Origin of the sequence: Bacillus sp. NMCC4 (genome assembly GCF_002998555.1) — a bacterium.
Classification (GTDB): Bacteria; Bacillota; Bacilli; order Bacillales; family Bacillaceae; genus Bacillus.
In genome coordinates, this window is the sequence record NZ_PVRA01000002.1 from 461,374 (window position 1) to 517,889 (window position 56,516).

Genomic DNA, 56,516 nt, shown 5'->3' on the forward strand with positions numbered 1-56,516 from the left:
TCAGCTCAATGTCAGAAAAAGACCATTCCTGCTTACTTGTACCTGTAATTTTTGCATAAAGTTCAGCTGGTCTTGCATTCGTTGATGCTTTGCCTTCCTCCGTTTTGACTCCTTCTGCGGATGCGGCAATCGGTACCGATAGTGCCATGACCAGTGTAAGCATTCCCATCATGATCATTGTCCATGTTTTTTTCATTTCTTCCTTCCCCCTTGTTGAATATAGGTAAATAATAGATGATTACACCCATTATTTACCTACAAGGTTACCATATTCCTATATGGTATTAAATGGTATATTATACCCTTATTTTGTCACTTGTTTAGTAATAACGGGGGAAAAACGCATTTGGTTGGTTCATTCCATAACCATGGCCTGTCATTTGCTGATTTGGCATCATCATATGCATATCTTGATATCCGTATGGATGATATGGCATCATTCCGTATCCACCATAGTGGCCAAGATGATGGTGATCTTTCATTGGAACATGTGAAAAGGCATCATGCTGATTTGGAAACGTCGAATAGGTTGAATGATGATGCGGATAGTGTCCGCTGTACATATCTTTTTTACCGGTATGATCATGCTTTGGCATATTCATAGGATCCTGCATGTTTGGCGCGACCACATGCTCATGATTGGCTGTATACACATTCTCAAATGTATGATAGGGATTTTCTTGGTGATGATGATTCATTGGACTATTCATATTGTTCATTTGATATCTCATCCTTTATGTCAGGTTGCCATATCCTATGAGCATGATCCGTTTCATGAGCCTATCCATATGAAAAAAACCGGCTTTTCAGCCGGGAAAACGAAAAGCAGGTGAAAGCGTCAATTGCTAATATGAGAAGCCATGTCTTCTTCTACGACGCTTCTTACAGCTGCTGCAGACACTTTTAGGACAGTAATAGGGATCGTAGCTTCTAGAAGTATCCCAGAAATCGCTCTCAAACCATTTATCTTTTTTATGATGAAACTTTTTTTCTTTACATGGATCCTCATGGCAATGATCGTCATGCTTTTTATAACAGTTTGAGTGGGAATGTTTGCACTTGCACTTGCATTTGCACATTGTCATCCCTCCTAAATGTGACTCAATGCTAGTATATGCAAGAATAAGACAAGGGGACTGGATGATGGCGCTTTTTTTGTAAAAAAAGGCTTTTTCTGAAAAACTCAAATAAAAAGAATTGACTAGTGCTAAAATAACATGATAGAATATAAATTTTTATCCACCGATGAAATGTGTTATAATCATAATGTGAATACTTTCGGAGGTGGCGGATTTGTTTCAAATAGGTGATAAAATTGTTTACCCTATGCATGGTGCCGGTGTGATTGAAGGAATGGAAGAAAAAGAGATTTTAGGTAAGACGGAGGAATATTTTCTGATTCAAATGCCGAATATGCAGATGATGATCCCAAGAGGCAGAATCAATCAACTAGGTATACGTCCGGTAGCAGATCAAGCAACGCTGAAAGTTGTGATGAACAATTTTGCAGAAGAAACAAACGACGACACGCTTACTTGGAAGCAAAGATATGATGAAAATCTGAAAAAGCTAAAAACAGGTGCGATCGAAGATGGTGCAGACGTTGTCAAAGATCTGATGAGACGCAATCAGAAGAAAGCATTAAATTCAAGTGAAAAGAAGATGCTTGAAGATGCACGAGGCATGTTAGTGAGTGAGATTTCTCTTGCACAAGGACTGTCGCAAGATGAAGTCCTTTCAGCTTTAGAGAATGAACTAAGAGTTTAATGATGGATATACAGTAATTGGCTGTAAACAGAAGGGCATACCTTTTGTTTACGGCTTTTTTTGTTTGAAATCAGAAGAATATGTCCATTTTTGTAGGTGATTTTAACTAAAGCTAAAATAAGGTCATACGATGCAGTTTTTATTCAAGCAATGAATGATTCAAAGAAGTCAGAAATACCTAGGGCAGCATAAAAAAACAGGTAAGTTCTCCTGATTCGTTCAAATGAGCCGGACAACCTTTGAATTCTGTTAGCCATTGATAGTAAAATAATGCGATAAGATGACACCTAAGAGAATGAAAAGGAGCGGTGAAATGAAAAGGCTACTGATATGTGGATTCATCTTTCTGATCCTGTGTGCTCTTTTAATGGTGAAATGCAGCCATTCTGTTCAAGAAAAAAAAGAGCAAAAGCAATATCAAGAAGAGGTAGAAAAGTATCATAAAGAGCGAAAAAAAGGGGATCAATATGAAAGCTTTAAACAGCTTATCCGACATGAAAGAGAAGGCTATGAAATAGAATTTCACGAAAAGGGTGGAAGTGATTTACTCGTATTTTCTCCTCATGGAGGGGAAATTGAACCAGGAGCAAGTGAAATTGTAGAAGCATTTCAAGAAAAGTACTCTACGTATTTGTTTGAAGGAACAAAACAAGACAATAATCGTGATTTGCATATTACAAGCACCAAGTTTGATGAACCGATATTGGTTCAAATGATTAAAACGTATCCCTTCTCCATTTCCATCCACGGCTATAAAAGTGATAAAAGACACACACTAGTTGGCGGGACAAACGAAAAAATGCAAAGAGCAGTTGTTCGAGAATTAAAGGATCGAGGATTTTCTGCAGAAATGGTGCAAGAAGGCGAACGGCTTTCAGGAACAGATCCCAAAAATATTAATAATCGAAATGCGAGTGGTGAAAGTGTTCAGCTAGAAATTAGTACGGCGCAGAGAGAAGCCTTTTTTGACAATTTTGATACGAGAAAAGGAAAGAAAAAAGCATTCAGACGTTATATCAGTGCTTTAAAAGAAGTATTAAGAGAATTTGACCCATCTTCGTAGAAAAACCGTTTTGATGGGCAAAAGTACTCTATTTAAACTTGGTAAAAAAGATAGAAATATGCGAAATAGACATAAATTATGTAATAACTTACAATTTGCCTTAAAAACATAAATTATGTAAAATAATAGTTATCAGTTTGATATGATAGAATGGGGCTGAAGTGGATGGCACACAAAATACCATCTTCCGAAGTAGGTGTAAAGATCAATCAATGGTACACGCATATTTGCAAATTTGAAGTCGAACAAGCAAACGATATGAAGCGCCTTGTTGAAGAAGAAATTCATGAGATGGAAGAGGATCAAGATTTACTTCTATACTATTCTCTAATGGATTTTCGCCATCAAATGATGCTTCAGCATTTAACGCCAGTCCATGCAGGGAGTGAAACGCTTCAAGCCGTGTCTTTTCCGAAAGAAATGGAAGATGGAGAAGATGAGATGACAGGCTTGCTCGGCTATTACTTTCATTTTTTCCATGGAATGTATGCGTTTATCCAGCGCCGGTATATCGAGGCTATTTCCTATTACAAGCATGCGGAACATCAACTGATCTTAGTGACAGATGAGATTGAAAAAGCGGAATTTTACTATAAAATCGCTGAAGTATACTATCATATGAAACAAACTTATTTCTCCATGCATTATGCTAAAAAGGCGAGAGACATTTATAAGAAACATCAGCTTTATGGAAAAAGAAGCATTCAATGTGATTTTGTCATGGCAGGTAATTGGATTGATGTGAGTCAGCACCAAAAAGCGCTTCCTTATTTAGAAAAAGCGTTAAAGGTCTGTGAAGCGATGGAACGGCAAGAATGCACATCTTATTTTAAAGCGATGGCTCTTAATAACTTAGGTGCTTGTCATTATAGTATGGGAACGTATCATACAGCGACTGTCTTTTTTGAACAAGCCATTTCCCTTTATCAAAAAGATCAAGCATCCACGATGATCAAATCATTATTTTCACTTGCCCTTACTTGTTTTAAACTCGGAGATATCCAGCGGGCGGGCGAGGCTATATGTAAAGGAATGAACGAGGCTTGTTTATTGGAAGATGAAATTTATCAGTTGAAATTCCAATTTTTGCAGGCGCTTTATATAGAAAAAGACAGCTGTGAGCAATTAAGGTCGGCCCTTTTTGGTCTGCGAAGCAAAAAAATGTTTGCTGATTTAGAGGAATTAGCACTTGATGCGGCTAATTATTATAAGGAACGCGACATGTACAAGGAATCTTCCACTTTTTTTGAGATTGTGATCGAAGCGCGTACGCACATTCAAAAAGGAGATGAGATGTATGAGAACGAAGCATAACATGTCAGCTGCTCAAGTAGATGAAAGACTTCACACGTAATAACAGACAAACAACACCCTTTACGAATCAACGTAAAGGGCTTTTTTAATTTATTCTTTGATGGCTTTTTCTGCGTCAATGGCACCTGCTCCGTAAATCATCGGGTCATCTCCAGACCACTTGCTTGTATTTTCTTTTAACAGGGTTTTGACATCATCGGGCGTTAAATCTGGTGAATGCTCTAAAAGAAGAGCGCAAATACCAGCACAAATCGGTGTTGCCATAGATGTGCCAGATAACGTCGTGTAATCGTCATCGACTCTGCTTGATTTATCGAGTTTATCTAGAAAGGACCTTGGTGATCTGAGAGAGACGATGTTTACTCCTGGTGCGAGAATATCAGGCTTTGTTTCACCATAAACAGTAGGGCCTCTGCTCGAAAATGGTGCCACGATATCATCGTTTGATTCTGGTGTATTCCGGTCATCAAAAGCGCCAACGGTAATAACTTTTTGACTGACGGCAGGGCTCGCAATCGTTTGGCTGTTAGGACCAGAGTTTCCGGCAGCGACGCATACAACAATGCCTTGATCCCAAGCAGCATTGACAGCGCGCACCATCGGATCGTCTTGTTCGTCATCATAACGCTGGGCCTCTCCGCCTAGTGACATACTCATAATATGAATCGGATCATCAGGGTGATCTTCATTGAACTGGATGCACCATTCAACCCCTTCTATAATAGTAGAAAGTGATCCAGCCCCTTGTTTATTTAACACTTTCACGCCAATTAAATGAGCTTTTGGAGCAGGTCCTTTGTACAAGCCATCTGAGGCAGCTCCGTCTCCAGCTACATCTCCAGCGCAGTGAGTGCCATGCCCGTTATCATCATAAGGCTTTGTTTTTTGCTTGACTAAATCCACAAAATCGCGAATTCTTCCTTCTAGATCTTCATGCGGATAAATCCCTGTGTCAATGACAGCGACCGTAATACCTTCCCCTGTTAAGGTTGTACCGTTTCGGATGACTTCATCAGTATGACTTGCTTGTGTGGCCACATCCAGAAGTGCATGAACTTTCCTGTCTAAATAAATTTTACGAATATGCTCACCATTCGCTAACAGCTCCTCTAAAGCATCCGGTGTTAGGTCAGCAGCGCAGCAGTCGATATGTGAAAAGTGCCGTTTAATTTTTGTTTTTCTATTTTTTTTCATGAACTGTTTTGCGCTTTGAATACCTGCTTCGACCGCACCTTCCTTAAATTCAATGATCACACGAAGCTTCTTTCTCTTCTTTAATCTTCCTTCCAAGAAACGATGAAGAAAGCATGGCGTCCATTTAAAAGGTTTATAAAGGTGAAGGACGGTTTCTCTTAAAGGCTGATCCAGTTTACTAGCATGTGTTCTGACCATTTGCACCATAGAAAATCCAAACATGTAATGCCCTCCATTCTAGCTATCCATTCTTGTACACTATTACGTTATGAGAATGAGAGCTGCTTGGTTCGGATTCATGCCCCTCCTTTTCTTCATATTGGCGGCTGACTGATTTCTCTTTAAAAAGAAAAGCGCTTACATTTTGTAAAATAATAGAAAAAGGTGAAAAACATGTAGAATCTGCCGATGATAGGTGGGAGAGTTCTTCAAAGAGAACCGGTGAAACAATCGATTTTGCAGAAAAAAAGGGGGGGATAAACAGGGTCAATGCTCATACAAATGTGGCTTGTCACAGAGGAAAAAAATCAAATCCATATAAATACAAGCCGAATTAAAGAAAACAGACTGGATAGAACTAGGCCATTTTAAACATAACTTCATTTGTCTGTCATACTATTCTAACTCTGTTTTCAAAGAGGAGAGGCGTTTCTGTGTATATAAATGCAATTATCTTATTTTTGAGGAATCTCATGATCTAGAGTGTTATGATCAAATTTGAAGAGAAAAAGTGGAAAAAATGAAAAGAAATGATGATTCAATATAAATCATAGAAACGGCTTAGAAATCTGTTAAAGGAGAACGGGAATGAAGAAGTTTTTTGCTTTGCTTCTCCTGCTTGCGATCGGATGGGGCGTTTATTATACAATGCAAGCACAGGAACATGATGAGCCAGTGTCATCAGGTGGGGAAGACGAAAGCGGTTCAAATGATATTTATCGCAATTTTAAAGAACTGGAAGAAAACGAATCAACAAGCAGCTATCAGATTACAGCCAACCCAGTGCCTGGAAGCCGTCTTCTAGTGATGTCACCCCATGGCGGGAGGATTGAAGGCGGCGTGAGCGAGATCGTCCATTTTTTCGATAATGATTTCTCTACGTATTTGTTTGAAGGCTTAAGAGAGAATGCGTCAGAACTTCATATTACAAGCACAAACTTTGATGAGCCAGTCGGCGTCGCGCAGGCAAAAGCACACGATTATATCTTAGCAGTTCATGGATACAAAGGTGAGGAAGGAATTGACCATACTCTCGTTGGCGGAACAGATTACGACCGTGCAGAAAAAATTGTGAACTCATTAGAGCGGAACGGATTTTCTGCTGAACTGGCTGTCGCACACGCAACCCTGAGCGGAACAAGCAATCATAATATTAATAATCTTACAAAAACAGGGCAAAGTGTACAGCTAGAGATTAGTAGAAGTCAGCGTGAAGCTTTATTTGACAGTTTTGACTTTCGGCGGCGGTCGAGTACAAAAAACGAGACGTTCTACCGGTATGTCAGGGCGATTCGGACAGTGCTGGATGAGGAATATACATAAAGATGGTGCACATGTTAAGACAAGCAGCGTGAATTCTTGTTACACTATAAAAAGTATAACAAAAGGAGAGACGAATATGGCGCGTCATCATTTTCATCTTCAGGCGAGCTGGCCTGGTCTGCGTAACGATGTGGGTACAATCTCATGTGCACAGTTAAAAACGAAGATTTCAATTCCAAAAGAAATGGACGGTCCCGGCATTGGAACAAATCCAGATGAGATGCTCTTAGGTGCAGCGGCTACGTGTTATATTATTACACTTGCCGCTATGATGGAGCGGAGCCAATTAGAGAAAGAGGATCTAACGATGAGTTCTGAGGCTGTCGTAGATGTGACCAATGGTGTGTTTACATATGAAAAAATCATTCACCGGCCTGTCATCATCCTCAAACAATCCGCTTCCCCGCAAGATATTGAGCTGGCCCGCAAGCTCGCGCATAAAGCCGAAAGCTCATGTATGATCTCAAGAGCTGTTCAAGGAAATGTGGCCATTTCCTTAGAAGAAACCATTCAAGTTGGTGGGTAAAAACAAAAAAGTCATTTTCTCTTATTAAATGGAGAAAATGACTTTTTTTATGACGTCCATTCGGTTTGATCGATTTGTTCTTTGTTTTCTTCCTTTTGTTTTTTGGACAGGTTCAAGACAATCACGCCGCATATCACAAGTGCAAGGCCGATGAAGCCTTTTATGTGAATGGTTTCGTTAAACAGCACGAGTCCGATAAGAGCAGTGAGTGCTGTTCCAACGCCAGACCATGTCGCATAAGCAGACGAAAGGTCAATGGTTTTAAGTGCCAAACTGAGGAAGGTAAAGGCGCAGCCAAATCCGATCAGGACCCCAATACTCGGCAGCAGTTGCGAAAAACCTTGTGAAAGCTTCAGCATCGTACTGCCAAAAACCTCCGTCAAAATGGCTCCTGTTAAATAGAGCATTCCTTTCATGATCTCTCACATCCTTTATGACATATTTAAAAGTACGACTCCTGAGACAAGCATCGCCATCCCAATGACTGCTCTTTGGTTCAAGGTTTCTTTGAAAAAAAGCACGCCAAAAATAGCCGTGAGGACTGTACCAACCCCAGACCATGTTGCGTAAGACATGCTAAGCGGAATGATGTTAAGTGTCAATGACAGCATATAAAAGGCAAGTGTATAGCCAGCAACAACGACAGCGCTAGGCTTAAAGCGCGTAAAGCCATTTGAGAGTTTTAACATCACGGCACCAATGGCTTCTGAAAAAATGGCCACAGCTAGAAAAAGATATCCGAGGATCATCATCATCCCTCCTCTAATAGGTGTAAAATCCGATGAAGTAAAAGGGTTTTTTCCTCTCGGTTCAGCGGTTCAAGCTGAAACATTTCTGAAAACCATATCCCATCACATGCAAGACGGATCAGCTGACTCAATGCAGGGTCATTTATTTCCTCAGCTGCTTTCACTTTGAACTCCGCATAAAAATCACGCCAAGGGTTCAATAACGCTTCATCAAATGACATGGTAGCCATCATACTTGTACATAGCTGGGTCGTATTTTGATGATCAAGATCATGTAATGTGGCCAATATATATGCACGTACATAAGGCGCTTTTTCGTGTTTGTAAGTTTCTTGATACGTTTCGAGCTGCTGACGAAAGCAAAGAATCGCGTGCTCATTCATTTTTTGGATGAGCTCTTCCTTGCTTGCAAAATGATAAAGCAGGCCGGCTTTGGTCATATGTGCATGCTCTGCCACTTGCTGAAGGGTAAGCTGGCTTAATCCTTCTTCTAAAATCGTGCGGGCAGCTGCATCAAAGATTTGCTCTTTTTTGGTTTTAGACATAAAAAAAACACCTACTTTACTGAACGGTCGGTAAAGTAAATGTTAACCCATCAAAAACGAGTGTGTCAATCGATTCATTTGATTTCGTTAAATCGTCATATTTAATAATAAGGGTATGGTCCATATGGCGGGTACGGAGGCGGATAAGGGTACCCATATCCATATCCTGGCGCAAGCAGAGACCCAGCAAGCAGACCTCCAGCAAAACCACCTAAAAATGGAGGTCCGAAGAATCCGGGTCTACCATAACCGAATCCAGGTCTCCCAAACCCAAAACCCGGGCGTCCAAAGCCAAAACCAAAAGGTCTTCTCATGTCTTCTTGCATAAATGGCTGTGCGTCAAAATAATTCATAAAAAAAGGCTCCTCTCACATAAAATCACTGTAACTGACATCAGTGTATTCGAATGGCCTATATGTGTTTGGGTGAATGCCTAATATAAGGAGGAATGTTAAAAATGGGCCTGTATCCATCTGATTGGGCAAAATGCCCGCCGCATGCTCATGCCTATAAAGCACGAACGGATGTAACAGAGGAGCATTATCATTTAATAGAAGGCATTTCTCAGCCTGTCAATGGAAGCAATACAGATCAGCATACACATTTTTATCGCGGGATCACCTCTTTTGAGAGGGGGCATTTCCACAGATACTACGGCATCACAGGGCCTGCGATACCGAGAGTGGATGGTACGCACTATCACGAGATTGAGGAAGTCACGTTTTCTGCCTATAACGATTCTGTCCCTATTCCGTATGGAGGAGTCGTCTATAGTCCGGACGAAGAGCGGCCAACGCATACGCACCGTTTAAAAGGAAAAACATACGAAGTGGTCGGAAATGAACCACTCGGCTGGTGATAGGCCGTATATAGGAGAGAATGAGAAGTTATGCTATACTGTAGGCAGTTTGTAAAAGAGAGTGATGTTATGAAAAAAACGAAACAACCAGTGATTGTATTAGTAGGACCGACGGCTGTCGGCAAAACAAAACTGAGCATTCATATAGCCAAAGCATTTAATGGAGAAATTATCAGCGGTGATTCTATGCAGATTTATAAAGGAATGGACATTGGAACAGCTAAAATCACCCCTGAAGAAATGGATGGTGTCCCGCATCACTTAATTGATATTAAAGAGCCGGAAGAATCCTTTTCTACAGCTGAATTTCAGCAGCTGGTCCGTTTGAAAATCAAAGAGATTGCCGCTAGAGGGAAAACACCCATGATTGTCGGCGGAACAGGTTTGTATATCCAATCTGTTTTATATGATTATACATTTACCGACGAGAAAAGTGATCCTGCTTTTAGAGAAGAAATAGCGCTGTTTGAACAGCGGCATGGCCCCCTTCAGCTGCACGAAAAGCTAAAGGCAGTAGACCCTGATGCTGCAAAATCCATTCATCCGAATAATGTCCGCCGCGTGATCCGGGCGCTGGAAGTGATCCATACAACAGGTCAGAAAATGTCGGAGATGCAAAACGGTCATCAAGAAGTTCCTCTTTATGATACAGCCTTCATTGGGCTGAAAATGGATCGAGAGCTTTTGTACGAGCGCATTCACCAAAGAATTGATATGATGATAGATGAAGGCTTAATTGAGGAAGTGAGCGCACTTTATCAATCTGGCTTGAAGGATTGTCAATCGGTTCAAGCGATTGGTTATAAAGAGCTGTATGCGTATTTTAAAGGTGACTGCTCACTTGATGAAGCCACCCGGCAATTAAAACAAAATTCCCGCAGATATGCGAAGCGTCAGTTCACGTGGTTTCGTAATAAAATGGATGTCACTTGGTTCGACATGACACCGCCTTGCCACTTTTCAGACAAAAAAGAGGAAATTTTCGCATATATAGCAGGAAAGCTTGAACTTAAAGCGAAACTGTAGTTATCAGAATCAAGGAGGACGAAACATGAAACCGATTAATATTCAGGACCAATTTTTGAATCAAATCCGTAAAGACAATACCTTTGTCACAGTATTCTTACTGAATGGCTTTCAGCTTCGCGGTCAAGTGAAAGGGTTTGACAATTTCACGGTGCTGCTTGAAACAGAAGGGAAGCAGCAGCTTATTTATAAACACGCCATTTCTACATTTGCACCTCAAAAGAATGTAAATCTAGAATTAGAATAGGATATGTTCGACCTAATAGCCCCATGCATCTGCGAATAAACCGGCCGGAACCCGCTACGTTTTTTGTCAGTGCAGAGGGGCTATTTTGCATGCCGTGAAACTTTTCTGTCTATTTTACGTATAATCCCTTATTGGATATGAAGAAAGGTGAGGGAAGCGATATGGAAAATGCAGAGCTTGAATTAAGAAGGATTAGAGTGATCCTTCTATTGATTGGGATTGTTGTCTTATTTGGATCGTGCGCCATTTCAAACATTGAATCGAGACAGGAAAGCTCGCATAACTATGCTAATCAAGATGATAATGGACATATAGAAGGCCTTTTACAATCAGCTGTTGCACTAAAAAATAATCACTTTGCTGTTGTGAAAGATGATGAAGTACATGTGTACCGGTTTGATGAAAAAGAGGGAGAACTGACCCTCGTTAAAACGAAGTACATAGATGAATGGGACGAGGAATATGATGATGATTCTGTTGAAGAGTAAGCACGTAAATTTACAAATGAATGTGAAGTCGCTACACTATAATCATGCATCAGACATCTAGACAGAAAAGGATGAGTTCATGACACACAAAATTAAAATTAATCACTGGGAACAAACTTGTGAAGACGACTCCTGTTTCGAATATGGAACAAGCGTTTCTGTAAATGGGAAAGAATTAGTCAGAGAAGCTTCAATCGTCTCTGCGCTTGAAGCGGTGCTAAAAGAATTAGGTGTTGAAGTGGAAATTACAGAAGTGTCAGAAGATTTACAGTGCGACGCCTACAAAAAATAAAACAAAAAGTCTAGTCTACTAAGCGATTTTTTTTCGTGTTATGATAGATTTCGGTTTCAGTTGAATAGGGAGTAGAGCAGTCTATTTTTAGATCCTGTTCTGCTCTATTTATTTGAACGTACGAGTTCGGCTATGAATGTTCGGCCGGGTTGGTTGATTTTTTTCGTTTCGAACATCTATATGTTGTGTTTTGAAAAAACATAGTATACTATATATAGTGAATAACGAAATGATCAACAATACTAAAAACTAGGTCGTGATGGAATTGATTCAAATCGTATTTGATTCAAAAACGGGAAATGTTCAACGCTTTTTGGACAAGACCCCTTTTACAGACAAACGAAAATTGACTGGAGAAGAGTTTTTGGATACGCCGTTTATTCTCGTCACCTTTACGACAGGATTTGGACAAGTCCCTAGTACCACTCAGTCCTTTTTAGAGAAAAATGCTCACCTTTTACTAGGTGTAGCGGTGAGTGGAAACAAAGTGTGGGGAGATAATTTTGCCAAAAGCGCCGATACGATTTCTAAACAATATCAAGTTCCTATTTTGCACACCTTTGAACTAAGCGGAACAAAAAGGGATGTTGAATTGTTTACACAGGAGGTAGAAAGAATTGTCACAAAATCAGGTTCCAAAGTGGATACAATTAAATAACGAGATTATGATTCAAAAAGAAGGAAAGTTTCAGTTTGATAAGGACAAAGAAGCTGTACATAGTTATTTCGTAGATTATATTAATCAAAACACGGTCTTCTTTCACAACTTAGAAGAGAAGATTGATTACTTAATAGAAAACGACTACTATGAGGAAGAATTTTTAAGACAATACAGCATGGCAGATATTAAAGAAGTATTCGAAGCTGCATATGCGAAGAAATTTAGATTCCCATCATTCATGAGTGCGTTTAAGTTTTACAACGACTATGCACTGAAAACAAATGATAAAAAGAAAATCCTTGAACGCTATGAAGACCGCATTTCAGTTGTAGCGCTTTTCTTTGCGGGCGGAGATAAAGAAAAAGCACTTGAGTTTGTAGAACTGATGATCAATCAGGAGTACCAGCCAAGTACACCAACATTCTTAAACGCTGGACGTAAAAGACGCGGTGAGCTTGTGAGCTGTTTCTTGCTTGAAGTGAATGACTCATTAAACGATATTTCAAGAGCGATTGATATTTCAATGCAGCTTTCAAAACTAGGCGGCGGCGTCAGTTTGAACCTGTCAAAACTTCGTGCAAAAGGCGAAGCAATCAAAGATGTTGAAAACGCGACAAAAGGTGTCGTCGGCGTGATGAAGCTTCTTGATAATGCATTCAGATATGCAGATCAAATGGGACAAAGACAAGGATCAGGCAGTGCCTACCTCAATATTTTCCACAGAGATATCAATGATTTCTTAGATACAAAAAAAATCTCTGCTGATGAAGATGTTCGTGTGAAAACATTGTCCATCGGTGTTGTCATCCCGGACAAATTTATCGAGCTGGCAAGAGAAGATAAAACAGCTTACACCTTCTATCCACACACAGTCTATAAAGAATATGGACAGCATCTTGATGAGATGGACATGGAAGAAATGTATGATGAGCTTGTAGAAAACCCGGAAATCAAAAAAGAAAAAGTCAATCCGAGAAAGCTTCTTGAAAAATTGGCTGTTCTTCGCTCAGAATCAGGCTATCCATATATCATGTTCCAAGATAATGTGAATAGAGAGCATGCATTAAACCATATTTCACGAGTGAAATTCTCAAACCTTTGCTCAGAAGTGCTTCAGGCTTCAGAGGTCTCTTCTTACACGGACTATGACCAAGAAGATGAAATTGGTCTTGATATTTCTTGTAATCTTGGTTCATTAAATATCATGAATGTCATGAAAAACAAATCGATCGAAAAAACGGTCAAACTTGCAACAGACTCACTAACACTTGTGTCTGAAACAACAGACATTCGCAATGCACCGGCTGTTCGAAAAGCGAACAAGGCGATGAAATCAATCGGACTTGGCGCGATGAACCTTCACGGGTATTTGGCTCAAAACCAAATTGCCTATGAAAGTGAAGAAGCAAGAGATTTCGCGAATACTTTCTTTATGATGGTGAACTATTATTCAATTAAACGCTCAAGTGAGCTTGCAAAAGAAAAAGGAGAAACATTCCATCGTTATGAAGGCTCTGGCTATGCAACGGGTGAGTACTTCAATAAATACGTGGAGAATGATTTCACACCAAAAACAGAAAAAGCAGCAGCACTATTTGAAGGCATGCACATTCCAACAAAAGAAGACTGGGCAGCACTCAAAGACTTTGTAGCGGAAAATGGCATGTACCATAGCTACCGCTTATGTATTGCACCAACAGGTTCCATTTCTTATGTGCAATCGGCCACAGCCTCTGTTATGCCAATTATGGAACGTATCGAAGAAAGAACATACGGCAACAGCAAAACCTATTACCCAATGCCAGGTCTTTCAGCGCAGAACTGGTTCTTCTATAAAGAAGCGTACGATATGGACATGTTTAAAGTGGTCGATATGATCGCAACGATTCAGCAGCACGTCGATCAAGGAATCAGCTTTACACTATTCCTGAAAGATACGATGACAACGCGTGACTTAAACCGTATCGATCTGTATGCACACCATAAAGGCATTAAGACACTTTATTATGCAAGAACGAAGGATACAGGGCAGGAAGGCTGTCTTTCTTGTGTTGTTTGATTAAAGGAGAGTTTAACGTGACAAAAATTTATGATGCAGCCAACTGGTCAAAACACGAAGACGATTTTACACAAATGTTTTACAACCAAAATGTGAAGCAGTTCTGGCTTCCTGAAGAGATTTCCTTAAACGGGGATCTCTTAACATGGAAATATTTAGGTGAAAAAGAGCGAGATACGTACATGAAGGTACTTGCTGGCCTGACTTTACTTGATACAGAACAAGGAAATACAGGGATGCCGATTGTGGCTGAACATGTAGACGGCCATCAGCGTAAAGCTGTATTAAACTTTATGGCGATGATGGAAAATGCGGTACACGCGAAATCATACTCAAATATCTTCATGACACTCGCACCAACTGAAACGATCAGTGAAGTGTTTGAATGGGTCAAGAAAAATAAATTCTTGCAAAAGAAAGCAGATATGATTGTCAGTTTATACCGTTCGATTCAAAAGGACGATCCGATTTCCCTCTTTAAAGCAATGGTTGCTTCTGTTTATTTAGAAAGCTTCCTATTTTACAGTGGTTTTTACTACCCGCTTTATTTCTATGGACAAGGAAAGCTCATGCAAAGTGGTGAAATCATCAACTTGATTTTGCGTGATGAAGCGATTCATGGTGTATACGTTGGATTATTAGCACAAGAAATTTACAACAAACAAACACCTGACGTGCAAAAAGAGCTATACGATTTCTCAATTGACCTCTTGAACGAGCTTTATGAAAATGAACTTCATTACACGGAAGATATATATGACCAAGTCAATTTATCGCATGATGTGAAAAAGTTCATTCGTTACAATGCCAATAAAGCGTTAATGAACCTTGGATTTGCCCCTTACTTTGAAGAAGAAGAGATCAATCCAATTGTATTGAACGGACTCAATACAAAAACAAAATCGCATGACTTCTTCTCAATGAAAGGGAACGGCTACAAAAAAGCGACGGTTGAGCCGTTAAAAGATGACGACTTCTTCTTTGGAGATGAATCATAAGTAAGGCGTAAAAGTCAAAACGCATCACTCGTTTTGGCTTTTTGCCATTTCATACAATGCGTTACATACTGGAGGTTACCGAACATGGGAAAAATGGATGAAATCATACTAGTTGCACCGCGCGCACGCGTGTTCCAAAACGAAACGCTTGCGTTTAATGGTGTGAATAGTGAAGAGAAAACAATCAACACCATTATGAAAGAAATCGAAGAGCACTTCAAGCAGATGCGCAGAGGCGATGCGGAAGAAAATCCTGACTTCAAGCAGCCGATTCCTTATGTCGTGATTAAGCGTGAGGACGAAGTGTATGTATATGAAAGGCTTCAAGGCGGGGGAGAGACTCGATTGCATCATAAGTTATCTCTTGGCTTTGGTGGTCACATGAATTTTATCGAAGGAAAAAACTTTGCTGAAATTCTAAAAGAAAATACGGATCGTGAACTAGACGAGGAACTTTCTATTCAAGAAGAAGACAAACTTGAGGTGAAAACCCTTGGATTAATTAATGATGATGACAACAGTGTCGGCCGTGTGCACATTGGCCTGTTATCAGCGCTTGAACTATCTCCAGGTGCTCATGTGGAAGTAAAAGAAACAGATCAAATCTCAGGAAAATGGATGAAAGCATCCGATTTGAAAAAGCCTGAATACTTCGATCGACTTGAAACATGGTCTCAATTTGTCGTGAACATTTTAGCATAAATGAATCAATAACAAACCGGCTCAGCAGCAGACTTGAGCCGGTTTGTTTCGTTATAACAGCTTCAGCTTATTGGAAAACGAATGCGTCGTGACCGGCCTGCTTTAATCTTGCGACGAGCTCATCCGCATTTTGCTTTGTGCGGAAAGCCCCAGCTTGCACTCGGAACATACCGCCTTCTAATACAACGAAGGCGTCAAAGCCTTTGGATTTAAGTGTGGCTGCTAATTCATCTGCATTGGCTTTCACCTTGAAAGCCCCAGCCTGTACTTTATAAAGATTACCTGCTTTTTTTTTCAGCTGAAAGGCTTTCTCTAATCCAGTGGCATGAGCGCGAGCGATGCCTTGAAGGAAGGTCGCGTTGCGGAGCTTATTGGCATCAGCTGTCGTATCGATGAAACCATTCTCTGTTAAAATAGCGGGCATAGAAGTTTCTCGAAGAACGTGGAAGTTCGCTGTTTTCTTGCCGCGGTTGGCAAAATCCACCGAGCGAACAATTTCATCATGAAGGGCATTGCGATACGTGGTGGTCGGTGCTGAAACGCCAGGATACACAAAGCTTTCAAAACCTGTGCCCCCGCCTGCATTAACATGAATAGACACGAAATAGTCAGCTCCCCAGCTGTTTGCCGCATTTGTACGCTGGGACAAAGTGACGGATTGGTCAATTGAACGACTTAAGCGGACGGAAACCCCATCATATTCACTAATCATGATATCTCTCAGTAAAAGCGCGATTTGAAGTGTGATGTTTTTCTCCAAAAGTCCATTAGCAGCAGCTCCAGAATCTGTTCCTCCGTGGCCAGGATCAATAAAAATCTTCACCATCTATTCATCACCTCGTCTTTATTTTATGAGAAAATAGAAGAATTGCCTGTACAAAATGCGGAAATCATTGAGACTCTTTTCTGCATAATTTGTGATGAGAAAGCTACATTTTTCTAAGAAAAAGCAAATTGTTGGTTTGTCCGCCTAAATTGGATGAATACAATGGAAATAGCACATCATTTCCTGGGAAACCGCAGAAATCCCTACAATATCCGGTATCTCGGGTCATTTTGACAGCAAACTTGGGCTTAAGCGGGCGATTGTCACGATTACAGCTCCACCCGAATAGAATAAAGAGAGAAGAGCGAGAGGTGAATACGTTGGAGCGAGCTGTCACATATAAAAACAACGGCCAAATCAATATTATACTTAACGGACAAAAGCAAGTATTGGTTGATGCAGATTCAGAGGCAGAATACCTAGAAGCCTTGCAGAAAAATGAGGCAAAACACAGCATCTTACGGGAAATAGAGCGTGAAATGAACAGCCTTGTCGGTATGGATGAAATGAAACGAAACATAAAAGAGATTTATGCTTGGATTTTTGTCAATCAAAAAAGGCAGGAACAAGGGTTGAAAGTAGGGAAACAAGCGCTTCATATGATGTTCAAAGGGAATCCAGGCACAGGGAAAACAACGGTTGCAAGGCTTGTCGGGAAGCTTTTCTTTGAAATGAATGTCCTCTCAAAGGGGCACTTAATTGAAGCGGAACGCGGAGATCTTGTCGGAGAGTACATTGGTCATACTGCGCAAAAAACAAGGGAGTTAATTAAAAAATCACTAGGTGGCATTTTGTTCATTGACGAAGCCTATTCTCTTGCCCGCGGAGGAGAAAAGGATTTTGGGAAAGAAGCGATTGATACCCTAGTAAAACATATGGAGGACAAACAGCACGAATTCATTCTCATTCTTGCTGGCTACTCCAAGGAAATGGATCATTTTCTATCATTAAACCCCGGCCTGCAATCAAGATTTCCAATCAATATCAGCTTTCCTGATTATACTGTCGATCAGCTCATGGACATTGCCAAACGAATGATGGCTGACAGAGAATATATATTTACGCAAGAAGCTGAATGGAAGCTGCGAGATTATTTAATGCACATTAAAAGCACCACAAGCCCTGCAAAATTCAGTAACGGCCGGTTTGTGCGAAACACGATTGAAAAGGCCATTCGAACCCAAGCGATGAGACTTCTGCTTGTGGATCATTATGATAAAAAAGATTTGCTCACCATTAAAAGTCACGATCTGCAAATGAAAGAGGATAAGCCTACTTAAAATGGCGTATCCTTTTTATAAAGAGATACTAAAATAAACCATCCGAATAGTGGTATACGTGTGATGTGTTTGGTATGATGGTACTACTGAAAACTTAAGTACAGAAAGGAAACAACTGACGTTGAATGAACATGAAATGACAGAAAAAGCGATCCTTGTCGGCTGTCAATTGCCGCATGTCACGGATGAACGCTTTCAATACTCAATGGAAGAATTAGCTTCCTTAACCAAAACAGCTGGCGGTGAAGCTGTCAGCGTGATGACGCAAAAGAGAAATAGACAAGACAGCGCAACATATATCGGTAAAGGCAAAGTAGAAGAGCTTGAAGTGCTTTGCGAGGAATTCGAATGTGATGTCATTATTTTTAATGACGAACTGTCTCCAAGTCAGCTAAAAGCTTTGGCAACTGCCTTAGATGTGAAAATTATTGATCGTACACAATTGATTTTAGACATCTTTGCAAAAAGGGCTCGTACAAGAGAGGGGAAGCTGCAAATAGAGCTTGCCCAGCTTCAGTATGCCTTGCCAAGACTAAGTGGACAAGGGATCAGCCTCTCAAGACAAGGAGGCGGAATTGGCGCAAGAGGTCCAGGTGAAACAAAACTTGAAACAGATAGACGCCATATTCGAAACCGCATTCACGAAATTAACGGGCAATTATCTACAGTCAAAGAACACCGTACAAGATACCGGGAACGCCGGAAGAAAAATGGGGTGTTCCAAATTGCCATTGTCGGATATACGAATGCCGGAAAATCTACTTTGTTTAATCAATTAACAGAAGCAGATAGTCATGAAGAGGATCTGCTGTTTGCGACGCTTGATCCAATGACACGTAAGATGACATTAGCATCTGGCTACAGTGTGCTGATTTCAGATACTGTTGGCTTTATCCAAGACCTTCCAACAACACTGATTGCGGCATTTCGTTCCACTCTTGAAGAAGTGAAGGAAGCTGATTATTTGCTTCACGTCATCGATTCTTCTAATGAGGATTACGAAGGTCACGAACGGACGGTTCATGAGCTATTAGAAGAACTAGACGCAGACCGTATTCCGATGCTGACGGTTTATAACAAAGAAGATCAAATCAGACCAGATTTCATCCCATCTTCAAAGCATCGTCATCTGTTAATCAGTGCGAGACGCGAAGAAGATGTGAAACGGTTAAAAGCGGATATCATGGCTGAACTGAAAAAAACCTTTTTAAAGCCATATCATGTGAAGATTCCAGCTTATGAAGGAAAGCTCATCTCCGCATTAAAATCAGAAACCCTCGTGGAATCACTAGAATTTCAAAAAGAAGCAGAACTTTATGACATCACCGGGTTTAGTGGTGAGGAGCAGACCATATTAGGTCAAATCAAGAAGTATATGTTGTAAGAAAGGAATTAAATCAAGATGTTTCATACATTAAAACACGGCAGTATTTTAGAAAAAGTAGCAGCAGAAACAGAACAAGACATTTTACACATGCATCAGCAAATTGATCAAAAGAGCGAACAAAATGAGTGGCGGGTGCTTGAAAGCTACCGAAAGCATAAAGTCAGTGACTCTCACTTTAACCCGACAACTGGATATGGCTATGATGATATGGGAAGAGACACGTTAGAAAAGATCTACGCGGATGTCTTCGGAGGAGAAAGCGGCCTTGTGCGTCCGCAGATCATTTCCGGCACACATGCGATTTCCATTGCGTTATTTGGTGTGCTGAGACCTGGCGATGAATTGATCTATATGACAGGAAAACCATACGATACGCTAGAAGAAATTGTAGGGATCCGCGGCAAAGAAGGGACAGGCTCATTAAAAGATTTCCAGATTGATTACAAGGCCATTGATTTAAGACAAGATGGATCCGTCGATTATGACAAAGTAAAAGAGTCAATCTCCTCTAAAACAAAAATGATCGGCATTCAGCGTTCGAAAGGCTATGCGTCAAGACCCTCCTTTACAATAGAAGAAATCGAGCAAATGATCTCATTTGTAAAAGAGATCAATGAAGAAATCATTTTGTTTGTGGACAACTGTTATGGTGAATTTACTGAATTACAAGAACCATGTCATGTGGGAGCGGATCTTATGGCAGGTTCTCTCATTAAAAACCCAGGCGGCGGCCTTGCCAAAACAGGCGGCTACATCGTTGGAAAAGAAAAATGGGTAGAAGCTTGCTCTTATCGAATGACATCTCCGGGCATCGGCAGTGAAGCGGGTGCATCGCTGTATGCGCTCCAGGAAATGTATCAAGGATTTTTCTTAGCACCGCATGTTGTGGCGCAAAGCTTAAAGGGCGCAGTGTTCACGGCTCGTTTTCTTGAGAAGCTCGGGTTCCAAACGAACCCAGCGTGGAATGCGAAAAGAACGGATTTGATTCAATCAGTCGAATTTGGCGATCCTAACAAAATGATTGTGTTCTGCCAGGCGATTCAATATGCATCTCCGATCAACAGTCACGTCACACCGCATGCGAGCTATATGCCGGGCTACGAGGATGATGTCATCATGGCAGCGGGCACCTTCGTCCAAGGAGCTAGTATCGAATTGTCAGCCGATGGACCGATCAGACCGCCTTATACAGCCTACGTTCAAGGCGGACTCACGTATGCCCATGTGAAAAATGCGATTTGCAGTGCTGTAGATGCCTTATTGGAACAAGGTTTTATCGACATACCTGCTCAATAAAAAAATCCATGTTAATATTCCTAACATAGTGTTGACACATAATATAACATGACATATAATAAATTTAAGCAAAGAGGAGGAGACAGTTGAGATGAGTGATAACATTCGCCGCTCAATGCCTTTATTCCCAATTGGGATTGTCATGCAGCTAACAGAATTATCTGCAAGGCAAATTCGCTATTATGAGGAAAATGGATTAGTATTTCCAGCAAGAAGTGATGGGAATCGCCGATTATTTTCTTTCCATGATGTTGATAAATTACTAGAAATTAAAAACCTCATCGAACAAGGTGTAAACATGGCAGGAATCAAAAAACTTTTTGCCAAAGCTGAGGCAGAACATCCAGCGTCTAATACAAAGGCCGAGGAGAAAACCACAGCCAAGCACAACTTGACAGATGATGAACTCAGGAAGCTACTGAAGAAAGAACTCATTCAGGCTGGACGTTTCCAACAAGGAACGACCTTTAGGCAGGGGGATATGTCAAGGTTCTTCCGTTAACGAATTAGCAAAAGCATTGCTATACAATTTTACCTTTTGTAGGGGAGGAGTTTTACGAAATGGCAAAATACACAAGAGAAGATATCGTAAAATTAGTAAATGAGGAAAACGTAAAGTACATTCGTCTGCAATTTACAGACATTCTCGGAACGATTAAAAATGTTGAAATTCCTGTGAGCCAGTTAGAAAAAGCTCTCGATAACAAATGTATGTTTGACGGTTCATCTATTGAAGGCTTCGTACGTATTGAAGAATCAGATATGTATCTATACCCAGATCTCAACACATTTGTTATTTTCCCTTGGACAGCAGAAAAAGGTAAAGTTGCACGCTTTATTTGTGACATTTACAAGCCGGACGGGACACCATTTGATGGAGACCCACGTAATAACTTAAAGCGTGTCTTAAAGGAAATGGAAGAACTAGGATTTAGTGATTTCAACCTTGGACCTGAGCCAGAATTCTTCTTATTTAAATTAGATGAAAAAGGCGAGCCAACGCTTGAACTAAACGATAAAGGTGGATACTTTGACCTTGCACCAACAGATCTAGGCGAAAACTGCCGCCGTGATATCGTGCTTGAGCTTGAAGAAATGGGCTTTGAAATTGAAGCGTCTCACCATGAAGTAGCACCTGGACAGCATGAAATTGATTTCAAATATGCAGGCGCCATCCGTTCTTGTGATGACATTCAAACGTTCAAACTCGTTGTCAAAACGATTGCGAGAAAGCACGGTCTTCATGCGACATTCATGCCAAAACCATTGTTCGGTGTAAACGGTTCTGGTATGCACTGTAACCTATCATTATTCAAAAATGGCAAAAACGCATTCTTTGATGAAAAAGCAGATTTACAATTAAGCGAGACTGCTAGACACTTTATCGCAGGTATCGTCAAGCACGCAACAAGCTTCACAGCGGTCACAAACCCAACGGTTAACTCTTACAAGCGTCTTGTACCTGGTTATGAAGCACCTTGCTACGTTGCATGGAGTGCACAAAACCGCAGTCCATTGATCCGTATCCCTGCATCACGCGGCATCAGCACACGTGTAGAAGTGCGCAGCGTAGACCCATCTGCAAACCCATACCTTGCACTAAGCGTATTACTTGCAGCAGGTCTAGACGGAATCAAAAACAAATTGGACGCACCAGCACCAATCGACAGAAACATTTATGTCATGGACAAAGAAGAGCGTCTTGAAAATGGCATCTCTGACCTGCCTGCAACACTTGCAGAAGCACTTGAGCTGCTGAAATCAAACGAAGTCATGATCAACGCACTAGGCGATCACTTATTCGAGCACTTCATCGAATCAAAAGAAATCGAATGGGATATGTTTAGAACCCAAGTACACCCATGGGAACGCGATCAGTATATGTCTCAGTATTAATAAATAAAACCCCTTGGAGCCATTGGCTTCAGGGGTTTATTGTTTTTGGGGGTGTTTCTTATCTTTTAAAATGAAACAGGTATCACCCACAAAAAATGATGAAAAAATCACTCCATGATCTTGGAGATGTGCTCTTCATATTTATTCATTGAATCCATGTCAATTTTTTTGCTAATATGAGAATAAATATCAGATGTTACTCGAATGCTTTTATGGCCAAGTCGCTCCTGAACATATTTCATAGATGCCCAAGATTCTAAAAGTGTAAAAACGGGGGGACAGCGCCAAATGGAGGGGCTTTTAATAAATAAAATTTTTGCAAATCTTAAATAGAAGTGAGTTGAAAGAGAATGTCTGAGAGAATAAAAAAAATTGTTAGGGCAGGAGTATCTGAAAGTCAAATAGAGAATATGAGTACTACATATCCACATAATTATCCTGATTTTAGATTATATAAGTATGTGCCTAAAATGGAAGAAGAGAAGGAGAGATTAGTTGAGGTAAGTAAAATTGTGGGAGCATACCGAGTTAAAAGTAAAGACTCTTGGTTAGAAAATTTTGATGCGATGGGAAGTAGAGTGGATTATCTTATAGATAGCCTAGAGAAAAAAGGTTTAGAAAGCTATAAAAAGTCATTTAAGGAAGATCAGGATAGGAAAATTCATCTTAGCTATTTAGAAGATTTAGATTGTTACTTCACTTCTGGAGATGGTAATCATAGAACGGTTGTAGCAAAAGTTATTGGTATGAATTATATTCAAACAAAGGTATCTCATTATCAACCAAATATAAAACGCATAAAAATCAAAAAAAAGTTAGATTTAATAAAAAAAGAAATATTTGAGAAAGTTAAAAATATGAATTTTGATCACGATGTAAATAAAAATACAGAACAAATTCATATTGATATTTTTTATAAGGAATTAATAATTCAATCAATTTTTATTGAAGATGAATATATTCTTTATCCAGTGGATCAAATAGAAAACTTACAAAAATCAAAGGATAAATTCATTCATCTTTGTTCAAAAATTGAAACCTATAAATTATTGCCTAAAATATTTAAAACTATTTTTTTGGCTTTTTATTCAAGAGGTGACCGAAAAATAAAAGATATTATTAAGGGTTTAGAACGAGAAAATTACTTTATAAAATAAAGATCTAATTAAGAAAACTAAGGAATGCCCCTGAAGTAAAAAAGGATATTCATAAATGGATAAAGTGGTATAAAGTGTCAGGCTCCTTATGGTATTCTAGTAAAAGAATATTCCATAAAAGGAGTCTTTTTTATATGAAAATATTAGATGCTCCATCTTTACTATCAGCTGTTGAACAGAGGTCAAAGGCCTATCATGAGCTTCAAGAAGAAATGAAACTTGTGAAAAAAGCATTAAAAAGTGTATCGGGATTAGGTGACGAGTTTACTGGAAAAGGTGCAGATAATATCAAAGCTTTTTATAATGATCTTGCACTATACACGGACACTTATCTTGATTTTATCGATATGCAAAAGGCTTTTTTAGATGGAGTGAAAGGAAAGCTTGATGATGAATCATTAGGCGGTAGTACATTTATTGACGAGCACTTCTTAGACGCTCAATTGAAGCAAGGCATTCAGAACAATAAAGATATGGTGAAGGAACAAAAAGAAGCCCTTACGGCTATTTTTGACGATATTAGTGATTTGATTGAATTGCAGACATTTTCGAGCAAAGAGGTAGACGAGCACTTAGATGATGCGAACAAAAAAAGAAAAGATGCAATTGAGGCTATACATACATTAGATCATGCCCTAAAAACAGAATACGCAAAGTCAGAAGCGATTGAAAAACATCTTGCAACTTTTTATTCAAAAATGATGGCTGCTACAGGAAAAGGTAAGAACGCTCAGCCCATGTATTATGATGCAAAAGCATTTCACGAGACAGATGTGTACAAGAATCATGATAAAATCGATGCACAGGTGAAAGCATATTTAAAAGTAAAAAAAGAAGAAAAAGAGAAACGAAGAATCAAAGAATTGAAAGAAAAGCTCAATGATCCTTCGTGTATATCAGTAGAGAAATACTTTGAGATTGTAGATGAAATTGGATATGAAAATCTTTCTTACGATCAAAAAATGTATTACAGCCAGCTGCTCCAAATCAAAGAGCAGGAAGAAGCTTCAGATGTATTCGTTGATAGTGTAAAAGGTGCTGCAGTGGGTCTATATGATGTGGCCAAAGATACAGTAGTTGGCATCTACGATCTTGTAACAGACCCTGGAGGTGCCGTTGAATCAGTCGTTACGGCTGTTTCTCACCCAATTGAAACATCGAAAGCGATTGGAAAATCAATTTCAGACTCATTCCAAAAAGAAGTCATAGATGGTGATGCGTATTCTCGTTCACACTGGTTCGCCTATGCGACTGGTTCTCTAGCAGAAATCGTCTTTGGTTCTAAAGGGGCAGGAGCCATCACAAAAACGGGGACAACAGCGGCCAAAACTACGGTGAAGAAAGGGCTTGAACAAGGAGCAAAATCATTAGACAGAGTCTCCATTCCTAGCCTATTGCCATATTCACCAAAGTTTCAAATGGCTGGTGGACCGAAGCTACCGTATAACGTTTTTGACGGAGAAAATCTTAAAAATAAACTCCTCTCCATGGCAAAGCGTCTAGACAACAATTCAGGATACGGAATCTCTAAGACAGGCAGACGATTACCAGCACCAAAATCACCGCCAACCGTTGTCAGTTACGGAGACCACTATGTGAGGTGGAAACGTAAAAAAGTATTAAAACCAAATGTCGTTTATTCAACAAAGCAAGGGTACACCTACACAACCGACCACTACGGAAGAATTGTCAAAGTCGAAGCAAGTGATTTAAAATACGGAGAGATCAAAAGAAACCAATATGCTCAGTCCAATTCAGGAAAGCCTGATCGATTACTAGATGATGATGGAGGTCATTTGATTGCCTCTATTTTTAAAGGGTCTGGGGATATTGATAATCTCATACCTATGAATTCACAGATCAATCGAAGTGGTGGGAAATGGTATCAGATAGAACAAGAGTGGTTAGCAGCCTTGAGGAAAGACCCACCTAAACATGTAGAGGTTAGTATTCGGCCTATCTATAAAGATGATTCATTAAGACCTGAAAGTTTTGTAGTGAGATATAAAATTGGAAAACGTTCCGTTCGTGAAACTATTAAAAATCAACCTGGAGGTTAATACTAGTGGAATCAATAGAACAATATTATAAAAAAATTGCAGAAGCAATTAATGAAATTATACCATGTGATTGGGATAAAGTTTGGATGTACGCTGAAATTCTAGACGATTCAGCTGGAATTACTTTTTATTTTACTGAACCTAATAATGAAGAATGTGTTTATGGACATGATATTCCAGAAAGATATAGAGTAAGTGACTCTACTTATGACCATTTATTAGTTGAACTCAGTGAAGTCTTTGAAGATTTGAAAAAGGAGTATATAAAAAATGGTTTAGGAGCTTGGACAACAGCTACCCTTCAGCTGGAGAAGTCAGGGAAGTTTTCAATTGAGTACGGCTATGAAGATATTCTCAATATAGGGCTTTATGGCATTCAGAGAATAGAGGTTTGGGAATATGAAACATTCGGCATTCTCCCTGAAGATGAGGAAGATAAAGAAACTGTGTTAAATTATATAAAAAATAAAAATAACAGCTAACACACATTACCCTCCAATTTAAGGAGGGTTTTTGTATGACTGTATTTTATATATTTCATAAAAACCTCATTCCCTTTATCGAAACCAATAAACCGTCACTTCACAATCACCCAATACCTCTTCAATCATGTCTTCAACAATCGTCCAATCGCCGCCCGCCAATCCACAGCCGATCCCGTAAGGAATGGCGATGGAAGTTTGGTTTTTCTTTTCATTTGAATGGGTTACTGTGTCTTTTAGGCTTTGTAAGCAGCTGCGTAAGGCATCGTAGTCCGTTTGCATTCTTTTTCTACCGTATCCAGTTTGAGCAAATAAGTTGGCAATTGTTTTTCCGTCATTAGTTGTAATGAGTTGAACGGAGCTTAACAAGTCATCTCCTTGTTCTGTACATAATTGTTTATACTTTTTGTATACATTGGGGTATTTGCTTTTGATTTGTTTGGCTAATCCAGCGCCCATGACCCCTTTACAGTTCACCTGATGACAGAGATGTCTTCACTTGCCTCTAAAATGTTACCATCCACTGTTTTGATCACATCAAGTAACCCCTTTTTAATAAAATACAAACTTATGTTCTATTTTATCAGTTTTGATCAAATTATTTAATAGCAAAAATGCTTTTTATGAGTTTCGTTTATTTGAAGACACTTCACAACAACTTGATTGTCAAAGCAGGTGCATGTCATCTAAAATATGGAGAGACTAGAAAACACGAAATGATGCAAAGAGGAGTCATTTATGAATCAATTAGAAACGAATCGTTTAATTCTTAGACCGTTTTGCGAAGAAGATGCGGCAGGGATGCTGGAGTACTTGTCTAATCCAAGAGTAAATTGTTTTCTTAGTGATCGAATTTTTTCATTAGAAGAAGCTGTGGCTAAAGTGCAAAAGAGAAAAGAAGATCATTCATATGTAGCGGTTTGTTTAAAAGAAAGTCAACTAATTATCGGTGAGTTGTTTCATTTAAAAGAGGAGCCTGATACGTATTCAATCGGCTGGAATTTCAATGCAGCATATGAAGGAAAGGGGTATGCACGTGAGAGTGCTGAAGCATTCTTGACCTATTTATTTGTAGAAAAGGGAGCAAGGCGGCTTTATGCCTATGTAGAAGATGATAATGTCCGTTCACAGGCATTATGTGAGCGATTAGGCATGCGGAAAGAAGGCCTTTTTCTTGAGTTTATTTCATTTACTACTTATGAGGACGGCACCCCTAAATATGAAAATACGTATCAATATGCTTTGCTAAAAAAGGAATGGGAGCAGCATCACTCTCTATAGAGCACTCAGTGAATGATGTGCAGGTGACAGCAAAGTGACAAACATGTCATATGATTCCATGGTTTGTTCGTTCGATCGATGGAGCGGTCATCTCATTTCAATTATCCTTGTCATAAATCGAGGAAAAAGGGATGAAATGAGATGCAGGGATATAATGAAGATTTATTTAGGTGGGTGAATCAGCTCAGTATCGATCATGGTTACTTGAATCCGTTATTCATTGGACTAGCTGAATATACAGTGCTGTTAGCAGCGCTCATGTGTCTGTTCATATGGTTTCAAAATCGGATCAGAACCAATAGGCGGGTGGTCGTATCTGCCGGATTTACTTTCATATTGGCAGAGTTAATTGGCAAAATTGCAGGAATTTTTTATTCCAACCAGCAGCCCTTTGCCGAAATGAGTCATGTCAATCTTTTGATTCAGAAGGAAGTAAATAACTCTTTTCCGAGTGATCATACCATCTTTATTTTTTCTGTTTGTCTGATCTTTTGGCTTTTTCACAAACGCCATGTTTATTGGCTGATCATTGCGTGCGCCGTTGGTTTTTCAAGGATTTGGGTAGGTGTCCATTATCCATTTGATGTCTTAGCAGGTGCTGTCATAGCGTGTTTAACAGCGGTCGCTGTTGTATATTTGCCGATATGCCAAAGGAGCGTTAATACCATTTTGTCATGTTATGAGTGGCTTGAGCAGAAAGTTGTAAGGAAGAAAACAAAATAACATGTTGCAGCAAAATACCCCGATCTGTTAATGGCTCAGATCGGGGTGCTTTTTATTTTCGCCAAAACGTTGAACAATCCGCTTTGTCTTCGATATTAAATTCGATGATTTTTTTTAGGAGAGGATAATCAACTGGCAAGCTTTCCTTCATGCGAAACATCTTTTTTCCATGATCGTAACCCGCTTGTACAATGTCAGCTGAAAAGTGATCGATTCCTTTACCTTCTGGTGCGACAGAAATGTGATGTTTTGCTACGCTAAACCCAATAATAAATGTGCCGTGGTCTGTGAACATGGGCTGATTCCAAGCAATTCTTGGCTCTAATTGAGGGAATGTGTCTAAAATCCATTGTAAAATGTCTTGTGTGCGCTGCTTCAGCTTTGGATTACCGATATTGCTTACATATTCTTCAAACACATGCATGATGTTTTATCCTCCAATTCCATTGACCTCATACGTCTCAGACGGGATTCGAACCCGCACTCCTTTCGTAAGCATAGGTTAGGGGCAACACGCCGCTCTACGGAATTTCACCTGTCGCAGCTAGTGTGCTTTTCGATGCTTCTGAACCCTTACCTTGCGGCTCGCCAGCTATAATTCGTTTTACAGTGCTCTAGCCTTCTAGAGCTGCTGAGGCGCGGAAGTTATTGATCTTATTATATATAGTAAAATGCTAATAGGGTTATTGTAAAGAAAAACCTATGTATAAAGAGATTAGGGAGATTAAACCAAAATATGCTCCAAAATTAACTATTACAAGGTATATAATGAAATCGGTATGAGTGAAAGATTGTATACACGTTTAAAAGCAAAGACTTTCCTAGACCTGGATTATGCTCTCAATGAGGTTTAATTTAAAGCACCCGTTTAGAGGAGTTTGACTTTGAAGTAAAAAACGACCCCAAAATTGGAAGTCGTTTTGTAAATATTTTTATTTTGAAACAAAGCATTTTCCGTTAGATAATACTTCGCATTTTACAAGGAAATAACTGTTACTACTTGTCCAAACTTGAGTGTAACTTACCCCATTTTGTTTAATTAATACGTAATCCCACTGATCAGGATAAGCATCTCTGACCCACTCTAACGGAGCAGCACTTGCAGTATTCATAGAAAATAACATTGTTGCAGAAAAGGCGATAGATAATACAGCTTTTTTTAATGTTGATTTTTTCAAACAAAACAACTCCTTAATTTGAATTAACCTATTATTTGTAAATAGGTTAATTCAATAGTATCAAAGAGAAAAAGCATTTTGTGTCGAATTTTGTAAAAATGCCTTAAATTTACCTATTTATATAAGGTGATAATTTTCACAATGTATGAATAAACCTTTTAACACTTTTAAAGGTGTATTGATTTGTTTTTTTATTTGCGTATAACTGGCGTCGTTTTTTGCGGAGCATGACGTAATATCGTATTATGCGATAGATGAATTGAACAGCTTTTAAAAGTGACTTTTCGTTCGGTAAATTTTGCGATTAGTTCCATGGGTTCTCTTTCTGCCGCTGATCTTTACGCGAATCGCACAAAATAGTCAAAGGCACATATGATAAAAGACCATATGGATTTGTATACAGCATTGAATTGGGCTGATAGAAAGTGACAAACCTGTTGATGAGTAAACTGAAAGAGATAATTAATCAAACAAAAAATGAAGGCTTTACTCACAAACGTTCAATGAGTTCTCCTTTTTTGCTCATCATGGAAAATGGGGAACCTTTCTACTCCTGGGTGTTCGTTGAAAGAAGTGTGTTTAAGACTTGCTATTTTTCTTTGATTTCCATCAATGAAGAACAGAATTGTGTGGTATTAGAGCTCCTTGTTCCATGCTGCATGAGGTCGACTTGCTGTCAGAAAGTCTTGTATCGATCCAGTTCAAAGATCCTTGTTGATCTTTCTTTTTTATGCGGAATGATTGAAGCAGAGCTGCCAGTATATGATGCGCTCATTTTAAAGAACATAGAACCTCACCACCTCCTTCTTGATTTTTCAACATCTCCCAGTTCGGTTGAAATCTGGCGTAATGGAACAAGATTACTAAATACAGCAACAGTGGTTTTGCATCATCATGATGATCAAGAAGTGCCAGTTTCTATCACCATTCAAACAAAAAAAGCATGTCATGACATATGTGTCCAAAAAGGAGAAAGTCGATCGATTACTGTAAAAGATATGATGTTGATTTTAAAGAAACAAGCCACTGAAAACGTGCAAGCGCGCTTAGACATTCAATTAAACATGGTACAAAGGAAAAAAATAAGGCTTTGAGTCTGGGATAATCGCACAATCTTCATAGATCACTAGATCATAGTCTATCAAGAATAGGTTGAAGGAGGGTTAAAATGGCTATTTTAGGCGGGTGTAGTAATGAGCAAACAGGCTTTGTGAATGATGCGGTATGCTTCACAGTCGATTTAGCAGCAGCAGCGGATCCAGTTGTCGTCTGGACGGATGGAACACCATTTGTCATAAACGGGACCATTATGGTGGAAAACAACGGAATCGTGGCTGTAGCACCAACTGTGACATTAGAGGTCAACGGTGCGGCTGTTCCAGATTTCACTGTACCTCCAGGAGAGAGTCGATCCATTACGCTCAGCGATCTTAACTCCATTGGGATTGTAGCTACTGGCGGGACCTCGACTGGAAGTATTGTCGTTTCTTTTTCTCTCAATTATCAGTATTAGTGTGTATGTCTTAAAGATTCCACAGTTTGAAAGAAGTGAGAGGCATGTGCGCCCAACTTAATATGTGTGGAGGAATAACAGGTCCAATGGGAGCAACGGGAGCAACCGGCCCGACCGGAGCAACAGGTCCAACGGGAACAACCGGATCAACCGGCCGGACCGGAGTAACCGGAGCAACAGGTCCAACGGGTTCAACAGGAGCAACCGGCCCAACAGGATCAACGGGAGCAACCGGCCCGACCGGATCAACCGGCCCGACCGGAGTAACCGGAGCAACAGGTCCAACGGGTCCAACAGGATCAACCGGCCCGACCGGAGTAACGGGTCCAACAGGAGCAACGGGAATAACCGGAGCAACAGGTCCAACGGGAGCAACCGGAGTAACCGGAGTAACGGGAGTAACGGGTTCAACAGGATCAACCGGCCGGACCGGAGTAACAGGTCCAACGGGAATAACCGGAATAACGGGTCCAACCGGAGTAACGGGAACAACAGGATCAACGGGCCCAACAGGAGTAACAGGTCCAACCGGCACAATTGTGACCGCTAACTCAATGTACGCGTCCAATACGTCGGGAAGTACAGTGCTTGTTGTCATAGGCGGGACAGCGGTTTCCTTGCCTAATAATCAGAGCTTAGATGGTTTTACGGCAAGTGGTGGAAATACGATTTTTACAGTGCCTGTCTCAGGTCGCTATTTCATCACATATCAAGTGAACACAAGTGTAGCGTTGCTTGCCGGAACAAGGATCATTAACAGCGGATCTGCCATTCCTGGTTCTATATTAACACCCGCTTTATCGGCATCTACCTACAACGTATCACTCATTACAACACTTGCAGCAGGTAACCAGATTTCTCTCCAAATTTTCGGTTTAGTCGCAACAATAGTGTTACTTGGGGGAGGATCGGTTGGAGCGGCACTCACCATCATACGATTGGAATAAGGAAAAAAAGCCCAAAAAAAGGGCTTTTTTCATTTCATCACGAGATGATTGGGTACTTTAAAACCGAAAAAAGGTGAAATATTTACGCAAACATCATTGACTAGAAGAAAGAAACGCATTTTCAATGGAAACGGTTATTGAAGATTCAAGTGATTCATATTAAAATGATCTCAAATGGACTAATTAGCAATTGCTAATAGAAGTTCCATATTTAGTGAAATCATGTGATGCAGCTGAAAGTGATTGGGGGTGTAGAATGAGCAAGATTCCTGTTGCGGAATTGGCATCATTATTAAATGACTGGAACATGGAAATCAAAAAAGATCATGCAGATGAGGCAGAACGGTTATTTGCTAAAGCGAAACAAGCGGTAGAGGAAATTGACGATGCGGACATCCTTATGTACTATTCTCTTCTTGAGAAGAGGCATCACATTCTCATGTACAATTTAAGAGGGCAAAAGGGCAGTGTTTCAACGAGAAGTATAGAAGGTCATCACAGGAAAAAAGAGGATGACTTGTCTAACCGACTTGCCTACTATTTTGATTTTTATGAGGGTGTGTATGAGCAGCATCAAGGAAATTACGAGGTTGCATTGCAAATGTATCAAAGTGCTGAAAAGCTCTTAGATAAAATTCCAAGTGAGATCGAACGTGCTGATTTCGATTTTAAGGTGGCCTGGCTTTACTACCGGCTTAGTCATATCATGCTCTCATTAAGCTATATCCGCAGAGCACTTCACGTCTATAAACGGCACAAGCATTATGAAAGAAGAACGGCACTTTCATACTCTCTCATTGCGGCGAATCAAACAGAGATCGGCCGGTATGAAGAGGCGCTTGAAAATTATCGCCTGGCGGAAGAGGTTTTGACAAGCGAGCAGGATGACTTTATGCTGGCTCAGCTCCATCACAATGTAGCCATTTTATATTCATTTTGGAACAAACCGAAAGAATCAATACGTCATCTTGAAAAAGCACTGTCCCATCAAGAATATTATGAGTCGGATTTCTTTTTCCATTCTACGTATCTGATCAGCCGGGAACTCTGTGTGATTGGTGAAAAGCAGCGTGCAAGCCAATATATAGAGGCTGCGTATGCCAGAATAAAAGATGCTTCTCATGAAGTGTTTCAGCTGAAAATAGGCATCGTCCATGACCTTTACTTAACGAATGCACCACAAAGATTTCAGCAAATTGATGAGAAATTAAGAAAGTTAGAAGAGAAGAATGAATATCATGAAGTAAAAGAGCTTTCACATTTTGCTGCTAAGTATTGTGAAAAGCAAGCACTTTATGAGCAGTCTGTTTTTTACTTGAACAAAAGTTTAGAAGCGGATTTACATATGAAAAGAATGGGGTTGATTTAAGATGAAAACAGGTTTAAAAGTATTATTCGTTGTAGGTTTAGCGATCGCTGCGTCAGTTCTGACTCAAAACGTTGCGGGTTCTTTCGAAGTAGCAGAAAAAATCATTGGTGGTTAATCCACCATTTATCTCTCGCCCTTGTTGATCATCGTCAGCAAGGGTTTTTTGTATGTTGTTAATAGGCTCTTCTTATTAAACGCTACAAGAACGTTTAATAAGAAGAATTCGCAACAAAGGGGGTGTGCAAATTTGTTACCTGCCCCATTATTCTAAATAAACATAGGGCAGCGCAACAAGTTAAAAAGGTCACCTTTCTTTGCTTAATTTAATTTTTTGCAGGACTTTTCATTCACATTTTATCAAATTGGTCTATTGTACATAGAAGTAAAAGAAAAAGTCGGAACACCGCTCCATTTGTCATGCATATGATGTGATGAGTTGTTAGACGAAAGCAGGTGATTGTATGTATCCACGAGTTTATGGAGGTTTTCATGGAGGCGGTTTTAGCGGTGGGGGAGCACATATCGGATCGGTTGGTTCTCATATCGGCTTTGGCGGATATTATGTGAGCCCTGGTGTGTTTTCTGGTTTAGGCGGCTTCCCTGGATACGGGGGATTCGGGACATTTTCTGGATATCCGTATGGCTCCACGTTCATTATGGGGCGTCCTCCTGGTTTTTATGTGAGAAGTTATGAGTGAACGTTGAAATAGCCATCTAACGATTGGCTATTTCAATTGGTGAAAATGCTTCAATGCAGCAGTGATCACAATCACCCCAAGGATTGAGATAGGCAGCCAAATGATGATAAACGGATCGTACGCATCTGTGTATGCCGCTAAAGCGGCACCTAGGCAGTAAAAGACAATAGAGCCTATTCGCATGAAACTGACATGCTGAATAGGAGCTTTTCTTTTTTCCCGGTGTGAAATGCGCTGAGCCAAATCTTCAAATAGGTTAGCGAGTGTACTCGTTAGAACCGTTGTGGAAATGCCAGCCACATTTAATTTGCGGGCGGCCGCTGTCTGGAGACCCATGGCCATACTTAAAAGGATAATCAGCATAAAATAAGCACCTTGTGTATAAGGGAATATGGTCATGAGAGCAAATAGAAGTAGTATCATGACTTCTATGATAAAGATACGTGTAACGGCTTTTGGCCAAAATGTTTTCTCATGCTTTCCGCCTATCACAACAGCAAGTAAAACCCCTAGAACGAATCCACTCAGTGCAGTGATGGAATGAAGGGCTGTTAGCTGCAAGGAGCTTCCTGCTGCAATGCCAAGCAGCACAATATTACCTGTCATATTGGCTGTAAACACATGCCCTAGGCTCAAATAGCCAATCACATCCACAATTCCTGCGGAAAGGCACAAGAAGATTAGTGCTATATTTCGAAATGAATGTGCGGTCAAAATGGTCATCCCTTTCTTACTCTCTAATGAATAAGTGTAACGCTTAATGACCGCGTATGTCCATCTTATGTGCCGGTATGATGTCTTCAAGCCGATGTAAGACTTGTCTGAAAGTGTCATCATTTACAAGATGCCTCATGCGGCGGAATGGATCGCCTTTTTCCTTTAGACGCTCTATAACAACTGGCATGGTAAACAAAGAAGGATGAAGTCCATCTTGATGGAGTTCGTCCCATTCAAGCGGTGTCGCTACAAGTCCAAGCTCATTTCCTCTTGGTGAATAGGGCGCGATGATTGTTTTTCCAGCATCGTGCTGAATATAGTCTAAATACAAGCGATTGCCGCGTTTTTTCTTAAGACGTTCTAGAGTAAATAGCTCAGGGGCTTGTTCACATAAAAATTGACATATAAACGCGGTGAATGATCTCGTTTCTTCGTATGTGAAGGCATTTTTCTTTAATGGAATATACACTTGCAGTCCTTTACCGCCGCTTGTTTTAATAAAGGCTGTGAGAAAGAGACCGTCTAAAAGCGCTTTGATTCGCTTGGCAGCCTCTATGGCTAGATGAAACTCGTTAACAGATGGCGGGTCTAAATCAAAGACGATTTCGACCGGCCGGTCCGTATCCCTTGTTTCAAAAGGAATATGAAATTCCATCGCCAGCTGGTTACCGAGCCAAAGAAGCGTCTGCGGGTCATTACAGACCGTGTAAGCAATATCATCAACTTGATCGGTCAACACAAAATCTGGTGCATAATCAGGTGTCGACTTTTGATAAAAGAATTCATCCCCAGCGCCATGAGGGAACCGAATTAAAGTAAGTCGTCTTTCACGTAAAAAGGGCAAGAGATAGGGAGCCGCTTGTCTCAAATAAAGTAAGTAATCTGCCTTGTTCAGATGAAGAGCCGGCACAATCGGTTTTTCAGGATGAGTGACCTCAATCACGGCAGGGAGCGGATACAGCTGTTTGAGCATTTGCTGAAACGTACATGCTGCTGGGTCAGTATCTAGTAAAAAGGAAGAAAAACGCGGCTCTCTTAAGGCGGATCCATCAAAGGATATACAAGCAATGCTGGCGACGATAGAAGGAGGGATTTCATATCCTGATGCTCCTTTTAGCTGGCCTTTTGTTTGAAAGAGTGTACGCAGCGTTTGTTCTTCTTCTTTAGAAAACCCATGCTTGAATTGGACAACCTCGGTGAGATGATGATCTTGATAAATACAGCCTTGGAAATAGCCATTTTCTTTATCAAAACGAGTCACAATGACAGAGACATAGCGCCAGTTTTTGACTTTCAGCCATTCTTTTGACCGGGTATTGTCGTGCCATTTACTCGTCTTTTTTTTCGCAACGAGTCCTTCTGCTAAATACGTCGTCATCAGCTTTTTCATATATTCATGATTTGTGTCTGTATGAATAAGTTGAAGAAGGGAAGGGTGCTCCAGCTGAACAGTTGGCGGAAGTTTTGCTTCTTGGAAAACTTGCTGTAACTGTTTTTTCCTATCCATCAACGGTAAATCAACAAGGGATCTCCCTGTACATCTTAATAGATCAAATGCAATCAAATGACATGGAAACCACTCAGCCTGCAGCTTTATAGCCTCTTTGTTTTTCAGCCTGCCTCTTTGCTGAACCCTCGCAAAATCGCTTTGCTGTTCATCCAGTAAAAAGACCAATTCCCCATCAAACGTAAGTGGTAAAAAAGGAGCAAACTGGTCCCTTAATTGTTCGCACTGTTCAATAACCTCAGGAAACTGTTCGTTTAATCGTTTTCCGGCTCTACTTTCTAAATGAATCTCGTTTTCCTCCCATATCAGGATGGTCCGAAAGCCATCATATTTTAATTCATACACCCAGTCTGAACCGGTAGGAATATCATGTGCCGCCGTTAATCGCATAGGTTTCATTGTCATGTCACTTCCTCATATGATGTGTTCTTAGAGTGGGATGAAATTTTCATTCGCATACATAAGTCTAACGAAAACATTACATAGTAAGGAGAAAAGAACGGAGGCGACGCGATGCATACAGTTTGGAAAGGCGGCATTAGCTTTGGACTAGTCAATATTCCAGTTAAGCTGTTTACTGCTACAGAGAACAAAGATATTAAATTAAGACAGCTGCATAAAGAGTGTCACACGCCCATTAACTATAAAAAGGTTTGTGCCAACTGCGGGGAAGAGGTGGCACCAGAACAAATCGTCAAAGCGTACGAGTATGCGAAAAATAAATTCATTGAATTAGACGAGGAAGAGCTTGAAAAACTGCGAAAAGAAAATGAAGAAAAAGCGGTTGAAATCATTGATTTTGTGAAAATAGAAGAGGTTGATCCAATCTATTATGAAAGAAGTTACTTTTTATCACCAGATACGGGCGGTGCGAAGGCTTATTCATTATTAAGAAAAGCTTTAGAGGAATCTGGGAAAATTGGCGTGGCAAAAATTATGATCCGCTCAAAGGAGCAATTAGCGATCGTTAGATGCTATGAACATATTTTGCTGATGGAAACCATTCATTTCCCTGACGAAATTAGACAAGTATCTGATGTACCGAATATCCCCCAAGAGGAGAACATTGTGAAAAAGGAGTTAGATACAGCGCTCCTTTTAATCGAGCAATTAACCACAACTTTCGATCCAGCGGCATATCAGGATGAATACAGAGAACAGCTGATGAACTTAATTGGCGATAAAATATCTGGAGAACATACGGTTCAGCCAGAAACGACAGGCAAAAAAGATCCTGCATCCAATGTGACTGATTTAATGGCAGCTCTACAGGCTTCAATCGACCGATCAAAACCAGCCAAAGCGAAAAAAGCGGCTCCTAAAAAAAGAAAAGCACCAGCGAAAAAAGAAAAGAATGCATAAGAAAAGACCGCTTTCGAGCGGTCTTCACTTTCTTCTTTTCAGCGTGATAGAAAACCTTTGAAGTCTAGGAAGGACGAGCACCGGAGCGCAGACCTGACAACGAATGCGAGGGTTTGCCTACACGCTGAGACCGCTTACGGGCGGTCTTATTGCGGTTTTAACACGTCCTGAATTTCCCCGTCTTTTCTGTGAATAACAACAGAAGTCCCTTTATTAGATGCAATCTCCTTTGCCCGGTCAATTGCTTCTTGTTTCGTTTCTTTGACCTCACTTGCTCGTTTCGCTTTCTCTGTCTGAACCGCCCAGCCTTCTTCATGTTTGACGACATGCTGCGCATGATCCATGAGCTCTGGTCTTGCGGAGCTGCTGTTTTTAGAAGGCGTGACTGAACCATGAGCTGAGAAATTCTCTATCTCATTCTTCGTTGCATTCTTTTTCCACTCTTTCGCTTGACTGATCGCAATTGGGATGGCTCTATTTTCGTCATAGCCTTCCTGTATCATTTTGTTGGCAATCTCAAGCGCTTTTTTTCGAATGACGTTATCTAACGATTGAAATGAAGCCGGATAATCATTCATCGTCCAAGGCATATGAAACGCTCCTTTCTTTTATTTGAACACCTTCCCCCATCTGCAATGGATCAAACATATCATTCTTCTCAAACCAATGAAGGGGATAAAATACATCGTTTTGCTGAGGCGGAATCTCATCAAATCCAGCAGAATAGAAGGGAGAAAAGGAGTGGTTTTGATGATGATAAAAGGTTTGTATGAAGCCCATTTACCTGTGAGTGATTTGAAGGCATCTATTGCGTTTTATGAAAAATTGGAATTGACACTTGCTCACGAAAATGAACGAGTTGCTTTTTTATGGATTGAGAAAGGAAAGAGCTGGCTTGGCTTGTGGAAAGTAGATATGAACGCCTATCCATACCATCCATCAACTCGGCACGTTGCCTTTCAAATTACAACGTCCAGTATCGAACAGATCAAGGCTTGGCTGGTTGAAAAAGGCATCAGTATTCACCCAATGTTTGGCTTTTCAGAAGAGGAACAGCCTTTAGTTCTGGATAATCCGCCGCAATTTCATGCAGCGATCTATTTTCTTGACCCAGATGAGAATTTGCTTGAATGCATTGCCCCGCTTGAACTTGATACAGCAGAAGACTACGATATCATGACATATGAGGACTGGGATCGAAAGAAAAATCCGTTTATTGATTGACAAAATCACTCATTGTAACTATATTGATTACAACGGTGGTGAAAGATTGTGAAACAAATTAGCAGCAGGTATCCAATTGCTGTTCATATTTTGTCATTTATTGCAGGTGTTCCAAAAGAGTGTACAGGGGATTTTATTGCGGAAAGTGTGAATTCAAATCCAGCCATTGTTCGAAAAATGATGGCAATGCTCAAACGGGCGGGTCTTATTGAGATTCGCCGTGGAGTAGGCGGGGCTTATTTAAAAAGACCGGCAGAGGAAATCACGCTGTTAGATGTGTACCGTGCTGTCGATGTAAGCGAGGATGAAGAATTATTTAACTTCCATCAGCCAGTCATCGCATGTCCGATTGGTCAAGCAATGGATACAAAACTGAGGAGTGAACTAAAAGAAGCTCAGGCAGCGCTTGAAAATCACCTCAAACAAGTGACCATCCAGCAATTGTTGACAGAGTCAGAATAAAAGAAGCTCAGGCTGAACTTGAGCTTTTTTTACACCAGTTGTTGTAATCGATATGGTTATAACGAATAAACGGATACGTAAAGCTGTAAAAACATCACCGTCGAATCACAAAATGAGGAGGTCAAACAAATGAAGTTATTAGTAACAGGCGCAACAGGACAACTTGGATCGCTCGTCGTCCAGCATTTGCTTACAAAGGTACCGGCTGAACAAATTGCGGTCAGTGTTCGAAACCCGCAAAAAGCAGCACATTTGAAGGAAGCTGGGGTGGATGTACGCCACGGAGACTTTACTCAGCCAGACATCCTTAAGGCAGCCTTTCAAGGCATTGACCGTCTTTTGATCATTTCAACTGCAGAAGGAGACCGCGTGCAGCAGCATACGGCTGCCATCCAAGCGGCGAAAGCAGCTGGTGTATCCTTTATTGCTTATACAAGCGTTGTGAGTGCAAGAGAGAGTCAGCTTGTCCTTGCACATGACCATGCAAAAACAGAAGAAGCGATTGTGGCCTCTGGCATTCCTCATGTGTTTTTAAGAAACAATTGGTATGTAGAAAACGAAAAAGATACGATTCTAGCAGCCGTTAGCGGCGCACCATTTTTAAGTCCAATTGGTGATGGCAAGGTTGGCTGGGCAACAAGAAATGACTACGCAGAAGCGGCCGCAAATGCGTTAACACTTCCTGTACATGACCAGGAGATATATGAGCTGTCAGGACCTCTTCGGACGCATACTGAACTTGCACACATTGTCAGTGAGGTAAGCGGAAAAGAGATCAAAGTCGAGCAAATTGATGTCGACACATTTGGAGAATTTTTAGCTTCAAATGGTGTACCAAAAGAAGCTGTGCCATTTGTCAAAGCCATTCAAAGCGGCATTCGCGATGGTGCCTTAGCTGTTGAAAGCCGTGATTTCGAAACATTATTAGGCCGGCCCTTAACACCTATCGAAGAAAGAATTCGTGAATTGATTTCAAAATAAATCTTCTCAAGCGCCCTATCAAAAGGGCGTTTTTTTCATTCAAGCTACACATGCCATATGTCCAAATTTAGACAAATCACTTCGTTGAAATTTCAGAAATTTGGGATTAAAATGAAAATAAGGCCTGTTATTTCGTCATCAGATGACCAAAGTGATGATTCAAATTGCAGCAAAGAAGGGAAGTTCGCCGATGAAAGTCCATTTATTCGTTACCTGTTTAATTGACACCATGCAGCCAAATGTAGGAAAGGCGACAGTGAAAGTACTAGAAAGGCTCGGTGTAGAGGTGGAATTTCCAGAGGCACAAGTGTGCTGCGGACAGCCAGCCTTTAACAGCGGCTATACAAAAGAAACCATCAAAGCAGCAAAAAACATGATCAAAGCCTTTGAATCTGCTGAATATGTCGTGACGCCGTCAGGTTCTTGTAAGGCGATGTTTTTAGAATATCCTCATCTTTTAAAAGAAGATCCAGTGTGGACTGCAAAAGCTGAGGCACTTGCTGAGAAAACATATGAATTAACCGAGTTTATTGTTGATATATTACACGTCACAGATGTAGGGGCGAGCCTGAAAGGAAACGCAACCTATCACACATCCTGTCATATGACGAGACTGCTGCGAATTAAGGAAGCACCTTTCACACTGTTGTCAAATGTCAAAGATTTGACGATGACACCATTGCCGCGCGCAGAAAATTGCTGTGGTTTTGGAGGAACCTTTTCAGTAAAAATGACACCTATTTCTGAGCAAATGGTCGATGAGAAAGTCCAAAGCATAGAGGAGACAGGCGCTGAATACATCATTGGTGCTGACTGCGGCTGTCTGCTCAATATTGGCGGGAGGCTGAATCGTCTTGATAAGCCCATTCAAGTGATGCATATCGCAGAAGTATTAAATAGCCGCTGACTTTAAGAGGGGGAACGGCAAATGAGTATGAAAATTGGAGAGAAGGGCTTTAAAGAACGAATCGGGGAAGGGTTAGAAGATACTGTCATGAGAGGTGCTGTTTCCTCAGCGCAGGAACGCCTGTATGAAAGGCGGCTATCTGCGAGCGAAGAGCTTGGCAACTGGGAAAAGTGGCGAGAACTTGGCGAGGAAATCCGGCAGCATACGCTGACGCATCTTGATGACTACTTATACCAATTAAGTGAAAGCGTTAGTGCACGTGGAGGACATGTCTTTTTTGCAAAAACAAAGGAAGAGGCATCGGCGTATATACAAAATGTGGCACAGAAAAAAGCGGCCAAAAAGATCGTTAAATCAAAATCAATGGTCACAGAAGAAATTGAAATGAATCAAGTGCTTGAAGAGATCGGCTGTGAGGTGGTGGAAAGCGATCTTGGCGAGTATATTCTGCAAGTAGATGATCATGAACCTCCTTCACATATTGTGGCACCTGCTCTTCATATGACGAAAAAACAAATACGAGAAGTCTTTCACGAAAAGCTCGGATATGAGATGTCAGAGACACCTGAAGACATGACGAGTTTTGTGAGAGCCATATTACGTGAAAAGTTCCTCGAAGCTGATATTGGTGTCACTGGCTGTAATTTTGCTGTCGCCAATACAGGTTCCATCTGCCTTGTGACAAATGAAGGGAATGCGGATCTTGTCACGGCTATCCCGAAGACACATATCGCCGTTATGGGCATGGAACGGATTGTTCCAACGATGGAGGAACTGGATGTCCTTGTTGGTCTTTTGTGCAGAAGTGCAGTTGGTCAGAAATTAACAAGTTATATTTCTGTCGTCGGGCCAAAAGGAGAAGAAGAAGTGGATGGACCAGAAGAATTTCACTTGGTCATTGTAGACAATGGGCGGTCCAATATATTAGGTACTGCCTTTCAGCCTGTTCTCCAATGTATCCGGTGCGCAGCCTGTATTAATGTGTGCCCAGTTTACCGGCATGTGGGCGGACATTCATACGGATCGATTTATCCGGGGCCAATTGGCGCTGTTCTTTCGCCGCTTCTTGGCGGCTATGATGACTACCAAGAGCTCCCCTTTGCATCAAGCCTTTGCGCAGCCTGCACAGATGCTTGTCCAGTAAAGATCCCGCTTCACGAGTTATTAATAAAACATCGACAAGTCATCGTTGAAAAAGAGGGGAGAGCGTCTAAAGCTGAAATGATGGCGATGAAAATGTTCGGAATGGGCGCATCGACTCCCGGAATGTATCAATTCGGAACAAAAGCAGCCCCTGTATTGATGAATCGTATGGCTTCAAACGGACAGATTTCAAAAGGAATAGGTCCTTTAAAGAATTGGACAGATATTCGTGACCTGCCAGCTCCAAGTAAAGAAAGATTCAGAGATTGGTTTAAAAAGAGACAGAAGGAGGAGCAGTGATGAAGGGAACCATTTCTCACCGAGAGTCGTTTTTAGCTCATATCCGTAAGCAATTAGGTAAAGATTCCTCCCCGTCTGCATCTATTCAGCGTCCAGCTTGGAAGCATCAAGTCCAGTGGGAAACAAACGGACTTTTGTCTAAAGAAGAACTAGTCGAGCAACTGAAGAAGCAATGTCAACGAATTCACACAAGAGTGGTCGAAACAACACCAGAGGAAGCGCCCTCTGTATTAAGATTATTGATGACAGAGTATGGAGAGGGTTCTGTGATGACGCCTGTCGATCATCGTTTTGAACAATATGGATTTCATCCGATGTTTGACAGCTTGCAGCACGAAGGATTCGCAGTCACCAGATGGAATGCTGAGGCATCAAGGGAAGAAAATATCAGGCTGGCAGAACAAGCGACATATTCGGTTGTATTCAGTGATTACACCCTTGCAGAATCAGGTACAGTCGTCCTTTCATCCCATCAGGGCCAAGGCAGAGCGCTGCATTTTTTACCGATGATGTATATCGTGTGTATCGAAAAAAGCACAGTGGTTCCGCGGATGATTCAGGCTGTTTCGGCTCTTAATCGCTCGGTAGAAGAGGGGGAGCAGGCGAAAGGTGCTATTCATTTCATATCAGGTCCGAGTAACTCTGCGGATATTGAGATGAATTTAGTGGTAGGTGTTCATGGTCCAGTTCGGGCCGTTTATCTATTGATAGATGATGAGTAGGGCTTTCGAGATGAAAGCCTTTTTTTCATGCAAAAAAGCTCACACAAGTTTTAAAATCATCTTGCCTCTAGCGGATTGGACATAGTAAGATGACGACATACAAGATGAACTTCTCATCTACTGCTGATGTAAAGGAAGCTGCTTATGGAAATGAAGTCAACTGCTCAAAAGAAATCAATTGCACTACCGCTTGTGATTTCAATTATTGCCATTTCGTTTTCTGCTATCATTGTGAAATGGTCAAATGCACCTGCTGCTATTTTAAGCATGTATCGAATGATCTTTGCCGCGGCTTTTATGCTGCCGTTTATCCTGCCACGTAAAAAAGAATTTCTTTCAATAAAGCGCAGAGACTGGTTTTTCTTATGTATGTCAGGCTTCTTTTTAGGACTCCATTTTGTGTTGTGGTTTGGCTCACTGAAGCTGACGACTGTGGCAAGCTCTACTATTATTATCGCCCTTCAGCCGATGGTCTCCTTATTAGGCGGCTTTCTCATTTTCCGTGAACGAACCACGCTGCCCGTACTCTTGACGATGTGTGCAGCGATTGCTGGTGCACTCATGATTGGATGGGGAGACATAGGTCATAGCCAGGAAGCCATCCTAGGAGACATTTTATCCTTTTTAAGTGTGATCGCGGTTGTTTGTTATTTATTAATAGGTCAACAGGCTGTAAGGAAAATATCTCATTGGATTTATAGTTTTTGTGTGTTTGGTTTTGCTGGTCTTTTTTTAATTCTATTCAACCTAATGCAGCAAACTCCTTTTACAGGCTATCCGGGTAAAGAGTGGGGGATTTTTTTATTGCTTGCCATCATTCCCACCATGTCTCATGTCATTAATAATTGGCTTTTAACCTATGTCAATGCCACAACGATTTCAATGAGTATACTTGGCGAACCTGTTGGGGCCACGATTCTTGCTGTGTGGCTGCTTGGAGAGAAGATTACACTGCTTCAAATGTGTGGCGGTCTTCTTGTCCTTTTAGGCGTCTTTTTCTTTTTGATGCAGCAGCGTCAAGGAATTGTGATGAAACCAAAAAAATCCGGTTAAATCCCGGATTTTTTACTCTTTTAAATCATTTTTTTCAATCACTTTGTTCAATCTTTCCTCAACCTTCTTCAATTCCATTCGTCTTCTTCTGATCATTCGAAAAGAGGTGACAATCATAGTCACGATAACAGCAATGAATAGAAGAGAGAACACTTGAAATAAAAAATCTCCAAGATTGAATGCCATATTCTCTCCATTAGACATACGTAAAACCTCCCTTTCTATCTATATATTACCATAATCAATAAAAGATTGAGATTTATCCATAATTTATCTATAATAGGTAAAATATCACTCATTAAAGGAGAACCAATATGAGAACTTTAGTCCTTTTACGAGGTCTCCCAGGCGTAGGTAAATCAACTTGGATCAAAGAGCAAGGCTTAGAGCCATATACTTTATCAGCTGATCAGATCCGTCTTTTGACCCAGCCGCCGCAGTTATCTGTCAATGGGAAACCGGAAATTACGAGCAAGCATGATCATAAAGTGTGGTCTTTATTATTTGATTTACTCACAGCCCGAATGGAACGTGGAGATTTTACTGTGATTGATGCGACACATGTCACAAGCAAGTCGATTTCTCAATATAAGTCGTTAGCTACTACGTATCGTTACAGGGTGTATGTCGTCGATTTCACGCAGGTGCCGCTTGAAACAGCCCTTCTGCAAAATCGCTCACGGGAACCTCACAAAGTTGTGCGGGAGTCTGTTTTATATCAAATGAACGAGCGGTTAAAAACAGAAAAGGTCCCATCGTGGGTGACTGTTTTGCAGCCTGAGGAATATCCGCAAGTGATGACCTATCAGCCTCGATCCTTCGATCAATATGAGGCCATTCATGTCTTTGGAGATATTCACGGCTGTCATACCGCTCTGACCACCTATTTACAAGGAGATATTAAAGAAAACGAACTTTATATCTTTGCAGGTGATTTGCTTGATAGAGGAATAGAAAACAAGGAAGTATTAGAATGGATGCTCGCACATAGAGAATGCCGGAATGTCATCGTGATTGAGGGCAATCATGATCAGCATTTATACCGGTTTGCACATGGTGAAAAAGTAAGAAGCAATATGTTTAACCGGCATACTGCACCTGAAATCGAAGCAGCAGACTTTGATTTAAAAGAAGTACGGAAGTTTGTCAGAACATTTCATCAGCTTACTTATTTTACGTACCATGGCAAGACATTTCTTGTTACCCACGGGGGGCTTGCTCATATGCCAGAAGAGCTTCTGCATGTCTCAACACAGCAGCTCATTCACGGTGTAGGTGAATATTCAGATGACATTGACCACTTGTTTGTTCAAAACACCGCTGGATTAGATGTCATTCAAATTCACGGGCATCGTAATTTATACAGGCTGCCTATTCAAGCATCGGAAAGATCTTATAATCTAGAAGGCCAGGTTGAATTCGGGGGGCAGCTGAGGGTCTTGAAAATCACAGCTGACGGGATTGAGACTCATGAAATTGACAACCCAGTCTATAGAGCTTCTGAGAAAAAACCATCGGCTGCTCTTCAACCAGATATCTCACTGGATGACTTTTTAGCTCACTTAGATCAGCATGAATATGTACAGGAATTAAAGCTTCCGCACCATATTTCATCTTTTAATTTTACGAAAAAAGCTTTTAGTGAACGGCAGTGGGATGATGTGAATTTGAAGGCAAGAGGTTTGTTTGTCAATATGGTGTCAAAGCAGATTGTTTCAAGAAGCTACAACAAATTTTTTAATATTGACGAGCGTCCGGAGACAAAAATGCATCATCTAGTGAACCATCTTCAATTCCCTGTTACCGTCTATGATAAAGCAAATGGATATTTAGGAACGGTTGGGTATAACGAAATGGAAAATGAATTGGTGTTTACGTCCAAATCGTATACATCACATGTGAAGCAAAATCCGCATGCTTCCTGGGTCGAAGAGCTATTTTATGCAACCTTTGACGATGTGCAGGTCGACTACATCAAATCATACGTACGTGACAACAATGTATCTCTTGTGTTTGAAGTCATTTTACCAGAGAAAGACCCACATATTATCACATATGATCAAGATCAACTCATTTTGCTTGATATTGTGAAGCGTCAGCTAAGCTATGAAAAAGCACCATTCACTGAAGTGAAAAGGTTAAGCGAACAGCTTGGAATGTCCTGCAAGCAGGAAGTGGCTGTGTTCCATAATTGGACGTCTTTTTATAAATGGTATCAGGCAGTATCTCATGACGACTCTATTAAAGAAGAGGGATATGTCATTGAGGATGACAGAGGCTTTATGACCAAGCTCAAGCTTCCTTATTATCAATTCTGGAAGCAGATGCGTGCTATTAAGCAGCGTGTCGCCGAGAAACGTTCCACACAAAAATATATGCAGGCATTGCAAACAGCGGAGCAAGCTAGATTTTATACGTGGCTTCTTGAGCAAGATGCCAATGATGTCAGGAATAGCTCAATTATTGAGCTGCGAACACAATTTGAGCAAAGCGATGCTGCCCAATTGAATAATGATGAAATAAATGCATAGTCTAAACATGAGTCTTTTCTAAGGAAAAGGCTTTTTTTGATGCAATTGAAAGGTAGACCCATATATGCCTGATCATATTGAAGTGATTCTTCGAACGATGTTTGCTTTTGCGATTTTATTTGGTGGAGCACGTCTTCTTGGAAAGCAAACATATTGATACATATGACGGCCATATTCAGTCTCCGATTGATCAAGAATGAACGTGTAGTGCAGAGGTCACCCGCATGACACATATCTGCCAAGATTTCTAAGTCCTTTGGATGCTGTCTGACTAGGCATCATTTCTCAATTATTATTATTTTCAGAAAATGTGATGACGGAGAAAAATAAGTGTGTTTAAGTATATATAGAAGAAATTAAAATATTAATATAATATACCGCATGCGGAATGAACATTCATTCCTGAAATGAGGAGGGGATGAAGTGCCAGCAGTGACTGATAAACAAGAACAGATTATGAAGGCTTCACTAGATTTATTTATTGAACGGGGCTTTGATGGGACCACGATGCCGATGATATCAAAAAGAGCAAACGTCGGAGCAGGAACCATTTACCGTTATTTCGACAGTAAAGAGGCCCTCGTTAATATTTTGTACCAGCGCAGCCTTTCTGCATTTATCGAAAAAATGAACACAAACAGTCCAGATCCAAAGGCAAGTATTCGGGCGTACTTTAAGCATGTATTTTATTGCTTGGTTTTATTTACAAAGGAGAATCCAAGCGGGCTATATTTCTTAGAAATTGATAAACGATCCCATTACTTAGACGAGACGAGCAAAGAGAAAATGCAGCTTTTGTTACATGAGCTATTCCTTATCTTTGAAGAAGGGAAAAAGGATGGGATTCATCCAAATCTCTCAGGTAGAACCATTTTATCGATTGTATTTGGTGCCTTTGTACAGCTGCATAAACAAATTCTTGCAGAAGAAATAGAGCCAACGATTGAATTTCTAGAGGACATTGAGCAATGTTTATGGCGCGCCATTAGCGTTGCTTCTTAATGATATAAAGGGAGTGGGCACATGCAACAAACATCAATCATTCCAAAACCAAAAACATACGGACCTTTTAAAAATATTCCCCATATCAAAAAGGGGGAGCTTTCTCAAACCTTTTGGCGTCTTGCAGATGAATTAGGACCGATCTTTCAGTTTGAATTTTCAAAAGCAACAAGTATTTTTGTTTCCAGCCATGAACTTGTCCAAGAAATATGTGATGAGAGCCGTTTTGATAAATACATTGGGAGCAGTCTCAATAAAGTAAGAGCATTTGCAGGAGATGGGTTATTTACGAGCTGGACAGAAGAACCGAACTGGAGAAAGGCTCACCACATCTTGATGCCGGCGTTTAGCCAGCAGGCCATGAAGGGCTATCATGAGATGATGCTCGATATTGCCACACAGCTTGTACAAAAATGGCAAAGAACAGGCCGTGATGAAGAAATTGAAGTAGCAGAGGATATGACAAAGCTTACTTTAGATACGATCGGACTTTGCGGTTTTGATTTTCGATTTAACAGCTTTTATAAAGAAAATCAGCATCCATTCATCGAAAGTATGCTGAATGGTTTAAACGAAGCGATGGATCAGGCGAGCCGGTTGCCGGTTGCAGATAAGCTAATGATCAAAAGAAGAAAAAAATTTGACCAAAATGTCGATTTTATGAAGCAATTAGTAGATGACATTATTCAAGAACGAAAAAAACAAGATAAAACGGGCGATGATTTACTGTCCCTCATGCTGCATGCAAAGGATCCTGAAACAGGAGAGCGCCTGTCAGATGAAAATATCCGCTATCAAATCATTACCTTCTTAATAGCTGGGCACGAAACAACAAGCGGGCTGCTATCCTTTGCGATTTATTTCTTATTAAAGAATCCAGAAAAATTAAAGAAAGCCGTCCAAGAAGCAGATGATGTGCTGCAAGGCGGACTGCCAACATTTAAGCAGGTACAAAAACTAAATTACACTCGTATGGTTTTAAATGAATCACTTCGCCTATGGCCAACAGCGCCTACGTTCTCTCTTTATGCGAAAGAGGACACCGTCATCGGAGGGAAATATTCGATTGAAAAGAATCAAAGTGTCTCCGTGCTGCTCCCTAAGTTACATCGTGATCAAGCGGTATGGGGAGAGGATGCGGAAGAATTTAAACCAGAGCGGTTTCTGCACCCTGAAAAGATCCCGCAGCATGCCTACAAGCCTTTTGGGAATGGGCAGCGTGCATGTATCGGCATGCAATTCGCCCTTCATGAAGCCACAATGGTGCTAGCGATGGTTCTGCATAATCTGGAATTGATTGATCACACATCATATGAACTTGATTTAAAAGAATCTCTGACGATTAAGCCAAACGATTTTAAAATCAAAGTGCGGCCACGGAAGCAGAAACTCTTTATGGCACCACCGAAAGAAGAGGCGAAAAAAAGCACAAAATCTGATGAGTCAAAAGTGGCCAGTCACGGTACACCACTGCTTGTTCTATATGGATCAAATCTTGGCACGGCGCAGCAAATCGCAAACGAATTTGCTGAAGACGGGAAAGCAAAAGGGTTTGACGTGACCACTGCTCCGCTTGATGACTATACACGCCAATTACCAGATAAAGGTGCAGTCTTAATCGTGACCGCTTCATACAATGGACATCCGCCTGACCATGCGAAAAAATTTGTGGATTGGGTCACGCAGGATGAAGAGCAGGATTTATCAAACGTGACATTTGCTGTTTTTGGATGCGGAGATCGAAATTGGGCGAGTACGTACCAGCGTATTCCGCGTCTCATTGATGAAGCACTTGAAAGAAAAAGTGCAAAGCGTGTAGCTGATTTAGGAGAAGGCGATGCAGGCGGAGATATGGATGAGGATAAAGAAACATTCCAGAAAACGGTCTTCAAGCAGCTTGCAAAAGAATTTAAGCTCACCTTCCAAGAGAAAGGTAAGGAAAATCCAAAATTATCAGTTGTTTATACAAATGAGCTAGTAGAACGTCCTGTGGCGAAAACGTATGGTGCTTTTTCAGCTGTTGTACTGAAAAATGAGGAATTACAATCTGAAAAAAGTGAGCGGCAAACAAGACATATTGAACTGCAATTGCCTGAAGGGAAACAATACAAAGAAGGGGATCATATCGGAATTGTTCCGAAAAATAGTGATGCACTCGTGCAGCGGGTGATCAATCGCTTCAATCTTGATCCTAAGCAGCACATCAAGCTTTCTTCTCAGAAAGAAGCAAGTCATTTACCTTTAGATCAGCCGATTCAAATGAGAGAATTACTTGCGTCACATGTTGAGCTTCAAGAGCCTGCAACACGTACGCAGCTAAGAGAGCTCGCAGCATATACAGTTTGTCCGCCTCACCGCGTGGAGCTTGAGCAAATGGCTGGTGAAGCATATCAAGAAGCCGTTTTAAAGAAACGAGTAACCATGCTGGACTTATTAGATCAATATGAAGCGTGTGAGCTGCCGTTTGTGCACTTTTTAGCACTTTTACCAGGTTTGAAGCCGCGCTATTACTCAATTTCTAGCTCACCAAAGGTCGAAGAAAAAAGAGTCAGTATCACAGTGGCGGTTGTGAAAGGTAAAGCGTGGAGCGGCCGCGGAGAATATGCCGGAGTCGCATCAAACTATTTATGCGGTCTGCAGGCAGGAGAAGAAGTCGCCTGCTTCCTCCACGAAGCGCAGGCAGGATTCCAGCTGCCACCTTCATCTGAAGTACCGATGATCATGATCGGACCGGGTACAGGAATCGCTCCATTTAGAGGGTTTGTTCAGGCAAGAGAAGTGTGGCAGAAGGAAGGAAAACCACTAGGCGAAGCTCACCTGTATTTTGGCTGCCGTCACCCTCTTGAAGATGATCTGTATTTTGAGGAAATGCAGCTTGCAGCGCAAAAAGGAGTTGTTCACATCCACCGGGCTTATTCTCGTCACAAAGAGCAAAAAGTATATGTCCAGCATTTGTTGAAAGAAGACGGCGACATGCTGATCAAGTTACTTGACCAAGGTGGGTATCTTTACGTGTGCGGGGACGGAAAAATTATGGCACCAGACGTAGAGGCTACGCTTATCGACCTCTATCAAAACGAGAAACATTGCTCGAAGGAAACAGCTGAAAATTGGCTGACAACCCTTGCAAATGACAATAGATATGTAAAAGATGTGTGGAGCTGAAAAATTAGGAAGACCGCCAATTAGGCGGTTTTTTCTATTTCAGAGAGAGATCAATAGAATGAAGGTTGGAAAGATACAAAACACCTAATTTAAAAATGAAATATTTTGTAAAAAATAAGAATATTCTCTCATTTACTCCAATATGAAACAATCGTATGATTTTTGATATAGGACATAAAGGAGGAATATGATGAAAAAGGTGAAAATGTTACTCCCTTCTCTACTCGTTTTTGGTGCTTTAAGTGAGCCTAGTTTTGCCCATGCCACATCGGATTCAGTACTAACGTCTGATTATGACATGGTGACTTCTGATGGAAAGGTGATCTCTTCAAGTGATTTCCACAATGATACGAAATCCCCCTCATCCTTTGACAAAGTGGATGATCTTTCTTCTACTGTTGGCGAAAAAGTAAAACCACTATCAAAATATTTAAAAGACTTTCAAACAAAAGTCGTCATTGGAGACGATGGTAGAACAAAAGTAACAAACACAAGAGTGGCACCATATAATTCAATTGCTTATATTACATTTGGCGGCTCAAGCTGCACGGGGACACTCATTGCCCCTAACAAAATTTTGACAAACGGGCACTGCGTGTACAATACAGCATCGAGAAGTTATAGTGCAAAAGGATCGGTGTATCCAGGCATGAACGATAGTACTGCGGTGAATGGCTCAGCAAACATGACGGAGTTCTATGTACCAAGCGGATATATCAATACAGGCGCGAGCCAATATGATTTTGCCGTGATCAAAACAGATACGAACATTGGCAATACGGTCGGTTACCGCTCTATCCGTCAGGTGACAAACTTAACGGGGACAACGATTAAAATTTCTGGATATCCAGGTGATAAAATGAGATCGACTGGCAAGGTGTCGCAGTGGGAGATGTCAGGTTCTGTGACAAGAGAAGATACAAATCTCGCATACTATACGATTGATACATTTAGCGGAAATTCAGGTTCAGCGATGCTAGATCAAAATCAGCAAATCGTTGGGGTTCATAACGCAGGGTATTCAAACGGAACGATTAATGGCGGTCCAAAAGCGACAGCTGCCTTTGTTGAATTTATCAACTATGCAAAAGCGCAATAAAAGCTAGAGCACAAAGCTTGTTTCCTTCATAGGGGACAAGCTTTTTTATATGGATAGAATCACTGGTTTCTACTGTCTACGCTTGAGAGATTCATTGAGTTCTCAGCCTCATCATTTTTTTCACATGTCATTCGTGAACCGCTCATACATTAAAATGACACATTTCCTTTAAGTCAAGATTCTGCTTGAGAAAAATGAGGAGGTCTCACACTTTTGAAAATGAGAAGAGGCTGGATCACTGGTGTCGCCCTATGCTTTGTGATATGGATGGGCACGTTGTTAGGTGGATTTGGGGAGAAACATGCGGCAAAAGGTGCGGATCGATATGATCATGTCATTCAATTTCCAAAGGAACGGTACCCTGAAACAGGCAGCCATATTCAAGAAGCCATTCGAAAAGGGCATTCAGATGTGTGTACGATAGACCGAAATGGAGCAGATGCCCGCAGGCAAGAATCATTAAAAGGAATTCCGACTAAACCTGGCTTTGACCGGGATGAGTGGCCGATGGCGGTTTGTCTTGAGGGAGGAAAAGGTGCGAGTGTTCAATATGTCAGCCCATCTGATAATAGGGGAGCAGGCTCATGGGTTGGACACCAGATTAGCAGTTATCCTGATGGGAAAAGAATTTTATTTATTGTGAAATAAAACTGGAAGAGAGGCACCTGTGAGTAGGTGCCTTTTTTGTTGATGATCAGAGCGTATTGGAGCTAGCAGGGACAAAAGATTCAGTGGTACAATGGATCTATAAGGTACAAAGACTGACAAGAAGAAAATGTGAAGGGACATATGCTTATGGATAAGAACCGTGCATTATACGATTTTTTCATGCAACATGCAGAGAAACTGACTGAAACTTGGTATGAATCAATTGAGGATAATGATCCAGAATCAATATATCGTTCAACAGATTCCAGCATCATAGCAGAGCTGAAACGGCAAAATCAAGATTATTACCAGTATTTTATACGTGCTCTTATTGAAGACAAGACATATTTACATACTGAGTTTAAAAAGTGGTCTGAAGATTTAGCCAGTGACCCGAAGCATTTAAATACACCATTAGATTATGTTGTGAGAGAATACATGTCCAATCAAAGAGTGGTCCTTCATTACTTAAAAGAATTTATTAAACAGCGTCAAGATGAAATTGATATTGACCGCATCTTTTATTGGTATGATTTAATTTCAGAGGCGTTTAATATTTCAATTCATGTGTTCATCCAGCAATATGTGAAAAATACAACGAGGAAGCTCGTGGCACAAAGTGACATGATTGACGAGCTGAGCTCACCTGTCATTGTTTTAAAAAATCATATTGCGTTATTGCCGTTAGTAGGTGACATTGATACAGCGAGAGCAAAGATGATTTTAGAAAATACGCTTAAACAGTGCTCACAAAAAGGTGTACAGCATTTATGTATTGATTTATCGGGCGTTGTCATTATTGATACAATGGTGGCTCATCAAATCTTTGATCTTGTCACATCACTTCGGTTAATTGGAGTAGAGACGACCATTTCAGGAATCAGACCAGAAATTGCCCAAACAGCCGTGCAGCTTGGGCTTCCTTTTAATGAATTTCGCACGGCATCATCACTTGCTCACGCGCTGGATCGCATGACTGAATTTTCTCCAATATAAAAACCAGGCCGATTGAATGGCCTGGTTTCTTATTTAGATGACAGCGTCAATTTTTGTGACTTTCCAATCTTTTTGTACTTTTTCGTACGTAACAGTTCGTTTTACTTTGCGTCCATCAAGTGTTGGGACGGTGAATTCATATGTGCGGACCGTTTGTTTTTTAGAGACAAGTTTAGGTGTGGCTTTATCCCAATTAAGCATGTTGTCTCCGTCACCGACTGGAACAGCCATTTTTCCTTTATGAACAATGAACTGGTAGTCTTTTAAACCTTGATTGATGGCATCTTTTGTGAAAACTTGAGATAGGTAGCTGTTTAGTTTTTTCTTTGTATCAAATGTTTTAGAAAGATAGTTGTATGTCATGTCTTTATAGCTAAATGATTTTAATTTGTAATCGGAATGTTCATTAATTTTGTAGCCTGACATCGCACTCCAAAAGTGTTCTCGTGCGTCAAGGGCAATATGTAACGCTTCTTTATTTGTCAAAGCGGCTGGTTTTTTAGAAGCGGCCAATGTTGTAGATTGTAATGAGATCATAAGCATAATAGCAGTTAATAAAACGAATAATTTTTTCAAGGCGATTGCCTCCTTTTCTCAATGAAAACTTCTTATGTTACAAATGTTACAACAATTACAGTGATATTACAAGTATTAAATCTAAATGTTTTTTATTTCTTTTCTTTCTATATATATAACGTTTGAGGGAGACAAAAAGTTTTCATTTTTTTATTTTTTCTTTATATCTACTATTTAACCGTTCTAAAGAAGAACAAAACGTTTTTTGGAAAAATTTTTGTTTGGACGTTCAACACGCTTTTTCATTTATGACATATACTATCGTGATGAATGTCTAAGAAAGTGGTGTTGAATATGTATTATCCGTATGAAGGTATGTGGAATGGGTACTCATATGACAGGCAGATGCAAGGATGGCCATCACTCCCTATTCCTCAAGTTGGAGGATTTCCAGGGTTTCCAATCGGAGGAGGAGGCACTGGACCCGGATCAAGCGGATCAGCTCCGCCAGCTCCGCCGCAGCATATCATTTCGCAGTATCAGCAAGCATTATCACAGCCTCAAAGCATGCAGTCACTTATTTCAGGGCAAACAGGTGGAGGCCAGCAATCTGTTCAATTTGCAGCGGGATGTAATAGAAGATGGACGATTGTGTTCATGAGAAACGGTCAAGTGTTTTTAATGTATGTCCTATCCTCACAGCCTTTCGGGAGAACAACTGGCTTTATTTGGCCAAACTTTACATTTGGTTCCTTCCCAAGCTCGCGTATTCTAGCATATTCTTGTTCATAAAAGAAAAAGCCGGTTCTCATCAGCAGCTGATGAAATACCGGCTTTTTTTAGTGAATATTTCTAAATACGCCAATCACTTTACCTAGTATACTTACATTCTGTAAAATAATCGGTTCCATAGATGGGTTCTCTGGCTGTAATCTAAAGTGTGTATCTTCTTTATAGAAACGTTTCACTGTCGCTTCATCTTCCTCTGTCATGGCGACGACAATATCTCCATTGTTAGCGGTGCTTTGCTGACGCACAATGACATAGTCCTTGTCCAAAATTCCTGCATCAATCATACTTTCTCCCATAATTTCAAGCATAAATACTTGTTCATCTGGTGCTGCAAAAGTCTCTGGAAGAGGGAAGTATTCTTCTACATTCTCAACAGCCGTAATAGGCAGGCCTGCTGTTACTTTTCCGATGACTGGTACGTTCATTACAGCACTCTTAGGAATATTCATTTCCTCTTCATCTAGTACTTCGATCGCTCTAGGTTTTGTCGGGTCTCTTCTAATTAAGCCCTTTGTTTCTAGTCTAGCTAAATGTCCATGAACCGTTGAACTGGATGCTAGACCGACAGCTTCTCCAATTTCACGAACGGATGGGGGATAGCCCTTACTTTTTACTTCTTCTTTGATGAATGTCAGGATATCGAGTTGTCTTTTTGATAGCTTCGTCATCTTTTGCACCTCAAAACGTCAATTTTAAAGAAATTATAGCATGTTTTTCCTAACAGTACAAACATAGGTTCGAAAAAAACGTTTGACAGAAACGTTTGTTCGTATTTATAATGAGTGACAGAAAGAGCGAACACATATTCTGTTAGGAGAGATGACATTATGAGGTTAAAAGAATCTATTATTTTTATTGGGGTATTCTCATTCATCGTTGGCATATTTCTCTCACTTATTGCAGTCACAAGCCATAATGATCCAAATCAGTATGTTAAAATAGAGGTTCAATCAGGTGATACTCTTTGGGGGTTAGCTGATCAAGTAAACGACAGCAAATCAATCGACAAAAATGCGTTTATTGACTGGGTCACTCAGCACAATGATCTTGCTTCAACGGAAATCCAGCCTGGTGACATTCTTGTCATACCAGTCAAAAAAGAGCATCCAGTCGTATATCAACTTGCAACAGTACAATAGAAAGGTCGATTGAAGTCATGAATGCAATCATCTATGCGAGAGTAAGCACTGTCAAAGAAGAGCAGGAAACCTCGCTGAAGAGACAAGAAGAAGAACTGCTGGCTTTAGCTGCTATGCACAAGATG

63 protein-coding genes and 1 pseudogene (2 of these 64 only partly in view) are annotated in these 56,516 nt (G+C 40.6%); 46 read left to right on the plus strand and 18 right to left on the minus strand.

The genetic code is table 11. From position 1 onward, the window contains the following. Both bslA and C6Y02_RS06550 read right to left on the minus strand, forming a co-directional pair. Positions 1–196 carry the 5' end (the start) of a biofilm surface layer hydrophobin BslA gene (gene bslA, locus C6Y02_RS06545; RefSeq protein ID WP_034662185.1) on the minus strand. The gene continues 341 nt to the left of window position 1, outside the view, so only the first 196 of its 537 coding nucleotides appear in the window; the start codon lies at positions 194–196; its stop codon lies off the left edge, out of view. 124 nt (positions 197–320) lie between these two features. Further along, on the minus strand, positions 321–719 hold the full coding sequence (locus C6Y02_RS06550) for a hypothetical protein (protein ID WP_106030910.1): 399 nt from the start codon (positions 717–719) through the stop codon (positions 321–323). 574 nt (positions 720–1,293) lie between these two features. On the opposite strand from C6Y02_RS06550, the gene C6Y02_RS06560 reads away from it, so the two are divergent. The 3 genes from C6Y02_RS06560 to C6Y02_RS06570 all read left to right on the plus strand — a co-directional run bounded on the left by C6Y02_RS06560 (position 1,294) and on the right by C6Y02_RS06570 (position 4,144). Next, positions 1,294–1,767 carry a CarD family transcriptional regulator gene (locus C6Y02_RS06560; RefSeq protein WP_034662177.1) on the plus strand — a complete coding sequence of 158 codons (474 nt, stop codon included), beginning with the start codon at positions 1,294–1,296 and terminating at the stop codon, positions 1,765–1,767. A 313-nt stretch (positions 1,768–2,080) separates the two neighbouring features. Next, entirely contained in the window at positions 2,081–2,830 is a 750-nt protein-coding gene (locus C6Y02_RS06565) for a poly-gamma-glutamate hydrolase family protein (protein ID WP_106030911.1), read from the plus strand. Between the two features lie 165 nt (positions 2,831–2,995). Continuing rightward, positions 2,996–4,144, plus strand: a complete 1,149-nt coding sequence (locus tag C6Y02_RS06570) for a Rap family tetratricopeptide repeat protein (RefSeq protein WP_106030912.1) — start codon at positions 2,996–2,998, stop codon at positions 4,142–4,144. 90 nt (positions 4,145–4,234) lie between these two features. On the opposite strand, the gene C6Y02_RS06575 is transcribed toward C6Y02_RS06570, so the two are convergent. Further along, the gene (locus C6Y02_RS06575; protein ID WP_106030913.1) at positions 4,235–5,560 is read right to left on the minus strand and encodes a S8 family peptidase; all 1,326 of its coding nucleotides are present in this window, start codon (positions 5,558–5,560) and stop codon (positions 4,235–4,237) included. Between the two features lie 585 nt (positions 5,561–6,145). Between C6Y02_RS06575 and C6Y02_RS06580 the strand changes: the two genes are divergently transcribed. Continuing rightward, complete coding sequence (locus C6Y02_RS06580; protein ID WP_034662166.1) at positions 6,146–6,880, plus strand: poly-gamma-glutamate hydrolase family protein; 735 nt, start codon at positions 6,146–6,148, stop codon at positions 6,878–6,880. Between the two features lie 76 nt (positions 6,881–6,956). Further along, positions 6,957–7,406 carry an OsmC family protein gene (locus tag C6Y02_RS06585; protein ID WP_106030914.1) on the plus strand — a complete coding sequence of 150 codons (450 nt, stop codon included), beginning with the start codon at positions 6,957–6,959 and terminating at the stop codon, positions 7,404–7,406. A gap of 47 nt (positions 7,407–7,453) precedes the next feature. On the opposite strand, the gene erbB is transcribed toward C6Y02_RS06585, so the two are convergent. The 4 genes from erbB to C6Y02_RS06605 form a co-directional block, all read right to left on the minus strand. Then, complete coding sequence (erbB, locus tag C6Y02_RS06590; RefSeq protein WP_034662159.1) at positions 7,454–7,822, minus strand: SMR family multidrug efflux transporter EbrB; 369 nt, start codon at positions 7,820–7,822, stop codon at positions 7,454–7,456. Between the two features lie 15 nt (positions 7,823–7,837). Next, the gene (gene erbA / locus C6Y02_RS06595) at positions 7,838–8,155 is read right to left on the minus strand and encodes an SMR family multidrug efflux transporter EbrA (protein ID WP_106030915.1); all 318 of its coding nucleotides are present in this window, start codon (positions 8,153–8,155) and stop codon (positions 7,838–7,840) included. Positions 8,156–8,157: 2 nt separating this feature from the next. Further along, positions 8,158–8,700 (minus strand): TetR/AcrR family transcriptional regulator, encoded by a 543-nt coding sequence (locus C6Y02_RS06600; protein WP_106030916.1) that lies wholly within the window; start codon positions 8,698–8,700, stop codon positions 8,158–8,160. A 101-nt stretch (positions 8,701–8,801) separates the two neighbouring features. After that, positions 8,802–9,053 (minus strand): spore coat protein, encoded by a 252-nt coding sequence (locus C6Y02_RS06605; protein WP_106030917.1) that lies wholly within the window; start codon positions 9,051–9,053, stop codon positions 8,802–8,804. A 104-nt stretch (positions 9,054–9,157) separates the two neighbouring features. Here C6Y02_RS06605 and C6Y02_RS06610 point away from each other — a divergent pair, with 104 nt between their 5' ends. The 9 genes from C6Y02_RS06610 to C6Y02_RS06650 all read left to right on the plus strand — a co-directional run bounded on the left by C6Y02_RS06610 (position 9,158) and on the right by C6Y02_RS06650 (position 16,032). Next, positions 9,158–9,559, plus strand: coding sequence for a YmaF family protein (locus C6Y02_RS06610; protein ID WP_060596355.1), 402 nt, complete (start codon positions 9,158–9,160; stop codon positions 9,557–9,559). Between the two features lie 69 nt (positions 9,560–9,628). After that, positions 9,629–10,585 (plus strand): tRNA (adenosine(37)-N6)-dimethylallyltransferase MiaA, encoded by a 957-nt coding sequence (gene miaA / locus C6Y02_RS06615; protein WP_106030918.1) that lies wholly within the window; start codon positions 9,629–9,631, stop codon positions 10,583–10,585. A gap of 25 nt (positions 10,586–10,610) precedes the next feature. Then, positions 10,611–10,832 carry an RNA chaperone Hfq gene (gene hfq, locus C6Y02_RS06620; RefSeq protein WP_003211269.1) on the plus strand — a complete coding sequence of 74 codons (222 nt, stop codon included), beginning with the start codon at positions 10,611–10,613 and terminating at the stop codon, positions 10,830–10,832. Positions 10,833–10,993: 161 nt separating this feature from the next. Beyond that, positions 10,994–11,320: a YmzC family protein gene (locus C6Y02_RS06625; RefSeq protein ID WP_106030919.1), complete on the plus strand. Its 327-nt coding sequence runs from the start codon at positions 10,994–10,996 to the stop codon at positions 11,318–11,320. A gap of 79 nt (positions 11,321–11,399) precedes the next feature. After that, positions 11,400–11,612: a hypothetical protein gene (locus C6Y02_RS06630; RefSeq protein ID WP_003212415.1), complete on the plus strand. Its 213-nt coding sequence runs from the start codon at positions 11,400–11,402 to the stop codon at positions 11,610–11,612. Between the two features lie 265 nt (positions 11,613–11,877). Further along, complete coding sequence (gene nrdI / locus C6Y02_RS06635) at positions 11,878–12,270, plus strand: class Ib ribonucleoside-diphosphate reductase assembly flavoprotein NrdI (RefSeq protein ID WP_008360380.1); 393 nt, start codon at positions 11,878–11,880, stop codon at positions 12,268–12,270. Then, the gene (gene nrdE / locus C6Y02_RS06640; protein WP_066030874.1) at positions 12,230–14,332 is read left to right on the plus strand and encodes a class 1b ribonucleoside-diphosphate reductase subunit alpha; all 2,103 of its coding nucleotides are present in this window, start codon (positions 12,230–12,232) and stop codon (positions 14,330–14,332) included. Before nrdI ends, nrdE begins: the two co-directional genes overlap by 41 nt. 17 nt (positions 14,333–14,349) lie before the next feature. After that, entirely contained in the window at positions 14,350–15,330 is a 981-nt protein-coding gene (gene nrdF / locus C6Y02_RS06645) for a class 1b ribonucleoside-diphosphate reductase subunit beta (protein ID WP_024424085.1), read from the plus strand. 84 nt (positions 15,331–15,414) lie between these two features. Then, positions 15,415–16,032: a hypothetical protein gene (locus C6Y02_RS06650; protein WP_106030920.1), complete on the plus strand. Its 618-nt coding sequence runs from the start codon at positions 15,415–15,417 to the stop codon at positions 16,030–16,032. A 67-nt stretch (positions 16,033–16,099) separates the two neighbouring features. Here C6Y02_RS06650 and C6Y02_RS06655 read toward each other — a convergent pair whose 3' ends face one another. After that, positions 16,100–16,858 carry an N-acetylmuramoyl-L-alanine amidase gene (locus tag C6Y02_RS06655; protein WP_106030921.1) on the minus strand — a complete coding sequence of 253 codons (759 nt, stop codon included), beginning with the start codon at positions 16,856–16,858 and terminating at the stop codon, positions 16,100–16,102. Positions 16,859–17,178: 320 nt separating this feature from the next. Between C6Y02_RS06655 and spoVK the strand changes: the two genes are divergently transcribed. The 5 genes from spoVK to glnA all read left to right on the plus strand — a co-directional run bounded on the left by spoVK (position 17,179) and on the right by glnA (position 22,717). Next, positions 17,179–18,138: a stage V sporulation protein K gene (spoVK, locus tag C6Y02_RS06660; protein WP_106030922.1), complete on the plus strand. Its 960-nt coding sequence runs from the start codon at positions 17,179–17,181 to the stop codon at positions 18,136–18,138. A 121-nt stretch (positions 18,139–18,259) separates the two neighbouring features. Continuing rightward, on the plus strand, positions 18,260–19,522 hold the full coding sequence (gene hflX, locus C6Y02_RS06665) for a GTPase HflX (RefSeq protein WP_060596368.1): 1,263 nt from the start codon (positions 18,260–18,262) through the stop codon (positions 19,520–19,522). Between the two features lie 18 nt (positions 19,523–19,540). Continuing rightward, positions 19,541–20,821: a methionine gamma-lyase family protein gene (locus tag C6Y02_RS06670; protein ID WP_106030923.1), complete on the plus strand. Its 1,281-nt coding sequence runs from the start codon at positions 19,541–19,543 to the stop codon at positions 20,819–20,821. Positions 20,822–20,912: 91 nt separating this feature from the next. Then, complete coding sequence (locus C6Y02_RS06675) at positions 20,913–21,323, plus strand: MerR family transcriptional regulator (protein WP_060596372.1); 411 nt, start codon at positions 20,913–20,915, stop codon at positions 21,321–21,323. A gap of 59 nt (positions 21,324–21,382) precedes the next feature. Beyond that, positions 21,383–22,717 (plus strand): type I glutamate--ammonia ligase, encoded by a 1,335-nt coding sequence (glnA, locus tag C6Y02_RS06680; RefSeq protein ID WP_060596374.1) that lies wholly within the window; start codon positions 21,383–21,385, stop codon positions 22,715–22,717. A 107-nt stretch (positions 22,718–22,824) separates the two neighbouring features. On the opposite strand, the pseudogene C6Y02_RS19785 reads toward glnA, so the two are convergent. After that, positions 22,825–22,980: pseudogene (locus tag C6Y02_RS19785) on the minus strand (site-specific integrase); the annotation flags it as partial. Between the two features lie 87 nt (positions 22,981–23,067). On the opposite strand from C6Y02_RS19785, the gene C6Y02_RS06690 reads away from it, so the two are divergent. The 3 genes from C6Y02_RS06690 to C6Y02_RS06700 all read left to right on the plus strand — a co-directional run bounded on the left by C6Y02_RS06690 (position 23,068) and on the right by C6Y02_RS06700 (position 26,416). Then, the gene (locus tag C6Y02_RS06690; protein WP_189318241.1) at positions 23,068–23,874 is read left to right on the plus strand and encodes a hypothetical protein; all 807 of its coding nucleotides are present in this window, start codon (positions 23,068–23,070) and stop codon (positions 23,872–23,874) included. Positions 23,875–24,008: 134 nt separating this feature from the next. Continuing rightward, the gene (locus tag C6Y02_RS06695; protein ID WP_106030925.1) at positions 24,009–25,934 is read left to right on the plus strand and encodes a T7SS effector LXG polymorphic toxin; all 1,926 of its coding nucleotides are present in this window, start codon (positions 24,009–24,011) and stop codon (positions 25,932–25,934) included. A gap of 5 nt (positions 25,935–25,939) precedes the next feature. Further along, positions 25,940–26,416: an immunity protein YezG family protein gene (locus C6Y02_RS06700; protein ID WP_106030926.1), complete on the plus strand. Its 477-nt coding sequence runs from the start codon at positions 25,940–25,942 to the stop codon at positions 26,414–26,416. 75 nt (positions 26,417–26,491) lie between these two features. On the opposite strand, the gene C6Y02_RS06705 is transcribed toward C6Y02_RS06700, so the two are convergent. After that, positions 26,492–26,875, minus strand: a complete 384-nt coding sequence (locus C6Y02_RS06705; RefSeq protein ID WP_262982081.1) for a macro domain-containing protein — start codon at positions 26,873–26,875, stop codon at positions 26,492–26,494. A 279-nt stretch (positions 26,876–27,154) separates the two neighbouring features. Here C6Y02_RS06705 and C6Y02_RS06710 point away from each other — a divergent pair, with 279 nt between their 5' ends. Continuing rightward, the gene (locus C6Y02_RS06710) at positions 27,155–27,697 is read left to right on the plus strand and encodes a GNAT family N-acetyltransferase (RefSeq protein WP_034660750.1); all 543 of its coding nucleotides are present in this window, start codon (positions 27,155–27,157) and stop codon (positions 27,695–27,697) included. Positions 27,698–27,838: 141 nt separating this feature from the next. After that, positions 27,839–28,420 carry an undecaprenyl-diphosphatase gene (locus tag C6Y02_RS06715; RefSeq protein ID WP_106030927.1) on the plus strand — a complete coding sequence of 194 codons (582 nt, stop codon included), beginning with the start codon at positions 27,839–27,841 and terminating at the stop codon, positions 28,418–28,420. Positions 28,421–28,472: 52 nt separating this feature from the next. On the opposite strand, the gene C6Y02_RS06720 is transcribed toward C6Y02_RS06715, so the two are convergent. Both C6Y02_RS06720 and C6Y02_RS06730 read right to left on the minus strand, forming a co-directional pair. Further along, entirely contained in the window at positions 28,473–28,844 is a 372-nt protein-coding gene (locus C6Y02_RS06720; protein WP_034660752.1) for an iron chaperone, read from the minus strand. Positions 28,845–29,352: 508 nt separating this feature from the next. Then, a complete protein-coding gene (locus C6Y02_RS06730; RefSeq protein ID WP_034660753.1) occupies positions 29,353–29,598 on the minus strand; it encodes a hypothetical protein in 246 nt (81 codons plus the stop codon). 440 nt (positions 29,599–30,038) lie between these two features. On the opposite strand from C6Y02_RS06730, the gene C6Y02_RS06735 reads away from it, so the two are divergent. The 5 genes from C6Y02_RS06735 (at position 30,039) to C6Y02_RS06755 (ending at position 34,125) form a co-directional block, all read left to right on the plus strand. Then, positions 30,039–30,692, plus strand: a complete 654-nt coding sequence (locus C6Y02_RS06735; RefSeq protein ID WP_060596385.1) for a CotZ-related putative spore coat protein — start codon at positions 30,039–30,041, stop codon at positions 30,690–30,692. 74 nt (positions 30,693–30,766) lie between these two features. Then, positions 30,767–31,111 (plus strand): DUF3992 domain-containing protein, encoded by a 345-nt coding sequence (locus C6Y02_RS06740; RefSeq protein WP_034660755.1) that lies wholly within the window; start codon positions 30,767–30,769, stop codon positions 31,109–31,111. An 86-nt stretch (positions 31,112–31,197) separates the two neighbouring features. Further along, the gene (locus C6Y02_RS06745) at positions 31,198–32,058 is read left to right on the plus strand and encodes a BclA C-terminal domain-containing protein (protein ID WP_223256505.1); all 861 of its coding nucleotides are present in this window, start codon (positions 31,198–31,200) and stop codon (positions 32,056–32,058) included. 256 nt (positions 32,059–32,314) lie between these two features. Then, complete coding sequence (locus C6Y02_RS06750; RefSeq protein ID WP_106030929.1) at positions 32,315–33,427, plus strand: response regulator aspartate phosphatase; 1,113 nt, start codon at positions 32,315–32,317, stop codon at positions 33,425–33,427. 461 nt (positions 33,428–33,888) lie between these two features. Continuing rightward, positions 33,889–34,125, plus strand: a complete 237-nt coding sequence (locus tag C6Y02_RS06755; protein WP_060596409.1) for a hypothetical protein — start codon at positions 33,889–33,891, stop codon at positions 34,123–34,125. A gap of 27 nt (positions 34,126–34,152) precedes the next feature. Here the strand turns inward: C6Y02_RS06755 and C6Y02_RS06760 are convergent, their stop codons facing one another. Both C6Y02_RS06760 and C6Y02_RS06765 read right to left on the minus strand, forming a co-directional pair. After that, the gene (locus C6Y02_RS06760) at positions 34,153–34,848 is read right to left on the minus strand and encodes a YoaK family protein (protein ID WP_106030930.1); all 696 of its coding nucleotides are present in this window, start codon (positions 34,846–34,848) and stop codon (positions 34,153–34,155) included. A gap of 34 nt (positions 34,849–34,882) precedes the next feature. Continuing rightward, positions 34,883–36,748, minus strand: coding sequence for a DNA ligase D (locus tag C6Y02_RS06765; protein ID WP_106030978.1), 1,866 nt, complete (start codon positions 36,746–36,748; stop codon positions 34,883–34,885). Positions 36,749–36,862: 114 nt separating this feature from the next. Here C6Y02_RS06765 and ku point away from each other — a divergent pair, with 114 nt between their 5' ends. Next, positions 36,863–37,711 (plus strand): non-homologous end joining protein Ku, encoded by an 849-nt coding sequence (ku, locus tag C6Y02_RS06770; RefSeq protein ID WP_106030931.1) that lies wholly within the window; start codon positions 36,863–36,865, stop codon positions 37,709–37,711. Positions 37,712–37,857: 146 nt separating this feature from the next. Here the strand turns inward: ku and C6Y02_RS06775 are convergent, their stop codons facing one another. Next, complete coding sequence (locus C6Y02_RS06775; RefSeq protein WP_060596411.1) at positions 37,858–38,301, minus strand: DUF2188 domain-containing protein; 444 nt, start codon at positions 38,299–38,301, stop codon at positions 37,858–37,860. Positions 38,302–38,461: 160 nt separating this feature from the next. On the opposite strand from C6Y02_RS06775, the gene C6Y02_RS06780 reads away from it, so the two are divergent. From C6Y02_RS06780 to C6Y02_RS06810, 7 genes are all read left to right on the plus strand, one after another. Then, positions 38,462–38,935 carry a VOC family protein gene (locus C6Y02_RS06780; RefSeq protein ID WP_060596412.1) on the plus strand — a complete coding sequence of 158 codons (474 nt, stop codon included), beginning with the start codon at positions 38,462–38,464 and terminating at the stop codon, positions 38,933–38,935. Between the two features lie 48 nt (positions 38,936–38,983). Continuing rightward, positions 38,984–39,397, plus strand: a complete 414-nt coding sequence (locus C6Y02_RS06785; RefSeq protein WP_106030932.1) for an Rrf2 family transcriptional regulator — start codon at positions 38,984–38,986, stop codon at positions 39,395–39,397. Positions 39,398–39,526: 129 nt separating this feature from the next. Further along, the gene (locus C6Y02_RS06790; RefSeq protein ID WP_106030933.1) at positions 39,527–40,378 is read left to right on the plus strand and encodes an SDR family oxidoreductase; all 852 of its coding nucleotides are present in this window, start codon (positions 39,527–39,529) and stop codon (positions 40,376–40,378) included. 190 nt (positions 40,379–40,568) lie between these two features. Continuing rightward, a complete protein-coding gene (locus C6Y02_RS06795; RefSeq protein ID WP_066031759.1) occupies positions 40,569–41,285 on the plus strand; it encodes a (Fe-S)-binding protein in 717 nt (238 codons plus the stop codon). Positions 41,286–41,306: 21 nt separating this feature from the next. Then, positions 41,307–42,728, plus strand: a complete 1,422-nt coding sequence (locus tag C6Y02_RS06800) for a LutB/LldF family L-lactate oxidation iron-sulfur protein (RefSeq protein ID WP_106030934.1) — start codon at positions 41,307–41,309, stop codon at positions 42,726–42,728. After that, positions 42,728–43,450, plus strand: a complete 723-nt coding sequence (locus C6Y02_RS06805; RefSeq protein ID WP_106030935.1) for a LutC/YkgG family protein — start codon at positions 42,728–42,730, stop codon at positions 43,448–43,450. Before C6Y02_RS06800 ends, C6Y02_RS06805 begins: the two co-directional genes overlap by 1 nt. Positions 43,451–43,594: 144 nt before the next feature. Next, a complete protein-coding gene (locus C6Y02_RS06810; protein ID WP_106030936.1) occupies positions 43,595–44,503 on the plus strand; it encodes a DMT family transporter in 909 nt (302 codons plus the stop codon). Positions 44,504–44,515: 12 nt separating this feature from the next. Here C6Y02_RS06810 and C6Y02_RS06815 read toward each other — a convergent pair whose 3' ends face one another. Beyond that, positions 44,516–44,707, minus strand: coding sequence for a hypothetical protein (locus tag C6Y02_RS06815; protein WP_060596417.1), 192 nt, complete (start codon positions 44,705–44,707; stop codon positions 44,516–44,518). A gap of 110 nt (positions 44,708–44,817) precedes the next feature. On the opposite strand from C6Y02_RS06815, the gene C6Y02_RS06820 reads away from it, so the two are divergent. From C6Y02_RS06820 to C6Y02_RS06850, 6 genes are all read left to right on the plus strand, one after another. Further along, the gene (locus C6Y02_RS06820; RefSeq protein WP_106030937.1) at positions 44,818–47,034 is read left to right on the plus strand and encodes an RNA ligase; all 2,217 of its coding nucleotides are present in this window, start codon (positions 44,818–44,820) and stop codon (positions 47,032–47,034) included. A gap of 456 nt (positions 47,035–47,490) precedes the next feature. Next, a complete protein-coding gene (locus C6Y02_RS06830) occupies positions 47,491–48,036 on the plus strand; it encodes a TetR/AcrR family transcriptional regulator (RefSeq protein WP_249114887.1) in 546 nt (181 codons plus the stop codon). Positions 48,037–48,057: 21 nt separating this feature from the next. Further along, entirely contained in the window at positions 48,058–51,201 is a 3,144-nt protein-coding gene (locus C6Y02_RS06835) for a bifunctional cytochrome P450/NADPH--P450 reductase (RefSeq protein WP_106030938.1), read from the plus strand. 190 nt (positions 51,202–51,391) lie between these two features. Next, positions 51,392–52,300 (plus strand): trypsin-like serine peptidase, encoded by a 909-nt coding sequence (locus tag C6Y02_RS06840; RefSeq protein ID WP_106030939.1) that lies wholly within the window; start codon positions 51,392–51,394, stop codon positions 52,298–52,300. A gap of 267 nt (positions 52,301–52,567) precedes the next feature. Further along, the gene (locus C6Y02_RS06845; RefSeq protein WP_060596689.1) at positions 52,568–52,948 is read left to right on the plus strand and encodes a NucA/NucB deoxyribonuclease domain-containing protein; all 381 of its coding nucleotides are present in this window, start codon (positions 52,568–52,570) and stop codon (positions 52,946–52,948) included. 147 nt (positions 52,949–53,095) lie between these two features. After that, positions 53,096–53,944 (plus strand): STAS domain-containing protein, encoded by an 849-nt coding sequence (locus C6Y02_RS06850; RefSeq protein ID WP_106030940.1) that lies wholly within the window; start codon positions 53,096–53,098, stop codon positions 53,942–53,944. A gap of 33 nt (positions 53,945–53,977) precedes the next feature. Here C6Y02_RS06850 and C6Y02_RS06855 read toward each other — a convergent pair whose 3' ends face one another. Beyond that, positions 53,978–54,520 (minus strand): IseA DL-endopeptidase inhibitor family protein, encoded by a 543-nt coding sequence (locus tag C6Y02_RS06855; RefSeq protein ID WP_034660768.1) that lies wholly within the window; start codon positions 54,518–54,520, stop codon positions 53,978–53,980. Positions 54,521–54,814: 294 nt separating this feature from the next. Between C6Y02_RS06855 and C6Y02_RS06860 the strand changes: the two genes are divergently transcribed. After that, positions 54,815–55,252 (plus strand): hypothetical protein, encoded by a 438-nt coding sequence (locus C6Y02_RS06860; protein WP_034660769.1) that lies wholly within the window; start codon positions 54,815–54,817, stop codon positions 55,250–55,252. Between the two features lie 47 nt (positions 55,253–55,299). Here the strand turns inward: C6Y02_RS06860 and lexA are convergent, their stop codons facing one another. Beyond that, positions 55,300–55,920 (minus strand): transcriptional repressor LexA, encoded by a 621-nt coding sequence (gene lexA / locus C6Y02_RS06865; protein ID WP_003212311.1) that lies wholly within the window; start codon positions 55,918–55,920, stop codon positions 55,300–55,302. 159 nt (positions 55,921–56,079) lie between these two features. Here lexA and yneA point away from each other — a divergent pair, with 159 nt between their 5' ends. Both yneA and C6Y02_RS06875 read left to right on the plus strand, forming a co-directional pair. Continuing rightward, positions 56,080–56,391 carry a cell division suppressor protein YneA gene (gene yneA / locus C6Y02_RS06870; protein ID WP_003211955.1) on the plus strand — a complete coding sequence of 104 codons (312 nt, stop codon included), beginning with the start codon at positions 56,080–56,082 and terminating at the stop codon, positions 56,389–56,391. A gap of 17 nt (positions 56,392–56,408) precedes the next feature. Beyond that, on the plus strand, positions 56,409–56,516 hold the start of the coding sequence (locus C6Y02_RS06875) for a YneB family resolvase-like protein (RefSeq protein ID WP_003211322.1). It continues 540 nt past the right edge of the window; only the first 108 of its 648 coding nucleotides appear in the window; its start codon is at positions 56,409–56,411; its stop codon lies beyond the right edge, outside the window.

Excerpts from the sequence above, each read along its gene's own strand:
- C6Y02_RS06570 (WP_106030912.1), top strand. The coding sequence starts at position 2,996 with ATGGCACACAAAATACCATCTTCCGAAGTAGGTGTAAAGATCAATCAA.
- C6Y02_RS06815 (WP_060596417.1), bottom strand. The coding sequence starts at position 44,707 with ATGTCTAATGGAGAGAATATGGCATTCAATCTTGGAGATTTTTTATTT.
- C6Y02_RS06790 (WP_106030933.1), top strand. The coding sequence starts at position 39,527 with ATGAAGTTATTAGTAACAGGCGCAACAGGACAACTTGGATCGCTCGTC.
- C6Y02_RS06580 (WP_034662166.1), top strand. The coding sequence starts at position 6,146 with ATGAAGAAGTTTTTTGCTTTGCTTCTCCTGCTTGCGATCGGATGGGGC.
- C6Y02_RS06735 (WP_060596385.1), top strand. The coding sequence starts at position 30,039 with ATGAGTAAACTGAAAGAGATAATTAATCAAACAAAAAATGAAGGCTTT.
- erbA (WP_106030915.1), bottom strand. The coding sequence starts at position 8,155 with ATGATCCTCGGATATCTTTTTCTAGCTGTGGCCATTTTTTCAGAAGCC.
- C6Y02_RS06710 (WP_034660750.1), top strand. The coding sequence starts at position 27,155 with ATGAATCAATTAGAAACGAATCGTTTAATTCTTAGACCGTTTTGCGAA.
- C6Y02_RS06765 (WP_106030978.1), bottom strand. The coding sequence starts at position 36,748 with ATGAAACCTATGCGATTAACGGCGGCACATGATATTCCTACCGGTTCA.
- C6Y02_RS06575 (WP_106030913.1), bottom strand. The coding sequence starts at position 5,560 with ATGTTTGGATTTTCTATGGTGCAAATGGTCAGAACACATGCTAGTAAA.
- C6Y02_RS06830 (WP_249114887.1), top strand. The coding sequence starts at position 47,491 with ATGAAGGCTTCACTAGATTTATTTATTGAACGGGGCTTTGATGGGACC.
- ku (WP_106030931.1), top strand. The coding sequence starts at position 36,863 with ATGCATACAGTTTGGAAAGGCGGCATTAGCTTTGGACTAGTCAATATT.
- C6Y02_RS06840 (WP_106030939.1), top strand. The coding sequence starts at position 51,392 with ATGAAAAAGGTGAAAATGTTACTCCCTTCTCTACTCGTTTTTGGTGCT.
- C6Y02_RS06860 (WP_034660769.1), top strand. The coding sequence starts at position 54,815 with ATGTATTATCCGTATGAAGGTATGTGGAATGGGTACTCATATGACAGG.
- C6Y02_RS06835 (WP_106030938.1), top strand. The coding sequence starts at position 48,058 with ATGCAACAAACATCAATCATTCCAAAACCAAAAACATACGGACCTTTT.
- C6Y02_RS06795 (WP_066031759.1), top strand. The coding sequence starts at position 40,569 with ATGAAAGTCCATTTATTCGTTACCTGTTTAATTGACACCATGCAGCCA.
- C6Y02_RS06625 (WP_106030919.1), top strand. The coding sequence starts at position 10,994 with ATGGAAAATGCAGAGCTTGAATTAAGAAGGATTAGAGTGATCCTTCTA.
- C6Y02_RS06690 (WP_189318241.1), top strand. The coding sequence starts at position 23,068 with ATGTCTGAGAGAATAAAAAAAATTGTTAGGGCAGGAGTATCTGAAAGT.
- C6Y02_RS06705 (WP_262982081.1), bottom strand. The coding sequence starts at position 26,875 with ATGGGCGCTGGATTAGCCAAACAAATCAAAAGCAAATACCCCAATGTA.
- C6Y02_RS06605 (WP_106030917.1), bottom strand. The coding sequence starts at position 9,053 with ATGAATTATTTTGACGCACAGCCATTTATGCAAGAAGACATGAGAAGA.
- C6Y02_RS06780 (WP_060596412.1), top strand. The coding sequence starts at position 38,462 with ATGATGATAAAAGGTTTGTATGAAGCCCATTTACCTGTGAGTGATTTG.
- C6Y02_RS06755 (WP_060596409.1), top strand. The coding sequence starts at position 33,889 with ATGTATCCACGAGTTTATGGAGGTTTTCATGGAGGCGGTTTTAGCGGT.
- C6Y02_RS06850 (WP_106030940.1), top strand. The coding sequence starts at position 53,096 with ATGGATAAGAACCGTGCATTATACGATTTTTTCATGCAACATGCAGAG.
- C6Y02_RS06565 (WP_106030911.1), top strand. The coding sequence starts at position 2,081 with ATGAAAAGGCTACTGATATGTGGATTCATCTTTCTGATCCTGTGTGCT.
- C6Y02_RS06820 (WP_106030937.1), top strand. The coding sequence starts at position 44,818 with ATGAGAACTTTAGTCCTTTTACGAGGTCTCCCAGGCGTAGGTAAATCA.
- C6Y02_RS06655 (WP_106030921.1), bottom strand. The coding sequence starts at position 16,858 with ATGGTGAAGATTTTTATTGATCCTGGCCACGGAGGAACAGATTCTGGA.
- C6Y02_RS06805 (WP_106030935.1), top strand. The coding sequence starts at position 42,728 with ATGAAGGGAACCATTTCTCACCGAGAGTCGTTTTTAGCTCATATCCGT.
- C6Y02_RS06650 (WP_106030920.1), top strand. The coding sequence starts at position 15,415 with ATGGGAAAAATGGATGAAATCATACTAGTTGCACCGCGCGCACGCGTG.
- C6Y02_RS06810 (WP_106030936.1), top strand. The coding sequence starts at position 43,595 with ATGGAAATGAAGTCAACTGCTCAAAAGAAATCAATTGCACTACCGCTT.
- C6Y02_RS06745 (WP_223256505.1), top strand. The coding sequence starts at position 31,198 with ATGGGAGCAACGGGAGCAACCGGCCCGACCGGAGCAACAGGTCCAACG.
- erbB (WP_034662159.1), bottom strand. The coding sequence starts at position 7,822 with ATGAAAGGAATGCTCTATTTAACAGGAGCCATTTTGACGGAGGTTTTT.
- C6Y02_RS06720 (WP_034660752.1), bottom strand. The coding sequence starts at position 28,844 with ATGCATGTGTTTGAAGAATATGTAAGCAATATCGGTAATCCAAAGCTG.
- C6Y02_RS06585 (WP_106030914.1), top strand. The coding sequence starts at position 6,957 with ATGGCGCGTCATCATTTTCATCTTCAGGCGAGCTGGCCTGGTCTGCGT.
- hfq (WP_003211269.1), top strand. The coding sequence starts at position 10,611 with ATGAAACCGATTAATATTCAGGACCAATTTTTGAATCAAATCCGTAAA.
- miaA (WP_106030918.1), top strand. The coding sequence starts at position 9,629 with ATGAAAAAAACGAAACAACCAGTGATTGTATTAGTAGGACCGACGGCT.
- C6Y02_RS06750 (WP_106030929.1), top strand. The coding sequence starts at position 32,315 with ATGAGCAAGATTCCTGTTGCGGAATTGGCATCATTATTAAATGACTGG.
- glnA (WP_060596374.1), top strand. The coding sequence starts at position 21,383 with ATGGCAAAATACACAAGAGAAGATATCGTAAAATTAGTAAATGAGGAA.
- C6Y02_RS06760 (WP_106030930.1), bottom strand. The coding sequence starts at position 34,848 with ATGACCATTTTGACCGCACATTCATTTCGAAATATAGCACTAATCTTC.
- C6Y02_RS06715 (WP_106030927.1), top strand. The coding sequence starts at position 27,839 with ATGCAGGGATATAATGAAGATTTATTTAGGTGGGTGAATCAGCTCAGT.
- C6Y02_RS06695 (WP_106030925.1), top strand. The coding sequence starts at position 24,009 with ATGAAAATATTAGATGCTCCATCTTTACTATCAGCTGTTGAACAGAGG.
- yneA (WP_003211955.1), top strand. The coding sequence starts at position 56,080 with ATGAGGTTAAAAGAATCTATTATTTTTATTGGGGTATTCTCATTCATC.
- C6Y02_RS06670 (WP_106030923.1), top strand. The coding sequence starts at position 19,541 with ATGTTTCATACATTAAAACACGGCAGTATTTTAGAAAAAGTAGCAGCA.
- C6Y02_RS06775 (WP_060596411.1), bottom strand. The coding sequence starts at position 38,301 with ATGCCTTGGACGATGAATGATTATCCGGCTTCATTTCAATCGTTAGAT.
- C6Y02_RS06600 (WP_106030916.1), bottom strand. The coding sequence starts at position 8,700 with ATGTCTAAAACCAAAAAAGAGCAAATCTTTGATGCAGCTGCCCGCACG.
- C6Y02_RS06800 (WP_106030934.1), top strand. The coding sequence starts at position 41,307 with ATGAGTATGAAAATTGGAGAGAAGGGCTTTAAAGAACGAATCGGGGAA.
- C6Y02_RS06675 (WP_060596372.1), top strand. The coding sequence starts at position 20,913 with ATGAGTGATAACATTCGCCGCTCAATGCCTTTATTCCCAATTGGGATT.
- C6Y02_RS06845 (WP_060596689.1), top strand. The coding sequence starts at position 52,568 with ATGGGCACGTTGTTAGGTGGATTTGGGGAGAAACATGCGGCAAAAGGT.
- lexA (WP_003212311.1), bottom strand. The coding sequence starts at position 55,920 with ATGACGAAGCTATCAAAAAGACAACTCGATATCCTGACATTCATCAAA.
- C6Y02_RS06630 (WP_003212415.1), top strand. The coding sequence starts at position 11,400 with ATGACACACAAAATTAAAATTAATCACTGGGAACAAACTTGTGAAGAC.
- C6Y02_RS06740 (WP_034660755.1), top strand. The coding sequence starts at position 30,767 with ATGGCTATTTTAGGCGGGTGTAGTAATGAGCAAACAGGCTTTGTGAAT.
- C6Y02_RS06550 (WP_106030910.1), bottom strand. The coding sequence starts at position 719 with ATGAACAATATGAATAGTCCAATGAATCATCATCACCAAGAAAATCCC.
- C6Y02_RS06610 (WP_060596355.1), top strand. The coding sequence starts at position 9,158 with ATGGGCCTGTATCCATCTGATTGGGCAAAATGCCCGCCGCATGCTCAT.